Annotated in this window: 28 protein-coding genes and 2 pseudogenes; 24 read left to right on the top strand and 6 right to left on the bottom strand. The window is 61.8% G+C overall.

Features of this window, described 5'->3' with window-relative positions:
* The first annotated feature begins 1 nt into the window (after position 1).
* From rfbD to WDW90_RS20900, 23 genes and pseudogenes are all read left to right on the top strand, one after another.
* Entirely contained in the window at positions 2–892 is an 891-nt protein-coding gene (gene rfbD, locus WDW90_RS21010) for a dTDP-4-dehydrorhamnose reductase (protein WP_336489414.1), read from the top strand.
* Between the two features lies 1 nt (position 893).
* On the top strand, positions 894–1,784 hold the full coding sequence (gene rfbA / locus WDW90_RS21005; RefSeq protein ID WP_336489413.1) for a glucose-1-phosphate thymidylyltransferase RfbA: 891 nt from the start codon (positions 894–896) through the stop codon (positions 1,782–1,784).
* A 4-nt stretch (positions 1,785–1,788) separates the two neighbouring features.
* Entirely contained in the window at positions 1,789–3,144 is a 1,356-nt protein-coding gene (locus WDW90_RS21000) for a UDP-glucose dehydrogenase family protein (RefSeq protein WP_336489412.1), read from the top strand.
* A gap of 153 nt (positions 3,145–3,297) precedes the next feature.
* On the top strand, positions 3,298–7,953 hold the full coding sequence (locus tag WDW90_RS20995) for a glycoside hydrolase family 99-like domain-containing protein (protein ID WP_336489411.1): 4,656 nt from the start codon (positions 3,298–3,300) through the stop codon (positions 7,951–7,953).
* Complete coding sequence (locus WDW90_RS20990) at positions 7,950–8,927, top strand: glycosyltransferase family protein (protein ID WP_336489410.1); 978 nt, start codon at positions 7,950–7,952, stop codon at positions 8,925–8,927. The genes WDW90_RS20995 and WDW90_RS20990 overlap by 4 nt, the downstream gene beginning before the upstream one ends.
* A 647-nt stretch (positions 8,928–9,574) precedes the next feature.
* On the top strand, positions 9,575–10,384 hold the full coding sequence (locus WDW90_RS20985) for a glycoside hydrolase family 71/99 protein (RefSeq protein WP_336489409.1): 810 nt from the start codon (positions 9,575–9,577) through the stop codon (positions 10,382–10,384).
* A 642-nt stretch (positions 10,385–11,026) separates the two neighbouring features.
* Positions 11,027–11,578: a hypothetical protein gene (locus WDW90_RS20980; protein ID WP_336489408.1), complete on the top strand. Its 552-nt coding sequence runs from the start codon at positions 11,027–11,029 to the stop codon at positions 11,576–11,578.
* Between the two features lie 291 nt (positions 11,579–11,869).
* The gene (locus WDW90_RS20975) at positions 11,870–12,520 is read left to right on the top strand and encodes a hypothetical protein (RefSeq protein WP_336489407.1); all 651 of its coding nucleotides are present in this window, start codon (positions 11,870–11,872) and stop codon (positions 12,518–12,520) included.
* A gap of 77 nt (positions 12,521–12,597) precedes the next feature.
* Positions 12,598–13,656, top strand: a complete 1,059-nt coding sequence (locus WDW90_RS20970; RefSeq protein ID WP_336489406.1) for a YqiA/YcfP family alpha/beta fold hydrolase — start codon at positions 12,598–12,600, stop codon at positions 13,654–13,656.
* A 636-nt stretch (positions 13,657–14,292) separates the two neighbouring features.
* Entirely contained in the window at positions 14,293–19,185 is a 4,893-nt protein-coding gene (locus WDW90_RS20965) for a beta strand repeat-containing protein (protein ID WP_336489405.1), read from the top strand.
* Positions 19,186–19,463: 278 nt separating this feature from the next.
* Positions 19,464–20,630 (top strand): hypothetical protein, encoded by a 1,167-nt coding sequence (locus tag WDW90_RS20960; RefSeq protein ID WP_336489404.1) that lies wholly within the window; start codon positions 19,464–19,466, stop codon positions 20,628–20,630.
* Positions 20,627–21,898, top strand: coding sequence for a glycosyltransferase (locus WDW90_RS20955; RefSeq protein ID WP_336489403.1), 1,272 nt, complete (start codon positions 20,627–20,629; stop codon positions 21,896–21,898). Before WDW90_RS20960 ends, WDW90_RS20955 begins: the two co-directional genes overlap by 4 nt.
* Positions 21,899–22,050: 152 nt before the next feature.
* Positions 22,051–24,672 carry a glycosyltransferase gene (locus WDW90_RS20950; RefSeq protein WP_336489402.1) on the top strand — a complete coding sequence of 874 codons (2,622 nt, stop codon included), beginning with the start codon at positions 22,051–22,053 and terminating at the stop codon, positions 24,670–24,672.
* A gap of 8 nt (positions 24,673–24,680) precedes the next feature.
* On the top strand, positions 24,681–25,985 hold the full coding sequence (locus tag WDW90_RS20945) for a glycosyltransferase family 4 protein (protein WP_336489401.1): 1,305 nt from the start codon (positions 24,681–24,683) through the stop codon (positions 25,983–25,985).
* Between the two features lie 58 nt (positions 25,986–26,043).
* Positions 26,044–27,201 (top strand): polysaccharide pyruvyl transferase family protein, encoded by a 1,158-nt coding sequence (locus WDW90_RS20940; RefSeq protein ID WP_336489400.1) that lies wholly within the window; start codon positions 26,044–26,046, stop codon positions 27,199–27,201.
* 47 nt (positions 27,202–27,248) lie between these two features.
* Positions 27,249–28,379, top strand: coding sequence for a hypothetical protein (locus tag WDW90_RS20935; RefSeq protein WP_336489399.1), 1,131 nt, complete (start codon positions 27,249–27,251; stop codon positions 28,377–28,379).
* Between the two features lie 1,131 nt (positions 28,380–29,510).
* Positions 29,511–29,747, top strand: coding sequence for a hypothetical protein (locus WDW90_RS20930; RefSeq protein ID WP_336489398.1), 237 nt, complete (start codon positions 29,511–29,513; stop codon positions 29,745–29,747).
* Positions 29,728–30,933, top strand: a complete 1,206-nt coding sequence (locus WDW90_RS20925) for an HNH endonuclease (RefSeq protein ID WP_336489397.1) — start codon at positions 29,728–29,730, stop codon at positions 30,931–30,933. Before WDW90_RS20930 ends, WDW90_RS20925 begins: the two co-directional genes overlap by 20 nt.
* 79 nt (positions 30,934–31,012) lie before the next feature.
* Positions 31,013–31,417, top strand: a complete 405-nt coding sequence (locus tag WDW90_RS20920; RefSeq protein ID WP_336489396.1) for a hypothetical protein — start codon at positions 31,013–31,015, stop codon at positions 31,415–31,417.
* Between the two features lie 259 nt (positions 31,418–31,676).
* A complete protein-coding gene (locus tag WDW90_RS20915; RefSeq protein WP_336489395.1) occupies positions 31,677–31,967 on the top strand; it encodes a hypothetical protein in 291 nt (96 codons plus the stop codon).
* 199 nt (positions 31,968–32,166) lie between these two features.
* On the top strand, positions 32,167–32,802 hold the full coding sequence (locus WDW90_RS20910; RefSeq protein ID WP_336489394.1) for a hypothetical protein: 636 nt from the start codon (positions 32,167–32,169) through the stop codon (positions 32,800–32,802).
* A 175-nt stretch (positions 32,803–32,977) separates the two neighbouring features.
* Positions 32,978–33,067 (top strand): annotated as a pseudogene (locus WDW90_RS20905) (IS6 family transposase); the annotation flags it as partial.
* 276 nt (positions 33,068–33,343) lie between these two features.
* Positions 33,344–34,645 carry a family 16 glycosylhydrolase gene (locus tag WDW90_RS20900; RefSeq protein ID WP_336489393.1) on the top strand — a complete coding sequence of 434 codons (1,302 nt, stop codon included), beginning with the start codon at positions 33,344–33,346 and terminating at the stop codon, positions 34,643–34,645.
* Between the two features lie 270 nt (positions 34,646–34,915).
* On the opposite strand, the pseudogene WDW90_RS20895 reads toward WDW90_RS20900, so the two are convergent.
* The 4 genes and pseudogenes from WDW90_RS20895 to WDW90_RS20880 all read right to left on the bottom strand — a co-directional run.
* Positions 34,916–35,023: pseudogene (locus WDW90_RS20895) on the bottom strand (UTP--glucose-1-phosphate uridylyltransferase); the annotation flags it as partial.
* 112 nt (positions 35,024–35,135) lie between these two features.
* Positions 35,136–35,402: a hypothetical protein gene (locus WDW90_RS20890; protein ID WP_336489392.1), complete on the bottom strand. Its 267-nt coding sequence runs from the start codon at positions 35,400–35,402 to the stop codon at positions 35,136–35,138.
* Between the two features lie 1,189 nt (positions 35,403–36,591).
* A complete protein-coding gene (locus tag WDW90_RS20885; RefSeq protein WP_336489391.1) occupies positions 36,592–37,056 on the bottom strand; it encodes a hypothetical protein in 465 nt (154 codons plus the stop codon).
* 632 nt (positions 37,057–37,688) lie between these two features.
* Positions 37,689–38,933, bottom strand: a complete 1,245-nt coding sequence (locus WDW90_RS20880) for a glycosyltransferase (protein WP_336489390.1) — start codon at positions 38,931–38,933, stop codon at positions 37,689–37,691.
* 316 nt (positions 38,934–39,249) lie between these two features.
* Between WDW90_RS20880 and WDW90_RS20875 the strand changes: the two genes are divergently transcribed.
* The gene (locus WDW90_RS20875) at positions 39,250–40,887 is read left to right on the top strand and encodes a B12-binding domain-containing radical SAM protein (protein ID WP_336489389.1); all 1,638 of its coding nucleotides are present in this window, start codon (positions 39,250–39,252) and stop codon (positions 40,885–40,887) included.
* A 208-nt stretch (positions 40,888–41,095) separates the two neighbouring features.
* On the opposite strand, the gene WDW90_RS20870 is transcribed toward WDW90_RS20875, so the two are convergent.
* Together WDW90_RS20870 and WDW90_RS20865 are read right to left on the bottom strand one after the other, a co-directional pair.
* Positions 41,096–41,404, bottom strand: coding sequence for a LysR family transcriptional regulator (locus WDW90_RS20870; RefSeq protein WP_336489388.1), 309 nt, complete (start codon positions 41,402–41,404; stop codon positions 41,096–41,098).
* 25 nt (positions 41,405–41,429) lie between these two features.
* Positions 41,430–42,050: a PopZ family protein gene (locus tag WDW90_RS20865; RefSeq protein WP_336489387.1), complete on the bottom strand. Its 621-nt coding sequence runs from the start codon at positions 42,048–42,050 to the stop codon at positions 41,430–41,432.
* Positions 42,051–42,189: the final 139 nt, after the last annotated feature.

The raw sequence follows: 42,189 nt of genomic DNA, 5'->3' as shown, positions 1-42,189 counted from the left end.
CCTGATCCTCGGAGGGGCGGGCCAGGTCGGCACCGAGTTGCAGGCCATCGCCTGGGACGCGGATATCCGGGTGCACGCGCCGACCCGCGCGGAGCTCGATATTACCGACGCAGATGCCGTCGCGGAGATGCTGGCGGGGCGCGACTACCGGGCGGTGATCAACACCGCCGCCTACACGGCGGTCGACAAGGCCGAATCCGACGTGGTCGCGGCGTGGCGGCTCAACGCGCTGGCCCCGGCGATCCTCGCGGCCGCCACAGCGCAGAAGAAGATCCCCCTCGTGCACGTGTCGACGGACTACGTCTTTTCCGGCACGAAGCCGGGCGAGGCCTACGCGCCCGATGAACCCATCGACCCGCAGAGCGTCTATGGGGCCAGCAAGGCCGCCGGCGAGCTGGCGGTGCGAACCGGCAACCCGCGCCACGCCATAGTGCGCACCGCCTGGGTGGTGAGCCCGCACCGGGGCAACTTCGTCAAGACGATGCTGCGGCTGGCGGGTGAGCGCGACGCCCTGACCGTCGTCAACGACCAGCACGGCAGCCCGACCTCGGCCGCCGATCTCGCCACCGCGCTGGCGGTTATCGCCCGGCGCTTGGCCGCGGACGAGGCCGCGCCGACCGGCACGTTCCATTGCGTGAATGCGGGCGCGACGACGTGGTGCGGCTTCGCCGAGGCGATCTTGGCCGGCGCGGCCCGGCGCGGCGGTCGCGGCGTGCCGGTAAAGGGCATCCCGACCGCCGCCTATCCGACACCGGCACGACGGCCGGCCAACTCGCGCCTGTCCACCGACAGCCTCACGGCCGCTTATGGCATCGCGCCGCGGCCGTGGGAGAGCGCGCTCGACGACATTCTCGACCGGCTCGTCGGGCCGGCCGAGCGCGCAGGAGTCTGACATGAAGGGCATCGTTCTGGCCGGCGGCTCCGGCACGCGGCTGCATCCGGCCACGCTGTCGATCAACAAGCAGCTGCTGCCGGTCTACGACAAGCCGATGATCTACTATCCGGTGTCGGTGCTGATGCTCGCCGGCATCCGGGACATCCTGATCATCTCAAGCCCCGAGCACCTCGACAATTACCGCCGCCTGTTCGGCACCGGCGAGCAGTTCGGGGTGCGCTTCGCCTACGCGGTGCAGCCGCGGCCGGAAGGTCTTGCCCAGGCCTTCCTGATCGGGCGCGACTTCGTGGGCGACGATTCCGTTGCACTGATCCTCGGCGACAACCTGTTCTTCGGCGCCGGCATGACGGAGCTGTTGGCCAACGCCAAGGCCCACGAGGAAGGGGCCACCATCTTCGCCTACCATGTCGAGAACCCGCAGGCTTACGGCGTGGTGAGCCTCGATGCCGGAGGGCGGCCGACGCGGATTGTCGAGAAGCCGAGGGAGCCCGATTCGACCTGGGCGGTGACAGGCCTCTATTTCTACGACAACCGCGTGCTCGATATCGCCGCGAGCGTGACCCCCTCCGCCCGGGGCGAGCTCGAGATCACGAGCGTCAACCAGGCCTATCTGGAGCGCGGGCAGCTGCACGTGGAGCGGATGGGCCGCGGCTACGCCTGGCTCGACACCGGCACGCATGACAGTCTCCTGGAGGCCTCCGAGTTCGTCCGGACGATCCAGAACCGGCAGGGACTGCAGGTGGCCTGCCTGGAGGAGATCGCCTACCTGCAAGGCTTCATCACCCGCGACCAGCTCGTGGCGGCGGGCGAGTGCTTCGCCAAGACCGCCTACGGGCAGAACCTGCTGAAATTAGCCGCCGAGTCAAAGTACTCGCAGTTTAAGGATTGAGATCTTGAAAATCGCGATGATTGGCTCCGGCTACGTCGGGCTTGTATCGGGCGCCTGTTTCGCTGACTTCGGTCACCATGTAATTTGTATCGACAAAGATGCAGCAAAGATCGAGGCACTCAAAGCGGGCATTATGCCGATCTATGAGCCCGGCCTCGACGCTTTGGTGAATGAGAACGCGCGCCAGGGCCGCCTGCGCTTTTCCACCGACATCAGGCCTGCAGTCGCAGAGGCAGAAGCCGTTTTCATCGCCGTCGGAACGCCTTCCCGACGCGGCGACGGTTTCGCCGATCTCTCATTCGTTTTCGCCGCCGCGCGCGAGATTGCTGAGGCCCTGGAGGGGTTCACGGTCGTGGTTACCAAATCGACTGTGCCGGTCGGTACGGGCGACGAGGTCAACCGCATTATCCGCGATGTCCGACCAAGCGCAGACGTATCCGTTGCCTCTAACCCTGAGTTTCTACGTGAAGGCGCGGCTATCGAAGACTTTAAGAGGCCAGACCGCATCCTTCTCGGTGCGGAGGACGAGCGTGCCGAAGCCGTACTCCGAGAAATTTATCGTCCGCTCTTCCTAAACCAGGCTCCGATTATCGTCACTGGCCGCAGAACGGCGGAGCTTACCAAATATGCAGCAAACGCCTTCCTGGCTACTAAGATAACTTTTATCAACGAAATCGCAGACCTTTGCGAGCAAGTCGGCGCGGATGTGCAAGAAGTCGCCCGCGGTATAGGGCTGGACAATCGCATCGGCTCAAAATTCCTGCATGCCGGTCCAGGCTATGGAGGCTCCTGCTTCCCGAAAGATACGCTCGCCCTCGTCAAGACTGCGCAGGACGCTGGAAGTCCGGTGCGCATCGTCGAAGCCGTCGTAGCTGCCAACGATCAACGTAAACGCGCCATGGCGCGGAAAGTGATTAACGCATGCGGCGGTTCAGTCCGGGGGAAAATGATTGCAGTTCTTGGGCTGACCTTCAAACCTAATACCGACGACATGCGCGAAGCGCCTTCCCAAGCTATCATCACCGGCCTTCTCGATGCCGGTGCGAAGGTAACCGCCCATGACCCCGAAGGGATGGGACATGCGAAAGAGATTATGCCCGACGTCGTCTACGTTAACGATCCTTACATGTGCGCAGAAGGTGCCGACGCACTCGTCTTGGTCACCGAATGGAACGCCTACAGAGCGCTCGATCTCCAGCAGCTTCTCCCTCTGATGACGACGCCGCGCATCATTGATCTCCGGAACATATACTCTGCTAGCAACGTAGCAGCACACGGTTTTGAGTATGTCGGCGTCGGCAGAGGATCCAGACCGGCAAACAAGTTGCACGAAGAAAAGGAGCGCGGCCGTCTGCCGTAGAACGTGGCTGTCGCTGAACAGAAGCGTCGAAGCTCGCTTGCCAAAACCAAGAAAGACCGCCTGCGGGCTCTCAGGGCATCCACTTGTCCGGCGCACATGAATTTTAATTACCGATAGGCGAAGGCAGAAATCGGTGAATTTCGCGGGGCAGAAATGTCGGATCAAACCAACACGCTCGGAAAACACGCGCAGGGGGTCGACGCGGCGGACGCGGCACGGACAGATCCGAATTCGGGAGTTCCAAGTATGCAGATAGAGGGGCACCTTGACAGCTTAACTCCATGGGGTGCTTCAGGTTGGGCGTGGATTAGCTCCGCACCCGAGATCTCACTTGAAGTAGAGGCGCTATTAGACGGTGAAACTATCGGCAGGACTACTGCAAGTGAATTCCGTTCCGACCTCCTGGAGCTAGGAAAAGGTACGGGATTATATGGGTTCTTCCTCTCCTTCGAGGGGCGACTGCGTAATGGAGCGCTGCCGACCATTCGGATTGTCGGCGCTGACGCAGCCAAATTTCTTACCTCTGCAACTTGGAACACTGTGGACGGCCATGTCGACAGCCTCACTCGCCGCGGCGCCGTGGGCTGGGCTTGGATTCCGAACAGGCCAGAAGCTGCTGCCGAAGTTGAAGCTTTGCTCGGCGACCGCGTTATCGGACGTGCAACGGCTTCTGAGCCGCGCATCGATCTGCTTCAATCGGGACGTGGAACGGGTAACTACGGCTTCACCCTCGTCTTCGATCATGTGCTTACAGCAGAAATATCCCCAGCCATCCGCGTCCGCGGCCCGCAAGGAAGCGTAGAACTGCCTGGATTCTACAAATTTGCGCCGGAGACCGACTGGAACCCGCCCCCCGTTGGGGAACACGGAGATGCCCAACAACGGGAGGAACCGGCGGCATTTGGGCTGAGTGTCGAAGGGCACGTCGACAGCCTCACCCGTTCGGTCGCAAGCGGATGGGCCTGGCAACCTGCACGACCGGACGATACAGTCGAGATTGAGGCTGTCCTGGACGGCAGGGTCGTAGGACGCGCTCGTGCCAATCAAAGCCGGCCCGATCTGGCTGAGCACGGAAAAGGCCATGGAAACTATGGCTTCCTCCTTTCGTTCAATGCTCCGATTTATGGTGACAAGTCACCAAACCTGCGCGTTCTCGGGCCTGAAGGGCCGACGATCCTTCCCGGAGCTACAGAATTCGTCGATAGCCGGCCGACAGAGACGTCCTCGCGGCCATCGGCCGATGCGGGAATGTCTGGAGCGTCGCTGCCAGAGATCGAAGGAGGGGTGGATCTTATAACCCGGTGGGACGCAACCGGTTGGGCGTGGATGCCAGTTGCTCCAAATGCGGTCGTCCAGATCGAAGCAGTTCTCGACGACCGCGTCATCGGCCGTGCGACTGCAAACGAGATGAGGCCAGACCTCCTCGAGTACGGGAAAGGTACTGGGCTGTACGGTTTCAAGGTCTCCTTCACGGAACCCGTCATCGGCGAAACGCCGCCGACACTGCGGGTCCTCGCCGCCATTGGCCACGGCCTGCAAGGCAGCAAAACACTGCCTGCGCCGACCGACGCTGACCTGGTGCCACGCTCCCGTGGATCGCTCGAAAGCCTGTTTAGAGAGCACGCAAAGTACACTGCGCAGAGCGAAGATTTTGAGGAGTTCGACCCGCACATACTGGGAGACCGAATTCAGAGCGACGCCGAGACTCGGCCGTTGCTCATTGCATTTTACCTTCCGCAATTTCACGCAATTCCGGAAAACGATCTGTTTTGGGGGCAGGGATTCACCGAGTGGCGGCAGCTTCCGCGCGGGCTACCCCGCTTTCCTGGGCATTATCAGCCCAGAATTCCGCGAGATTTCGGTTTTTACAACTTGACGGACCACAAAAGCCTGGAAATCCAGGCCAATACTGCTAAGGCGGCCGGAGTCAGTGCCTTTGCTTATTACTATTACTGGTTTGATCGCAAGAGGGTGCTGGAAAAGCCACTTGAAATTCTGCTCTCTTCAAGCATTGATATGCCTTTCATGTTAATTTGGGCGAACGAAAATTGGACAAGAACATGGGATGGAGCTGAGTCGCAAGTTCTCCTTAAGCAAACCTACGATGAGCAAGATGAACTTGCGCTTCTGAGCGATTTGGCGCGTCACTTTTCCGACCGGAGATATGTCCGCGTAGACGGCCGGCCGCTGTTTGTGATCTACAATCCTAGGAACGTACCCGACGCGTCGGCAACGATTCAGCGGTGGCGGCGGACGCTCGCGGAACAATTCTCAGTTTATCCGCTCATTTTTATGGCTCAGACATTCGGCGAACGGGACCCATCGCTCTACGGCCTTGACGGCGCAATCGAGTTTCCGCCGCACAAATTATCCGACAAGCTACCAGGCCGACCTACCCCTGACGCCTATTCACACGAGTTCACCGGTCGAGTCATTGCCTATGACGACTTCGCCAAAGCGTCACTCAACGAGGTAGACACGGACTTTCCCCTTATTAAGACTATCGTGCCGAGTTGGGATAACGACTCCCGCCGCCCGAACCGTGGATTAACGCTTGAGAACTCCTCTCCTGCGAAGTACGAAGCGTGGTTGCGCGCCCTAATCGAGCGCGCAATGGAGAAGCCGGTTTTCGGCACGCCGATTGTGGCCATTAATGCCTGGAATGAATGGGCCGAGGGCGCTTATCTTGAGCCGGATATCCATTTTGGCGGCGCATACCTGAACGCGACGGCGCGCGCCCTGAATGCAGGATCGGGACAGAAGCGACTGCGCCTGCCTGCGCCGACTGATCAAGTCGGGACGCAAAAAGTTTCCGTCATTCTGCCCAACTACAACCACGCGCGCTTTCTGGAGGAAAGAATTCGAACGGTTGTCGATCAGGCGGTTAGACCCAATGAAATTATTTTTCTCGACGACTGCTCCAGCGACAACAGCGTTGAACTTGCAGAAAAACTGCTTCGCGCATCGGGGATATCGTACAAGATTGTCGTAAACGAGGGCAATTCTGGATGTGTTTTCAAGCAATGGGCCAAAGGTCTATCGATCGCGCAGAATGATCTTATCTGGATCGCTGAGACCGACGACAGTGCGCATCCCGAATTCCTGCGTCACGTTGTGCCCGCCTTCGAGCGGGACGACGTGATGGCGTCGTTCGGCCAGATCACATGCATCGGCGAGCATGGGCACCCGAGGGATGATCTGTTCGGTTATTACGACGGCCTAAAAGATTTTTCTACTGGGAACTCGACGCTCGTTCCCGCAGCAAAAGCGTTCTCGTATGACTTTGCTGTAAAGAACGTGATTCCAAATGCTTCCGGTCTTGTGTTTCGAAAGCCTCACCTAACGAAGCAAGAGATGGAACGCCTGTTCGAGTACCGGTTCGCCGGCGACTGGTATTTTTACGCTCTTGTCGTCAGGGGGGGAACGATCGCATTCTCGCGCCTAGCGAAATCGTATTTTCGCGTCAGGGAGTCGAGTGCTTCACGTGACTCTTTTTTCGGAGACCGGCACCTGAACGAGCACCGGATGATCCTCGAAGATATTTCGCGGCTCTACGATGTCAGTGCAGAAGCGAAGCAGCGCCATATCAGGGAACTCTCCAAGCACTTTCCTGGAAACTCGTTGCAGCACTTGGGCGTTCGGCTCCTGCCATCAGATGCTGACTCCGCGCGATTACCGCTACGAATCTGTGTCGCTGCGCACAGCTTTGGTATCGGCGGAGGTGAAGTGCTTCCGCTCGAATTGGCGAACGAACTAAAAGCGCGTGGGCACCACGTTACCTACTTCGTTAAAGAAAAAATCGACCAAGGAGACGGGAAGAGTCTTCGGCATCGTTTGCGGCCTGATATACCTGTGGTTTATGCCGAGGAAGTTCTACCCGAATTTTCAGAGTTTCTGAGCGATTACGGGATACAGGTAATCAACTCTCACAACGTTAGCATCGACTACCACCTTTATCTGAGTCATGTATCCGTCGACATTCCCTATATCGCGTCTCTCCACGGAGGCTATGAGACGGTCGCTGACATCCTTGAGCCAGGGTTTGTAGGCTTTCTCAATAGGACTGTGAGCCTCTGGCTATCCTTGGCCGAGAAAAACAAAAAGGTTCTGGTCGACAAGGGTGTGAACCGCTCGGGGTTCCGGCGCAGCTTCAATGCCGTTCCCTTGCAGGCGGAGGAGTGGAAGGACAGAGCCGCATTCCGGGTGCAGCACGGCATCGCGGCCGACACGTTCGTTATGGTCATCTGTTCGCGCGCCATACAAGAGAAGGGGTGGCGCACTGCGATCGAGGTGACAAAGGAACTCAATGGGCACGCAGGCAAGAAGTTCCACCTTGTGCTAATCGGGGATGGCGCCGCGCTTCCAGACCTGAAGGCGGAATACGGCCACGATCCGGAGCTGACGTTCCTTGGGCATGTCGATAGGCCCAGTCGTTTACTCCGATGTTTTGACCTCGGGATATTCCCCAGTGTTTATGCTGGCGAGACTTTCCCGCTATTCCTGCTTGAATGCTTCAGCGCGGGTATACCAGTAGTGACGACGGATATCGGCGAGATTCCTGACATCATGGGCAGCGAGCCGGACGCACGGCCTGGCACGCTGGTTTCAGTCACGTCTGGGACCGCGTCGATCAGAGAGGGAATGGTAGACCACGTCCGGGAGATCGTTACGGGTGCGGGCGTTTATACAAAAATGTGCCACAATGCTGGGCGAGCGAACGAGCGGTTCAGCATGAAGCGTCTTGGCGACCTCTACGAGGAGGTGTTCCGAAATGCGGTTGCGCAATCGGTTTCGGAGCTCTCCAAATGAAGCCAATGGTTTCCTGGTCTGAACACGAGGCGGATATCTGTGCTTCGATAAGGGCTAACCCGAGCGAGTTGAAAATTCTCCTCAAGACGAAGGACGATGCCTTTTTTCTTCGCGAATGGATCGAGCATCATCGCAAGATTGTGGGAATTGAGAACCTTATTGTCTTTGATAACAATTCGACTGATAGTTCTGTTATAGATGTTTATGCAGCCTATAGCGACCAGCTGCTAGTCGTGTCGTTCGAGGGGTTTCACAACTACGTCCACGATGTGAGCCATTTTCCAGGGTTATACAATGCGCTTGCGGCATCATGTCGGTTTTACACCTTTCTAGATACCGACGAATTTCTCGGATTCTTCGATGGAGAGAATTTTTTAGACGGGGAGGCTGTTCGCGAACATCTGCCCGAGAGCCGAGGAGCATTCATACCGGCTGTTTGGCTGTATAATTATCCGGGGTACCGCGACCGTTTCATCCTGGGGGACGATGCGTCGACGTTTCGCAATGGTGTTGCTTGGGGAAAGCCGATTATCAGCGCTGCTGCGCCTGTGCGGTGGAACATTAATCATAACTGCCAGATAGCTGGATCCCAGGGAGTAGAGGCGGATCCAATGCCTGGTTATTTCCTGTTCCATTATGCTCAACTGTCGCCCAAGCAGAGGATCCGGGCAAATCTGAACAAGCTTGTGGCGCGCGGCTACCTAGCCGCTGGCTCCACGATAGACGATGTCATCGGTCTGGATACAAGCGGCCAGAGTGACAACATAAAACTTTACGTGTCGGAAATCAGTTATCTCGCTACACTGCCGGAACTGGAGGGGGCGCTCGACGCGCCTCTGACACAGGGCACGTTTCGTTTAAGCTCGGAACGGCGGCCAGTGTTCTTCTCGCCGAGAGAGAAGGGCCTATTTCAAAGCGTTTTAGAGAATTTCTCTGAAATTTGTGAGGACGTTTTGGGGGGGCAAGCGCGTTAGCAGGTCTCGATTCTATTGGCTTTGTTCGGCTAGCATGTGCCTTTTCTGCCCCGGCTCGATGCCGCTGCTCGCCAAAGATCGTGCCCGGGACGGGTGGGTACGTGTAGAGTTGTGCCGTAGGCATCCGGTCAAGGGCGCGGTCAAGCCGGATTGAGGGGAAGGTCGGTCTGGGCCAATTCGCCGATGGGCTGAAGGCGGTGTTGCGCAGCTCGGCGGCCCGCACTGTCAGCGATCTCTGAACGGCGGCGGATGCTATTCGCTACCGTCGGAGTCACCATAGCCATGAAAATCTGTCGCGGAGTTTTCTACGTCCGCGGGTCGCCTGGCATCTCGCCGAGCGCACATCAAAAGGGAAGTTCGCGTTGACACTCATGCGCAGAACTCTTCTGAAGGCCCCCTTCTGTGGCGTTGGGCTGAAGCCGATGTTCGCCGAGGCCGGAGTCGGCAGGGGGGCACAAAAGATTGGAGCAATCCGTTGGGATCCATGGTACAATCTATCCAGAACTCGAACGCGGACAGCTGTCGAAGAATCCCTCAGTCAGCATAGCTTTGTTGGCCGGGCGCCTAACTGCGCGACAGTGACGAAAGATGCAACGGTTGATACTAGCCCTTGTGCGACGCAAAGCCGACTCGACTACGAAATCTCGTTGGCGCAATCCGCAGGTATCGATTACTGGGCATACGGGTGGTACGGTTTAGAAAGTCCTGTAAATGCTTGGAAGCTGCACCAATCCAGCAAACATGCAAACCTTGTCAAATGGTGCTTTATTTTTTTTTCTTACCGGTCTTTTTCGTCTGAAATAGGTAAGCACATTGACCAATATGTGCAACTATTTCGGTCGGATAACTACCAAAAAGTCCTAGGCGGACGCCCAATTCTTTACCTGATGGATGATCACACGCCACCCGCTGAGCTTCTGGCGCCGATTACAAATGTCGGGGTGCGTTTGCAAGCGCTGGCGTCACCTCCGCCCTATATCGTTCTAATGACCGGGCTTGCCTCGGGCACAGTTGCCTTGGCCGGAGCTGATGCCGTCGGACGCTACACGAGCCAGGGCACAGGCGGCTCCTACGCCGACCTGGCGAAGACGGTAGAGACTTATTGGAACAAACAGGCGGCAACCGGACAATCGGTCGTTCCGACAGCCATGACCGGGTGGGACCGCAGGCCGAGAGTATCGCGGCCCGTTCCTTGGGAGGCATCGTCGCCGACCAGTGCTGCTCCCTGCAAAACTTGCGATTTCTACACGGCGGGAACGCCAGAACAGATCGCCGAGCACATTTCTCGTATGCTTGCTTGGATCGATACGCACAGGCACAGCGCGCTGGCACAAACTGGCCTCATTTATTCCTGGGACGAACATGATGAAGGCGGTTCGACACTTAACCCTAGCGTCAGCGATGGAAACGCAATCATTGATGCTACATCGAAAGTCCTAAGACGAAATAAATATTGACCGCCGGCATTTTGGCAAAAGTGCATAAACGCATCAACGAAGATTAAGGCTTCTCAACTTTAATGTAATTTTAGTCCAGTGCTGTGGCATATGAGAATCGAGTAGCGCTTATTATCGGTTCTGCCCTGGTGTCGGTCTGAGGTTCTGCTGTAGAGGCTATGAAAGAGTGCTGGATTCGAAGAAATGATTGCCTTTACGGGTGCAGAACAGAGGCCAGCCGAAACAGGCGCTGTGTTGCCACACCGCCCTTGTCCGAGTCGAGGTTTTAATCTACGTAGGCAACAACAGTCAGCACGGCGGCCGCGAGCTTCGCACCTTCAGAAGTCTCCTTCGAAAGTGCGAGCGGGCGATCTCGGCACGAACAATGGGCGTGGTGCGGACATTCGGATGGATGGCGACCATCAGCAGGCCCGCCGGCGGGAGACGCGGCGGCGGATGCCATTAAAGCGCCACGCCTACTCCTCGATTGGCCAAAGCACTCCATCGCAACAACGTTCCACCGCCAGACAGTAGCATTGCTGGACGCTTCTAACGGCACAGGGTGGCCCTTCGGCCCGGCTTGGCATTGAACAACATCCAGCCTATTGTATGGACCTGTACAGGCTGCGCAGAGAGATCAAGGGGGAGATGATGGATATCCGGATGAGTGAGAAGGAATTGTCTTTATTCAAGTCGTTTCTTGCTAATGCAAGATCATATTTCGAATTCGGGGTCGGAGGTAGCACCAAACTGGCAGCGGAGGTTGTAAGGGGGCCGGTTATAGCGGTTGATAGTGATAAGGCTTGGATTGAGGCTGTGTCTGAACAGATGCCTCAGTCAATTTACGCGCGGCAATTGTTGCACGTTGATATTGGCCCTACGAGGGAGTGGGGGCACCCTGTTTCTAACGAATATCGAGAGCGCTTCCCCTCATACCCGCAGGCAATAATTGCGCCCGAGACTAAAGCCTTCGATCTATGTCTTGTCGACGGCCGGTTCAGAGTCGCGTGCTTTCTGCAGGCATTATTGCACCTAAAAGACGATGCAGTGATAGGAATTCATGATTATCGAAGCCGGCCGCAACTCCACGTGGTTGAGCAATTTGCGCGTCCGATTGCTGAAGCGGAGGATCTTACATTTTTTACGCGCCGCTTCGATGCTGACTTATGGGGGATAGCCCGCGCGATATCAGTGTACAGCTACCTCGCTGACTAACATAAACTGCGGCTCCGCCACGCGCGAGGCAGCGCGCGGGGCCGCCGAAGCGCATGTTCACCTCCGGTTGGGTCAAGTCATTTTAGTGTTTGATGTGTCGATACCGGGCCTGCGCAGAGTGGGCGAGCGGGGATGGTAGGAGAGCTGCCGCCGCCTCGTCCGAGCTCCTCCTGAGCCTCGAACAACCCTTGCGGCTTAGTGGCCTCGCGGCAACAGCTTTGTGCGTAACCGCCGGACACGTTCTCAGCATCGATACAGCCATGCTAAGGGTTTCCGCGCAAGGGGGCGAGCATGACAGAGCCGGCGGAGGTGCTGAGCCGATTCGAGAGCTTAGGCGATAATTGTGAGTTCGGGTTCGTGCAGCGGCATTACGGCCTTGAGCAGTCCGGGCTCTTACGGTGGGCTATTGTTCAACCGGACGAGCTTGCCGCCGCACTCCACAAAAAATTCGCTGATCTGTATGAGCTCGCCAATCTCGCGCCCGCGTGGGACACCATGGTCGTCGACCGGCGATATGGCCTGCAGTTTAATTCGAAGATAGTCTCCCACATGGTCGATGGGCGGCGTGAATTCGTGGCCGGTTCAGACGAGCGCGCGGCGATCCACGCCGACGAGGCGCGGAAGCTGGAGATGCTCCGGGACCGTCTCATACAGCATCTCGACTGCGCTGGAAGGATATTTGTCTATAAGCGGAATGCCGGCGTGACTGAGCCGGCTGCTGCAGCACTGTCCACCGCCATTGCCTCTTACAATCCGGCGAACGTCCTGCTGGTTGTCGATGTGGACGGGCGCGAGCCGGGATCGGTGCGGCGGGTCTCAGAAAATTGGCTTCAAGGCTCGATTGACCGCTTCGCGCCCTACGAGAGGGCCGGCGACGTCTCACATGAGTGCTGGCTCGAGATCTGCCGCCGGACGCTCGACCTCATGCAGACCACCAACTGAAAGCCGCATGAGAGCGCCAGTCGGCGCAACCCGACAGCGTTCTGCCCCAAGTACCCTCCAGCGCCGCGGTGTCGATCATGCATGAAGCAGGTCAGCTCATCTTCTCCGCAGAAACTCTGAGGATCGAGTTTTTCGCGGCGGGACACTCTTCCCCGCGGCTGCTGATCTCCTTTACCGAAGCCAATAACCGAGAGCTGGACGGGCCCGGGTTCGGGGGGAAGTTCGCAGTCGAAAAAGGGTTTGATGTAATCGCCGTCAAATCCTGCGTGGATGACTGGTATCAATCCTTTCCGCCTGAGGCGCTCAACCGAATCAGGGAGTTCATCAGCGAACGCAGCGAGCCGTATCGTTGGCGCGCAACCTACGGGAGCAGCATGGGCGGCTACGCTGCGCTCAATTTCGGCTCATGCTTCGAGGCAGATGCCGCCGTGGCTTTCTCGCCGCAGTTCGACATCACCGCCGAGTGGGAGAGACGGTGGTCAGCACAAGCGGACGCGATTGGCCAAATGCATACCCTCAGCGAGCGCTTTGTCCGCCCGGAGTGCCGATATATCATCTTCTATGACCCCGCGGATAATGATCTTCTGCACTTCAATGAATTCAGGAGGGTTATCCCGCAATGCATTCTGTCGGGTGTGCCGGTGCGGTACGCGGGGCACCCGGTCGGCTACTATCTCAGTTCTACCGGGGCTCTGAAGGAGGTCGTCTCGGCCGCCCTGTCTGGTGAAGTTGCCTCCGCTGCCCTGCGCAGGGCGAGGGAGTACAGGAGTGACTACCCTCCCTATTTCTTCAACTTGGCTGGTCATTGTTTGAAGCGGCGTCATTTGCAGTGGGCGCTGTCGGCGATCGAGAGGGCCCTCAGCCTCAAGCCCATCGACCCGGAGTTCCACATGAGAGCTTCCAGGATCTGTGAGGCCCGCGGAGATCTCAATCGCGCTGTCTATCATGCGGCCACTGCCGTCGCGCTCTCGCCGTCGCATCCCCATATGGTCGCGATGCTGTCGCTGCTTCTATTCCGGCGGGGCCTGCTCAAACAGGCTTTGCACTACATCGACCAAGCTGTTGTGCTTCTGCCGGCGTCAAAAGCTTTCGTAGAACAGCGCGAGGCAATCTTGGCCAGACTAGGCACTCCGTAAGAGGCGCTTCGGCGGCGTGCCGTGGCCGTCGCCGGCTGCCCAGAGCCGTCAGGCTGAGTTTGACTCGGCGCGGTCCGGGTGAACCAGTCGACAGCCGAGAGAGGTCCGCTAGGAAGGCCTCCAACCCTGAGCGGGTCGCAGTGGCCGCCACGAGCAGCTTGCCTTTCAGATGGTGTTGCCACATGGGCACACCAAGTGGCCCGCGAGGCAGTAACCCGTTGAAAACTGCTTAACATGCCAGCCTTGGTCGGCGATAAGTGTTGAAAATCTGGTATGTCATCGTCTAAATGGATGATGCACCGGATCCGGGGGTGCGTATCCCTCCTTATTCAGTCATCGTTTCCGGGTCGGCCGCTATTTCGAGCGATTCGATAAGTCAGCGGGCGTGTTGGGGAGAATCGGGGGGCAGTCATTCAAGTTGACCATGGCGTGCGTGGCCGACCGAGGGGCTTTCTTGCGGAAGCTCATACCTCGCGGCGCGCGTGACGCATCTTGGTCGGGCCGGTGGGCCCGCATCCACGTTATTTCATTATGCGCTAACGGTCGGCAGATTGGAGGATGACGCATGCCTGAATCTCTGGCAGCGCGCCCGACCATCGTTGGTCCGACCGAGCCGCACGCCAAGAGGGGGGAATTATGGCTACGGTTTCGGACACGCCCGCCAAGACCATCGTGCTCGGCGGCTACAACGTTGATGCCAAGACGGGCAGCGTCGCCCAGTATGACCCGTCGCAGCTAGCCCCGAATGGGGGCGGCACCAACGTGTACCTGGCGATCGGCGCCTTCACAGGCCTCACGGGTCTGCCCAGCAGCATCACCAGCGTAGCAGATTGGCAGGCCTTCCGGACGGCAATGCTTGCCAAAACGAGCGAGGTGTCCTCGACTCCCCTGAATCTGATTGGCGAGGATTACGCTCAATTCCTTGGCGTCGGCAGCTCGTCGGCCGACAGCATCGGCTTGAACGGCGGTCCCGGGCCGGCGCTGGTGATCGGCAATGGTGGCAACGACACGATCACTGGCGGCGGCAGCGGTGGGGATGTCACCGCTGGTTATTCTGGGAACGCGTCCGACTACCAGGTCGTCAAGACCGGAGCGGACACCTACACGGTGACGGACCTGCGCGCCGGTTCGCCCGACGGCACCGACACGCTGACCCACGTCCAATTACTGCAGTTTTCCGACAAGACGACGACTGTCGATGGAGGGGTGCCCGTCATCACCAAGACCACTGTCAATTGGAAATCCGGCAATTCGGGCTCTTGGACGGACGCGAGCAACTGGATCGGAGGCGCCGTGCCGGGCGCGCAGGATGACGCCCTGGTCTCAGGCCCGAACAAGTCATTCGTCAACATCGGGAACGTGTCGGCGGGTTCGCTGACCGCCGACTTCTCACAAGCCTACGGCGCTATCTCCGTGGGCGGCACCGTTAATCTGTCTGGAGCGCTGACTCTCAAGAGCGCCGTCACGGACCAGAATGCAGCGACGAGCGGGACACTGGATATCTCCGATGGCGCGACCCTCTCCGTCGCCGGTGGGATAAAGCTCGATCCCACCATCCGCATTGACGGCGGATCCGGCACGATCAATGCCGCCATTCAGAACAACGGCTACATCATTCTTGATCCCAACAGCCACCTCGTGATCAACGGCGCCGTGACCGGGACGGGCTACATCGGCGGTCTCGACGCCGGAGCTGCCCTCGACCTCAACGGTGCAAGCAGTGGGCTGATCTACCTCAATGGCGGGACGCTGAACCTGGGCAAAGCGTCCGCGGTGACGAGCGCCGTCAGCGTGGGCTACGGCGTATCGACCCTCAACCTCGAAGGCGGAAGCTTCGGCGGCAGTCTCGACTTCTTCAAGGGCTCGACGCTCGACCTCACGGGTATCCAGACGTCGTCGGTGTCGGTCAGCGGCGGCACGGTGCACCTCGTCGAGACGAACGGTCAGACGCTCGACCTGAACGCCTACTACTTTCCAACCGGGAGTGGTGTGCCGGGCTCCTTCGATCCGACGAAGTACGCGCTCGCGGCCCGCACCGCCCCCGTCGTCGCGAGCGACGGTCACGGGGGGACGCTCCTGCGCTTCGTGGAGGGGGTCGGGACCTGGGCGCCGGGTCAGGTTGGTGACTGGAGCGACGCCACGAAGTGGGCGAGCGGCCTCGCACCGAGCGCAACCGATGATGTCCTCATCACTCCGACGTCCTCGGCGGTCTCCTTCGTCAACGTGACCGGCACGCAGACGGCTGCCAGCGTGACGGAGGACGCCTCGGCCGGCCTAGGTGCCCTCGTCGCGGTCCACGGCACCCTCAATGTGACCAACGGCCTCACGCTGACCAGCCAGCCCGGCGGATTTGGGAGCGCGAGCATCGTCGTCGATCACGGCGCGGCGCTCAACGCGGGCACGATCAAGCTCGATACCTATTCGGTTCTCAACTCCTCTGGCGGCGCGGGTGATAGCACCGTCAAAGCGACGATCACGAACAACGGCGCGGTGATAGCCGGGTCCGACAGCCATCTGACCGTCAATGGCGCGGTCACCGGCTCCGGCTTCATCAGGGTGTCGCCCGGGGCAACGCTCGACCTGAACGGCTCGAGCAACGCGAGGGTCGAGCTGTATGAAGGCGGGACGCTGCGGCTTGGGCAGGCCTCCTCCGTCACCTCAGCGGTTTCGGTCGCGGTCGGGAAGGCGAGTCTCGATACCGAGGGCGCGAGCTTTGCGGGATCACTCAGCATCGGCTCGGGCAACGCGCTGACAGCGGTGGGAGCGTTGACCCTCGACGGCACGACGTCCCACGTGGCCGGCGTCACGCTGACCGAGGGGGCATTCCTGAACGCTGCGTCCGGCCTCACGCTCAACGGCGCGGGGCTTGTGACCAGGGCTGACTGGGCCTCGAGCACACCCGCGACGACTCCGGCCGTCATTCACGGTGACGTTCACAACAACAGCCAGGTTGACGTCGCCAGCGGTCAGCTTCTGATCGACGGCAGCCTCGGAGGAACGGGCACGGCGGTGGTCGAAGCCAATGCTACTCTCGAAGTGAAAGGCGCCCTCAGTCTGGGCAGCGTCTTCCTGCGCGACTTCAACTCCACGCTCATTCTTGACGACGGCGCCAACGTCACGAGCCGGATCGACGTGTTCAACTCGAGCACGCTGGACCTGAAGTCCTCGACGGCTTTCCATGGGCAGCTCGCGGTGCATGGCGTGGGCACCACAGTCGACCTCGCTGGCGTCACGACCGCGACGCTCAACGGCGACGCCCTCCACGTCACCACGAGCACTGGGGCGAGCTTCGACATCGCGGCGGCGTTCTCCCCAACCACTAGCCAGCAGGGGGTTGACCCCAACTTCTCACTCGTGACGGCCGATGACGGTCACGGCGGCATCACCATCCGCTTCCAGTCGACCGTCAATCACGCCCCCATCGCCTCGCCCGTCAGCCTCTCGGTTCCTGCCGGCTCGATGGGTCCTTCCTCGGGCATGATCTCGACGCTGAGTGGCTCCGATCCGGACGGTGACGGCCTGACGCTGGTCTCGATCAAGCCCCATGGCGCGCCAGACTCAGCCGCACAGGCCACGACCGCCCATGGTCAGTATGGCGACTTGAATATCGCGGGGTATGGCGCCGCGATTTTCTACAGCCCCGGTGACCTGAGCCAAGCGCCTGTCGGTCAGCATCCCGTCGACGTCTTCGACTACACGGTCAGCGACGGGCGCGGAGGCTTGGCGACGGGCTCCGTAACCGTCTCGATCGACCGGGTCCCGACGGCCCACGACGATCAAGCCGTGGTCGCCGGGGCTTCCCTCACCCGGGACGCTGCGCACGGCGTGCTGGCCAATGATACGGACCCGGACGGCGACACCTCTGTGGTCAGAACAGTTACAGGATCGGATGGTACGACGCAGATCCCGGGCGGGGTCGTCAACGGGACCTACGGATACCTGACGCTTAACTCGGATGGCTCGTACACCTACACGAAAACGGCACTCGGCCCGATTCCGTCAGGGGTGCACGACACCTTCACGTACACGATCGAGAACGTGGCGGTCGCCAACGCGTCCGGCGGCACCTACAATTCGGGTGACCCGACCGCAACGCTCGACTTCACCTTCTACAGCAACACGCAGACGAGCGCTGGGCAGGTGCCGTCGAGCATCGCGAGCCAGGGCACGCCCAACACCAGCGTGACGCAGACTGGCTCGGACGGCTCGACCACGGTGGCGCGCTACGACGCTGGCGGACAGCTCGCCTCCGTCAAGACCACCTTCCTCGACGGCTCCACCGACACCTTCGCCTTCAGCGGCGGCAAGCTCACCACCGAGACCCAGGTCCACGCGGACCAGACCAAGGATATCTACCAGTCCAACATCACGGGCCAGGCCTATACCAGCGCGCACACGGCCTACGACGCATCAGGTCACACCACTGAGTACGACCAGCGGAACGCGGACGGCTCGCTGCACTACCAGTCGGTGTACGCCAGCGACGGCTCGCGGGTGAGCACCACCTACGGCATCACCGGTCAGAGCTACGCCTCGACCTACGCGGCTTACAACGCCAGCGGCCAGCAGACGGAGTACGGGCAGAAGGCGGCTGACGGCGCGCTGCATCTGCAGACGCTCTATGCGGGCGATGGCTCCAGCGACAGCAAGGTCTTTGCCGCCGACGGCGTGACCGTCACGACCGAGACCCTGGTGCACGCCGACAAGACCAAGGAGGTGCTCCAGTTCGCCCTCGGCAACCCGGCCTTTGCTGTGGCCCACACGAGCTACGACGCTGCCGGCAAGGTCACCGAGTACGACCAGAAGACCGCCGACGGCGCGCTGCACTACCAGGTGCTCTACGGCTCAGATGGCTCGACCGACACCAAGCTGTTTGCAACGGGCGGCGTGCTCACCACCGACACGCTGCTGCACGCCGACCACAGCAAGGAGGTCACCCAGTTCGCCCTCGGCAACCCGGCCTTCGCCAGCGCCCACACGAGCTATGATGCGGCTGGCAAGGTGACCGAGTACGACCAGAAGCTCAGCGACGGCACGCTGCACTACCAGTCGCTCTACGCCTCTGACGGGGCGCGGGTGAGCACCACCTACGGCATCACCGGCCAGAGCTACACCACGCAGGCCTCGGGCTACACGGCCGGAGGCACGCTGGCCAAGGTCGACCTGACCAACCTGGACGGCAGCCACAGCCAGAGCGCCTACCTGTCGGGCCAGACGCTGGTCTCGACCGCGGGCGTGGTCGACCTCTTCAAGAGCGCGGGCGGGGACACGCTCGTGTTCGCGGCAGGCTTTGGCAAGGACGTGATCAGCGGCTTCCATGCGGGCTCCGCGGCGGGGCACGACGTGCTGTGGCTGGATGCCTCCGAGGTGGCGGACTTTGCCAGCCTGCAGAGCCACATGACGGCCTCGGGCAGCGACACGCTGCTCAGCCTGAGTGCGACTGACACGATCCTGCTGAAGGGCATCGCTCTCAGCAGCCTCACGGCCGATGACTTCCTGTTCAGGGATCACGGCCTCCTCCACGCATGAGAAGGACCCTGCTGCCGGAGGTCGAAGGGGCGGCGGTCAAAGCTGTCTGCCGTCCTGAAAGGCCAAGCCACCAGGGATTCGAGGCGATCCGGACGCGCAATTGCTCGCGACCGGCTCGGCTGGCGAGTCAAATGGGCTCACAGGGCCGCAGTGCGTTGAGAGGGGTCGCGCCAGGAGCAAGCCCACGTTAAACGGGAGGCGCTAGCCTCCCGACCCACGATGCCGTCCCGGGATAAGGATCCCGGGCGGCGTAGCAGTGTTTGAGCCACCCCCACGCGATGACCGAGACCGCATCGACTTCGTCAGTCCGAGCCGGCTTCCGGACGCCGTCCGGGAGCCTGCTGAAGACGGCAATCACGGACGGCTTTGGCTCGACCCTGATCGAAATCGTGCACGCACCGAGCGAGATGGTCGATCTCGCGGATTCCGACCGCAGCCCACGCTTCCGACTCGATACAGCAGCTGGAGGCGTCGGCCCGAGTCTCACAGCCTCGTTCCTCATCAGCGGCCTCGGTCCGGCTGGCCCTGGGCAGGGAGCCGCGACTTTCCTTTGGACCAACGAGGCGGTGGGCGGTCGTGGCGACCGCTTCGCGATTGTCCCGGCAATCCAGGAAAAGTCCGAATTCGACGCGGCCGTGGCAGACCTGTTCTGGCGGGCTGCAGAGGTCGATCTGGACCTCGCCGCGGACCTTGTGCGCCTTGACAAGGCGGGTGGGCGGCTGCGGCGCGCAGCGACTCATCGCAGCTCTCGTGTGGCGGACACGAAATTACGAGCAGAGTCCGTCGCCATCCTCGTGTGCGCCTGCGCGAATGATGCGTTTACCCGCGCGACGTGCGCGTCCATCAGTTCGACGTACTACGCGTTCGGCGACGTAGCCACCCTTTGGGATCTCCCTGCCGAGGGCGAGCAAGGGGCGGCGGACAACCTGAACGGCCACGCCAGCCGCCTAGAGCGGTTCACTTCAATCTATGCGGCGGAGGACGCATTTCTGGCTGATCACGAATTCCTTCTACTCCTGCCTGCCGGCGCTGTTGTGTCTCGCCAACTCCATGTCCTCATCGAAGAAGCCCTTCATCATCTGGACAGAGGCAAGCTCGTTCAGATGCGAACAGAGGGGGAGACACGTCGCTTAGACGCACTACCGATTGTTGACACCTCGGTCATGCGGCCTCGCGATTTTCCGCTGACGAGCTTCTACCCGGTACTCGTCAGGACTTGCGATGTACGCGAGATCCTCACCGGACGCCGCTGCTATGGGTCCGCTCTCTCCCTCTTGTTCGATCTCTTGCGGGAGTTGGATGTGTTGGAGATGCCGGTTGGCCCGGACGATGGTGTCGTGCAGACGGCTCCGCCGCCGATCTCCTTTGATTCGCATCAGGTGGCGCGCCTCGTGAGGGATTGTCTTGAAGCGACGGTCACCGAGAGTGCGCGGAAACAGTCATGATGGACCTCCGTGTTGCTGTCCTGGCGCATTCTCATCCGGCACTGACGAAGGGTGGTGGAGAGGTCGTTGCGCACCGCTCCTTCCTGCATTTGCGGGAAGTCTGCGGTCACGCCAGCCTGTTTGCGGCTGCACCGGCGGCGGTGGCGGGCGCAAGCTCAATTTTCGCCCGCGACGAGCGCATTGTCGAGTACGACCGCGACGAGTTCCTGCTCAATGCGCAGCACTACGATACCTTTCTCGGTTCAACGGGCGACTGGCAGCTCCTCGAAGAGGTGGCCGCGGTCTGCGAGGCGCAGAAAATCAATGTCTTTCATTTTCACCATTTTTTCCGGCTCGGTATGAATGCGGCTGCGTATCTGCAGACTCGGTTCCCCGATGCCGTCTTTGTCCTGACGCTGCACGAGTACCTGTCGATCTGCTACCAGCACGGACAAATGGTGAAGCGGAATACTCGCCTTCTCTGTGACCGATCCTCCCCGATCGACTGCCATTTGTGCTTTCCGGAGCACACTAAGGAAGAGTTCCGCCTGCGCAGGAACTTCTTCGCGCAGGCATTCAAGAATTTCCATGCCGTGACATCGCCGAGCCGGTTCCTGGCCGACCGCGTCGAGGCTGCAGGCTTGGCTGAGCCCATTCAGCTCGTGCGAAACGGAACGTCGGGCCTTCCCGTCCCGGCCGCCGGCCAATCGCCGCCGGATCTTCATCTGAAATTTGCGTTTTTCGGACAAAACACACCGTTCAAAGGTCTCGACGTATACCTCAAAGCCGCGATTTCAGTTCTTGAGAGGCTGGGGCCGGTGGCGACCTTTTCTGTCTTCGGCTGTGATGCTCTCTCGGCGTGTCAAATGCCGGATTGCCAAGATCTTGCGCCAGCACTCGCGAAGTGGCCTGGTTGTATTCAGTTTCGTGGCATCTACGATCCCCGTGCGGTCGTTGATCATATGCGAAGCTGCGGCTGGATTGTGGTGCCCTCCATTTGGTGGGAAAACTCACCGATTGTGATCCAGGAAGCTTTCCTTGCCGAACGTCCCGTCCTCTGCTCGGGCATCGGCGGAATGAGCGAGGCCGTGTCGCATGAGGGGAACGGGCTTCACGTCCGGCCCAACGATCCGGCAGACCTCGCCAGCACGTTCGAGCGTTGCCTAGCGGACCGTGAGGTCTGGTCCAGGCTCCAGTCGGGCATCACGCCTCCGCAGACCATCGAACAGATGAACGGAGAGTTCATGAGGATCTATCAGGACGTCCGCCGCCGTCTGACGGTCGACTAGATTGCCTCTCACGAGGCACGAGTTGGAGAGACGCTCAGACGTGTTCGCGCCCTCCTTAAATCCGTCCATATCACCGTTATGAGACTGGGCCGTCGTAAACTCAGGTGAGCGCTGCGTCGTGGCTCACCGGCACGCCTCACCTCGAGCAGAGAATGTCCCTCGGCAGCATTCCAACATTTTTCGGCGATCGTCAGACCGGCTTCGCCGGAGTCATTGATTTCGCCGAGGCCGGGGAGGGTATCCGGGGATGGATCCTTCGGATCGATCAGCCCGATCGTCCCGTCGCATGGAGCCTCATGGCGGGCGACGAGGAAATCGTTGCCGGTTTTGCAGACGCTGTGAGGGAAGACATCTCGCTCGCCCTCGGTCGCGAGGCACACTGCACGCTCTCGATTGAGTGGTCACGCGTGGCCCCCGAAGCTGTGAAGAGGCTGTCACGCCTCGCGGACAACCTGCCCCTGCGCGTCGTGCTGTCCGAAACCGGCCAAGAGGTACCGTGGTCCGTTGAGCGGCCAACGGTCTCATGGCTCCTGCTCGTCCTGCGCAGCGTCGCCCCGGCTGTCGCGAAGCGATCCGAAGCATCTTCGTGGGACCGCCGGAGTGGCTACGATCTCGAGCGGGAGGAGTCCCGCGAAGCCAAGGGGGAAGCAATCGCCGGCGGGCTGTCCTCTCTTGCGTCCTTAGCTGAACCAAAACGGCCATCGGTGCGCGTGCGCCGAACCATGCTGGAGCGAGAACCTTCCGGCGCCGATAAAATCGCTGAGGCCAGCCCGAGCCACGTCGGAGGGGCGTCGCGTGCCTGGATGGGACCAACCCTGGAGGAATGGCCCCTTGCTGTCGCGCCACCAGTAAGCGGCACCACCGAGCGCGCAGCGGAAGCTCAGCTTGCCGCAGATCAGGTCGCGGACACGCAGTCGAATGGAGGACCGGCCGCATCGAGCGAGACACGCGGTCACAGGATCGCTGCGGAGTCCACTCCATCACTTCAGTACGCGCCGCAATCCGTGGTCCGCGAGGCGCCCTCCGGAAGGCCGACCATGGGCCTCGCGGTCGACAGTCTCTTCGCTTTTGACGGAATCATGTGCGCCGAAGGTTGGGTGTTCGGAGCCGAGCATGTCACCCTCTCGGCAGAAGGCGCAGAACTCCCGCCGAGCACGATCATTTATCTGGACCGAGCCGATGTCGCGTCGGCATTCCGCCTTCAGGACGAGATCGCTCGGGGCTTCGTCGCCATTTGGGTCTCGCCACCGCAGGTTACGGCCGTGACAATCGCGGCGGGACCCGCCTCGGCTTTATCGTTCACACTCAGCCCAACGTTCGAGAACCCGCAGGAGCACGCACGGCGCCTGATCGAGACCCACAAGCGGGCGGCCGTGTTCATCCTTAGAAAGGCGCTCGATCGTCCGAAATGGGTCCAGTTGGCCCTGCGGAGCTTGAGCGACGCGCCGGAACACTTCAAAAACGCCCGCGCCTTCATCGAGGAAGCCAAGGCCCTTTCCGGAATCGGCGGGATGATCATTGGCTGGTCAATCTGTGTTCCGCCATGCGCGGTCATCGCGGTCTCCGACGACGGAACAGCACGCCAGTTGAACGACGCGAGCCGCTGGACACGCGATGACATCAATGCCGCCTTCGGTTCGGAGTTCGGCACCTTCACCTTCGATGCCGGATTTATCACCACGTTGCATGCTGCCGTCGATGCAAGCGGGCCTGTCAGCTTGGTGGCGGTAACCGATGCAGCGGCCTACATCATTGCTCGGGCGCCATGGGTTCCCGCACCGGTCGACCCCGTCAGCTTCGCCAAATGGGCCTTCGAGCTTCCGACGCCGTCTTTCACCTTCGGCGACCGCTTGAGCGCGCACGATGGGCCGCTGCTTGAATGCCTCATCAGGCAAAGGAATGCCGGCCTCCGCCAATTGAAAGCCGAGGTGATCTCGTTCGGCGCGCGGAACGCAGATCCGATCTGCTCGATCGTAATCCCCGTCTACGGCCGCCATGACTTTGCCCTCCACCAAATGCTCGAGTTCGCTGAGGACCCGTTCATCGGCTCTAGAGCCGAGATCATCTTTGTTCTCGATGATCCACGCCTCGCGGAAACCTTCGTGCGGCAGGCTGATGACCATTCTCGGCTCATCGGCCTCCCGCTTCAGATCGCCGTCAGTGGAGTAAACCGCGGATTTTCTGGGGCTACAAATCTCGGGGCGCGGCTCACCACCGCGCCTCACATCCTGCTGCTGAATTCGGATGTCATCCCGACCGAGAGCGGCTGGCTTGAGACAATGCTTGCTCCCCTAACCAAGTCCGAGAGTATCGGCGCAGTCGGCGCGCGGCTCCTTTATCCCAACGGAACCATTCAGCACGACGGCATGGACTTCGAATGGGAGCCGAGCCTCGGCGCGTTCCTCAACAAGCACCCCGGGATGGGCTATCCGGCCGCGTCCGACGGTCCGTCGGCCACGACCTGCAAGGCTGTGACGGGCGCGTGCATGCTGCTGAGGCGGACCGACTTCGAGACGGTTGGCATGCTGGATGACGAATTCCTGATCGGCGATTTCGAGGACTCGGATCTGTGCCTCAAGCTGCGCGAGATGGGCCGCGAGATCGTATTGGTGCGCGATGTCTCCTTGGTGCACCTCGAGCGGCAGAGCTTCCAGCTTATCGGGGGCGGCAGCTTCCGTGAGCGCGTCGTTCGCTACAACGCCTGGAGGCACCAGCGTCGCTGGTCCGAGAAAATCACGGATTTGCAGGCATTTCAGGGGAGCGCTGAATTTTGAGAGCGCTCGTGATTGCCAATGCGCATCCCGACCACAGCGTCGGTGGGGCGGAGATTGCGGCCTACAACCTCTTCAGGTTCCTGGCCGAGGATCCGGGCGTCGAGGCAGCGGTCTTCCTGGCCCGGACATCGCTCGCCTCGGTGCCACCCGGTTCAATCGTGGCGCGCAGGACCGGCGAATTTCTGTGGCGGCAAGATATCGGTGACTGGTTCAAGCTGATGACGGCTTATCCCAGAGCCGTTTCAGACCACTTTCGAGCATTTCTTGCTCGGCAGAAGCCGAGTGTCATCTTCGTTCATCACTACTCTCATATCGGCATTGAATTTCTGAGGGAGATTAAGAGGGCGGTTCCTGGATGTAAGATCGTTATGACGCTGCACGAGTATGGCGCAATCTGTAACCGCCAGGGGCAGATGCTCAAGAACATCTCGAACCGGCTCTGCTACCGGGAGAGCCCTGAGGATTGCCACTTGTGCTTCTCAGACAGATCGCCTGAGGATTTTTGGCTCCGCAAGCGGTACATCTTCAAGCATTTTGATGCGGTTGACGAGTTTGTATCGCCTTCCGAGTTTTTGCGCAGAAGGTACGTCGAGTGGGGCGTCCCCTCAACAAGGATTCACGTCATCGAGAATGGGCAGCCATCCCGCGAGGCAGATGTCGCTCGCCAGGGACGTGCGTCCACCAGAGCCATCAGTACGGGCGCACGTAAGAAGCTCGGCCGGCCAATCATCGTGGGGTATTTCGGGCAAATCAACCGCTACAAGGGACTTGATGTGCTTCTCACGGCGATTGATGCGCTGAGCGATGTGACGAAGCGTAATCTTAAAGTCGAAGTGCACGGAGCCAATCTCGAGGAACAGCCGGACGATTTTCGAGGGCGGATCAGCAAGATGCGTGATCGCGCCGCCGAGGAAGGAGCAATCCACTGGGTCGGATCGTACGAACGGACCGAGTTGATGCGCAGGATGACGCGAGTGGACTGCGTTGTCGTGCCGTCGATCTGGTGGGAGAACTCTCCGATGGTGATCCAAGAGGCGTTCGTGTGCGGCAAACCGGTCATCTGCTCCGGAATCGGCGGGATGGCCGAGAAGGTTCGCGATGGCGTCGATGGGCTTCACTTCGAAGCCGGGAACCCTTTCTCGCTCGCGGAAAAGCTGACGCTTATCGCCGCAGATCCGAACGTTTTGGCGAGGCTGTCCGCCAACATCCAAACCCCGGCGAGCTATGAGGAATGCGGCCAAGCCTATATGCGCCTAGCGCAGCAGGCGCTGGATCGACAGATCCGTGAAACCGACCCTGCGTCCCTGCCGTAACGTGGACCTTGCGGCCCCGGTTGGGTTAGGTCGCCGCGATGAATGTGAGACACGGTCTATGAGAGTCGGCCTCGTCAGCAACCTGCCAGGACTCGACAGCGTACGCCAGCAGGGCGTTCAGGACGCTGCGCTCGACCGCGTCTTTTCCGCCATCGGCGGCAATTCCGGAAATATCGCCTACGTCGCTGGTACGCGCCGTGTGTTGATGGATGAAGTCATTGCCATCGACTGGTCGACGGCAAACGAGTTCATCCTGAATAACTGCGATATCGTTGTCATTGCCTGCGCCAACCAGCTAGGCCCGCACGCTGACCTCAACGATTGGGCCAACAAGCTCGAGAGGTTGAGGCTGCCCGTTGTGTTGATTGGCCTCGGTGCGCAGGCCGCTGAGAGAGGCGTTCACGTCGCACTACCAGAAGGGACAGTTCGATTCCTTCGGCTGGTGCGCGAACTGCGCCCGGAAGGAAGTGAGACGAACATCGCCGTGCGAGGCGACTTCTCGCGGTCAGTGCTCGAGACGTACGGGGGAAGCGGCGTTTCGCTGGGATGTCCTTCCCTTTTCCTGAATCTCGACCCGGCACTTGGTGCGAAGGTCAGCGGCACAGCGCGCAGCAAGGCCGGGTCCAGCTTCACGCTTGCCGCCGGGAACCCTTTTCTCTCCACCTCTGTCGGCGCTGAGGTAAGGCTGTGCGAGTTGGCCTACGAGCGCCAGGGCCGATGTGTCGTCCAGCACCCATTCGAGATGGTGGCGCTTGCATCGGGTAAGGAACCCGGTCTCCCGGAACACACGATAGAGTTCATCCGGCAGAGAATGCTTCCGAGGCTAACGAATGAAAAATTCTTGGCATGGGTGAGATCTTTCTGGGATCTTCACCTGGACGTGCATGAGTGGATGATAGCACTGAAGGAATACCACCGTGTGATCGGCGCACGATATCATGGAGTTGCGCTTGGAGTTCAAGCCGGTTTGCCATCATGTGTAGTTGCCATTGATGCGCGCACCCAGGAGCTCGCGGAAACGAGCTGCATTCCAGTCATCAGCGTGTCTGAGGCAGCCGCAATCACGGACGTAACTCTGATCGATGATCTATGGAGTGGCGATTGGGGGCAAAAATTCGATGACAATCGGGCTCGTCTCGCTCGTGGAACAGTGTCGTTTCTCCAAGCGCAAGGATTGACACCTTGTCATGAGCTCCAGGCGCTGGCGCGAAACTAGTGCTTTCCGATGTGAGTACGCTGAAGTTGTGCCGGTGGGTGCGGCGGTTGCGCTTTCGCACCCTGGGATTCGGCACCTGCTTCGCAATATTGCTGTTGCATATAAGCCAGTGGGATGCGTCGGCGGCTGATCTCAAGCTTGATGTCGACAGCGCCGAGCCGACTGTCGTGTTTCGCTGGAGCACCGATCGTTGCTCAGAGGCAGATCTTCCCGACGCACCATTTCGCGCATTTCGGCGCGCGGACGGAGCGATTGTAGGATTTGCGAGCCACTTCGAGGCCAGGCGCTTTGTTGGCCGGACGCTTGATGCCTTGAAGCACGATTGCAGAATCTCGTTCCAGGGCAGTGATGATTCCGATCCGCAGAAGTTCGGCCCACGTTCATGGATCGTGAGTCTATGGACTAGGAACGGGAAGTCGGTCGCGGCACTGGTGCACAATGAGTACCAGGCGCACCGCTTCCCAGGCCGGTGTATTTTCCCTGATTACTCGCGGTGTTGGTACAACTTTTTAAGCGAGGCCAGGTCAGACGACGGGGGGAAGAGCTTCGAGCGAATCGAGCCAGGGCACCCCTTAGTGGCGCTTGCACGGCCGCAGAGCGACGAGCAGGGGCGTCCGAGAGGCTTCTTCGGATCCTCCAATTTGATTGAATTTGCTGGATTCGTGTACGCGCTCACGATGACGACCGGCGACCCGTCCCAGCCGAGAGGTATTTGTCTCCTGCGCGCGTCGAACCCGTTCGATCCCTCTGCGTGGCAGATCTGGACGGACGCCGGTTTTGCCCCTGTCGGCCTGCGGCCAACTTGCAAGCCAATGAGGAATCTGTTTGGCGATATCACCGCGTTGGTTCGCCATAGGGCTACCGGTCAGTTCATCGCAGTCAATATCATGCCGGGAGGCCCCGAGAAGGGTAAGGTAGCCTTTTCGCAGTCGTCCGATCTCATGAACTGGTCTGAGCCCCAAGGTTTCTATAGTGTTCCAAGTCAATATTCCGATCTCTGCGCGAGTGCTCGATATTCCTATCCCTCGCTTATAGATGCCTCGGCGGCAACCCGAACATTCGAAGATGTCGGCGACAGCGCATATCTCTACATGGTAAGATCCAATATTTCGGGATGCTCACAATCGTTTGATCGCGACCTCGTTAGGTTCAGAGTCCACATTCGCGCGGTGCAATGAACACGGGTTGGTTCCTGCCATCGCGAAAAAGCTTGCGGACCACATGACATCCTCAGCGCTCGGTCCCGCCGACCGCGGAGCCGAATGCCAAAACTTTCTAAGATTTGATTTAGCTAGATCGCAAGTCCACGCTGGCTGTAGCTCTGCTGAGAAGTGCGGCCTTCTGTCAGTTCTTCGGCTCAGCATCTCGTCGCACCCGAAATCGAACCCCGACTCCGCCGCCGTTTTCGGGAATGAATTCGATGCCGGCGCGTTCGAATGCCTCCCGGATCGCCTGCATGTTTGCAGGAGTTGACGTAAGCGGACCGTCCTGAGCTTCAGCTCTCCGAACTGTTGCAATTCCTAGCCGGCTCGAATCAGCGAGGACCTCTGCACTCCATTTCAGGAGGGCTCGGGCTGCTCGGACCTGTGCCCCTGTGAGTACGTCGTTATCAGCTAGTGCCATCTTGATCCGTTACGACTCAAGTGATATGAAAGAGATCATTAGATCGTAAAAGGATCATCCCGATGTCGCATCGTCGCTCTCTTTCGTGGTCTGCTGCCTTACGCGATCTTCGTGCAGACCGCATCACCTATGATCCAGAAGAGCGCCGCGCCTACCGACGGCGCGAGATTTTTGCGAAGATCGCCGCCGATCGCGCCCGTGCTTCGGCGCGCACCCGCCCGCTGGTCATCTCGAGCGGCTACAACCGCCGCGCCATCATGTCGGCCGCCATCATCTCAGCAAAGGCTCGCCGCACGGTCACAGGCGAGCCCTGGAACATCTGCCTCTCCGCCGCTCTCAAGGGGACTTGGCAAGCCGCCAAAGAAGCCCGCCGCTTCTTACTCAGTCTTGAGAAGCGCAAGGCGGAACGAGAGAGGGAAGCTCGAGCCTTCCTAGCCGCTCGCTCGATGAGCGGCGAAGGGCAGGGGAGCTCGGCTTACTCAGACTCTGGGTCGCCATCATGCGTCCCGACGAGCCAACGGCCGCGTAACCCGACACTGCGCCGCTCTGACGTTTCGGCACAGGGAGCCCGTCTCCGACCCGCTGAAGCATCCAGCACGAACCCGGCGCCGCGCTGAGACAAAAGCCCGGCAGCAGCGACACCCGCGCTCCGCTCACAATCCCTCTTCCACCTCACGAGGCACTCCATGCCCGACAAACCACCGCGCTCGCGCGCGGCTGATCCCGCACGCCCGACCGTCGCCTCCCTGGGCCTCGCGGTGAAGCTCGTCGCCCAAGCGCACGACGCCGAGCTCAAGGCCCTCCTCGAGCGCTACGAGCAGCTCCTCTGCGACTGGGAAGCCTTGTCCTACCGAGCACTCAAGCTGCTCGTCGACCGCTCGCGTCCCGAACCCAAGCGCCGCCATGCCGTTCGTCACCCCTGAGGACGTCGGCACCACGCCCCGCGGCTCGCTCTCAGCCAAGCGCCGGCTCCAGGCCTGGGAGCGCACCAAGGGCACCTGCGTCATCTGCGAGGAGCCCATCGATGGCGTCCGCGAGCGCTGGATCGTCGAGCACATCCGCGCGCTCGAACTCGGCGGAGCGGATGAGCTCACCAACATGGGCCCGGCGCACGAGGCCTGCGGCCGAGAGAAGACCCGCGACGATCACGCGCGCACCGCCCGGGCCAAGCGGCAGAAGGTCCGCCACATCGGCGCGTCCGTCTCGGTGCGTCCACTGCCGGGCGCCCGTTCGACCGCTCTCAAGCGCAAGGTCAACGGCACCGTCGTTCCGCGGGGAAGCCATCCGCAGCGGAAAGCGGGCCCGCGGGCAGCATCGCGCTCTGCCCGCGCTGCAGGCGCAACTTGCTCGCGGAACCCGGTCGGATCTCGGCAGTTACCATCGGAGTTTGAGAACAGATCCAGAACGGATGCTGCCGGATCAACGCTCATGACCAAACCCGCGGCCGCCCGGCCCGATCGATCTCGCCAAGCATTCAACGGCGCGGGCGAAATCCTGCCGGCGATCCCGCGCCACCTCGATTTCCTGTTCGACGAGCGTCCACTCCTCCCCGACGAGGATCCGGGTCCGTACGACACCCTCCTATCGACCTTCGTTCAGCAGGTGCGGCCCGCGGACGTGATCGAGGCGATCTGGGTCAAGGACATCGTCGACCTGATCTGGGAGACGAAGCGGCTCCGCCGCTGGCGGCGGCAGATCCTCGGTCAGGCGCGGCTCGAGGCGGCCACGAAGCTCGCTCTGCCCGTCATCGAGGCCCAGAACCGCAACACCTTCAGGGCCGACTTCGAGCACCGGCGCGAGGCCGAGGCGCTCGCCCTCGGCTGGCTCGAGCACGACAACGCCGAGGCGGCCCGGATGGAGCAGCTGCTTCGAGCGAGGGGACTCACCGCCGCGGATGTCGATGCGCAAGCCTTTCAGGTGAAGCTTCCCGACCTCGAGCGCATCGAGCGGATGATCGCCTCCGCCGATCACCGCCGCGACGCACTTCTGCGCGAGATCGAGCGGAAGCGGGCAAGCCTCAGCCAGCACGTGCGGGCTGCGGCCGCAGACGTCATCGACGCCGAGTCACCTCCGCGTGAATCGGCCTGTGCCGCGCAACCTCGCACCTGACATGGCATCCGAGCGCACCCTCCGCGCCAATCGGCGGAACGCCCAGGCCAGCACCGGCCCGCGCTCGGATGCCGGCAAGATGCGTTCGCGCCAGAATGCGCGTAAACATGGTCTCGCGGCCAGCGACCCCGATGCTCGCGCCACGGCTGCAGCCGAGCACCTTGCCGAGCTCGTCGCGGGTGAACTGGGCGCGGATCCGGCCATCCGGGAAGCCGCCCGCGCTCTCGCCGAGGCGCACGCCCATCTTCGACGTATCCGCGCGTTCAAGAGCGCCCTGATCCGGAACGGCATCGAACGCGCCGCGATCCGGGCGGACACTGGCGGTTCACCGGCCTCGGTCGCCTCGCCCGAACTCCTCCAGGGCCTCGAAGGCCTCGAACGTTACGAGCGCCGCGCCTTCTCGCGGCGAAAGTCCGCGGCCCGCCGCTTCGAGGCGCTGGCCCGTCACGCGAGGCGCCTGCTGCGAGAGGGGGAACCCGAGTGAGGCGCACGGCGACATCTCGGCGCACCGCACCCGACCAGCTGTTGTCCGGCGAACACCGCATGTCGGAAGCGATCAGGCGTCCTGCACTCCGGAGCGGCAAGTCGTGACACGAACGAACCCGCACGCCGCTGAAACCCCCGGGCATCGGGGTGCAGAGGGATCGTCCGGTGCCGGCTCCGCGCAGCCCGAGCCCACCTCAGCCAATGCGCCTCGGAGAGCCGACCTGCTCCTGGAGGATGCCGCCGAAGCCCTGACGCGCATGGCCATCAAGCTGGCCCTCGCCGGAGACGCGTCCGCCCTGCGTCTCTGCCTCCATCGCCTTGCAGTGCTACGAAGAGACCGACCCATCGCCTTCACGCTTCCCGAGGTCAACGGACCGGAGGATGTCCCGACAGCAACTTACGCGCTGCTGCGAGCAGTCGCCAGCGGTGAAATCACGCCGGCAGAGGCCACGGCGCTCGGCAAGCTGATCGACACGCATATCCAGGCGCTTGAGCTGACCGATGTCGACAAGCGGCTGAGGGCACTCGAGGGAACAGATGTCCTGTGATGGGCCGCCGGGACACGAGCATCAGATGCACGGGGCGAGAAAGGCGAGCCGACCTGTTCACGGGGACCGTGAGATGCGTTCGCGAGGCCGCTGCAGCCGTAGCAGGACTACGCATGACTGCGAACCATCAAGTCTGTTCGACCACGCCTGACCCTCGGGCGGGCTCGCTCGAGTCTGCAAACGGACAGAGGATCTGCTGATGGTCAGCAAGCCAACCTTGGCGCGGCTGGCGCGACTTGAGCGGCAGAGGGCCGCGGGTCCGTCGGGGAACGGCGACCTGCGCGGGCTGAGAAAGCTGCTCTTCGTGCTGGTGGCCTATTACCTTGGCGCGATGCAACCGGATGAAACACTGAGGGCCGCGCTCACACGGGCCTTCGGTTACGACCCGGGACAGGCTGGCGGGCACGAGACGAACTCAGGCTTCGATCTCTTGCGGCGACCGGGTATCACGGAGCGCTTTTCCAGCGCGGTCGGGCGCTTGGTGGCTCTCCGCGGCATGAGCTTCGACGATAAGGGCAACGGAGTAGCCTACACGCTCAGACAATTGTGCCAGGAGATGCCAGAGTGGTGCCGCAAGCATCCCGCTCTCGACGGCGGTAGACCCGAGCATTTGTTCGAGGAGACAGGAGACGAGCTGGCTGCGCGAACGGACGCGACAATAACCTATCCGAGCACCCAGCTTGGTCCCAATCGTGACCCGACCGAAGCCGTCGTCTACCACATCTTCCAGGCTCTTCTCGGCCCCTGGGAGGAACTGCCTGGCGATGACAAGGCACGGTTGAAGCTCAGCCCGTCGTCGAGATCTGCCCGCAAGCAGCGCACCGGCTCACGTTGAGTCGGGCGGGGTGATCGGCACGAGAGTGCCGTAATTGGGCCGGCGATTTCTCGAGGCGAGCCGCCGTAGCGCCCTCGGACCGGTCTCACGGTGGAGAATTGGCTCGCACCGTAACGATCCCCATCCGAAGTCTACGGTCGGCTGTCTTCACGTCGCCGGGCAAGCTCCTGGTTCGGGCTTCGGCTTCTCTGGCGCCTGGACCGTTTGCGAGCAGAACCGCTTGCTCTGCGTCTGCTTCGGACCTCCGGCGGCTAACGGAGTCTAAAAACTGGGCCAATCCGGCACTTCCTGCGACCCACACCGGAGTTTGCGGCCGGCCCATTCATCGCGGCTCGGGTCGATTGGTCACCGCGCTGTCCCACCTGAAATGAGGCCAGACCCGTTGGCAAATTTTCCGGTCAAAGCGCAAAGTACAAATCAGTACTAAAGCTTGTTACCAGCAAATGATAATAAAAAAGTGAATTTTGCCGCATTTTTGCCGCATTCTGATCTACAACAGCTGTTCTTCAATTAATCAATCTTAATTTGGTTGCTGGGGGGAATGGTGGCTATCGACCCGAATAATCTCGCCGCTACGGCGCATCTCACGTTCAGCGATGAGTTCAATAGCCTGGACATGCGTCACGACCATTCTGGCTCGGGAACTTGGAATACCACCAATACCTACTCCCCGGGTGGCTATGCGGCGGAGGAGACGTGGTTCGTCGACGCAGACAGCAACAACACCGGCATGACGCCGTGGTCGGTCAATAACGGCGTCCTGAACCTGACCGCCTATGACCACGATTCCAATGGCAAACCGGTGACCTCGGGTCATCTCGACACGCAGGGTACTTTCTCGCAGCAGTACGGCTACTTCGAGATGCGCGCCGAGATGCCGGACAAGGGCACGGTGGCCGATGGCGGCCAGGGCGATGGTGTCGGCGGTGGCGCGTTCTGGCTGCTCAACCAGGACGGGTCCTGGCCTCCGGAACTCGATATCCTCGAGCAGGCGAACTGGGGCGGCATCTACACGACGCATACGGGCGTTGGTGGTCATTCGGCCGAGAGCAGCTGGTCCAACATCCCGGACATCGGCTCCGCCTATCACACCTACGGGGTGGACTGGGAAGCGGACAAGACGACCTGGTACGTCGATGGAAAGCAGGTCTTCCAGGCTGACACGCCCGCCGACATGCACAGCCCGATGTACATGCTGCTGAACCTCTACGGCAACGACGACGGCGGTTCGGGCGATTCGACGATGCACGTCGACTACGTGCGGGTCTATGCGGCCGGCGCTGGCCCGGGCGTGCCCCCTGCCGAAACCGCTTCTACGCCAGCTCTTGGCGATCAAACCTCGGCGCAAACTGAACCAGCCCCGGTGAAGGTCGACCCCGTTTCCGTGGAGACTGCTCCAGTCGCGGTGCCGCCTGATCCAGCCCCGGTAAAGATCGATCCTCCGAGCGCTGGGAGCGATACGTTGGTGCTAAAGGTGGCTCAGGATGCTTACCAGGGCGATGCGAAGTTCATCGTGAAGGTTGACGGCCAACAGATCGGGGAGGTTCACACTGCTCACGCGTCCCACGCTTCGGGTGCTTGGGACACGGTCAGCGTGGACGGCGACTTCTCCAATGCTCAGACCATTTCAGTGAGCTTCATCAACGACCGCTGGGACGGCACTGACGCAACGGACCGTAATCTCTACGTCGGAGGCATCAGCTTGGGCGGAGAGACGCTGAAGGGCTCAGAGGCTGATGTTGATGCACATCACGGCCAGCCTTTGGGTGATGCGGCCGCGCTCTGGGGCAATGGTTCGGCTGTGTTCCTTGCGAGTGAACTGCATAACGGCACCCTGATCTGACCGCTGACGATCGACCTTTGTGACACTGTCGCCTCAAGGCAAGATGCGTCCTTCGAAGCGACGGTGACACAGCTCAGTGGGGTCCGCTTGCTGACCGATCCGGCTCAGCTCGCATCAAGATTGAGAGGACATTGGTGTCGAGAATGATCACTTGAACGATGCCGGCTGGACCAGCGTGCCCCTGTGCTCGCGAATCTCTGCGTCGAAACCGACACCAGCAAAACGCGCCGCGATGCAGCTCCCGATCAGTGACGGCGCCACGTCCTCGCGGACGATGCCGTCCTGGTGCGTCTCCTCCGGCTTGACCTCCTCGACCGCGATGACGTTGCCGCCGTGCCGCTCGTAGGCCGCCAGCATCTACCCCATGCAGCCGCGGCTGTGAGCGCGTCGACGGAGTTCTGCGCCCCGGCCTAGGAGAGGCGCTTCCCCGATGAGGCTCGCGCTCACATGGGGGCGCACCGCTCAGCACCATTCACGTGAAATGTGCAGCTCAGGCTACCGCCACCTCAGGCAGGTGCGGAAAGTCCGGCCGCGCGGCCAACCGTTCGATGTCAGAGGCGTGATAGGTCTTCCCGCCGCAATCGATCCGGGCAGTCTGGCCGTGCCCACTCTCGAGTCCGGTTGCAAAGAGCACCGCCTCGGCCAACTCGGCAAAGGCCCGGGTCCGGCCGCAGCGGCGAACCTCGTTGCCCATTGCGATCTGGTCCACAGTCCAATGGACGACCGCGTAGCGGTTCCAGTCGATGGTACTCGTCATCTCAAAGCCCCCTCCAGCGGGGCAACCTGTCACCACGGGTGAGATCCTCAGACAGCGCCGTCCGGGCCGAGGTCAACTACGCTGCGCTTCCTGAACAGGGACACAACCGCAAGCTGTGCGTCACCGCGATGGCAGCCTCGATGTCTCGATGGACATGCTGCTGCGTTTCACCCACACGCACACCCTGAGCGCCGCGGACTTCATCGTGTAGGCCGATGGGCGGAGCGCGATTCAGAGGCGTCAGTAGCGGAAAGGATCGCCCAGTAGCGGCGCGAGTTTCACAGGGAGAGCACGGGGCCCCCCCCCGCATCTCACGACGGGAGCTGCGACCATGATCGCAGGCAAGACCACGAGCGATTGGCTCACTGCCTTCGCTCTCCGCCGCATCCTTGGGATTCCTGCTACAAGCGTCTCGGTGCGGTCGCCTCACGTCCCATGCTCACGGGGCGAGCAGCTCTGTTCGCGAGTACTGCGGCAGCTCCCGCAAGAAGGGGACAGGGTCTGAAAGCGCGCTACTGATGGCTTTGGCGGTTTGGCATGTGAAGCTCAAGACAAGTTCGCCTCCTCCGTGTAAGCGGACGACGAGCAACGGCATGCCGGTGCGGTTGTTTACGCCGACTGCAGCCTGCAAGACCGGCAGCTCACAGGAACCAACTTCGGTTCCCTCGTGCGGTGGCTTCTCGCCGGTGCTGCACAACGCGCTTGCGGACAAAAGCGCAGGCCCCAGCGAAGCACATTGCGCTGGAGTGATCCCGAGTGGAACGTCTTTAGTGCCGATCTTGATATGCAGTTGAGGAGCGCAGTCGCCGTCCACCCACACGGCGAAATCTGGAGTCCGGGATGATATTTGATCGGTCATATGCCCCTCATACTCATTGCATGGCTACGCCCGGCTACATGTGCCGCGAGTCTGTGCGCCGCTCAGCACGGCCTTAGCGACGCAATCGTGATCGGCGCGCTGAACCTGCTGTGCACCCGACGCAGATGCCTGGATCCCAGAGCTGTTCTCTCGGTCCTGTAACGCGAAGCTCAGGCAAGCTTGCTGAGGCTGCGCTCGCGCCACGGCTAAGCCCCTCGGCTTGAGCCGAAATGCTCGCACCGGCGGTTGCCGGAGCTGTCTCCAACGCGCAGCCCCCGTCCGGAGCAACTGCCAAGAGGGCCGCTGCCAAGCACATCGGACTCGCAAACCTCAGCATCCGCGGCAGATCGGCTGAGCTGCATCTTGGCCACTCTTCATCAGGCGGTTCATGACGATCTCCGAATCGTTCATCTGAACGACCGTTGGATCCGCTTTCTTGTTTGTGTTCGACCTCGACACACTGGCTGTCGTTGCCGGCTCTGCCGTTTGCGCAACGGCGGAAGGGTTCTGGAGCTTTCCGGCCAACGGCGGCGTTGCAAGCTCGTCTGGGCGCAATGGCTTCCAGCTCGCCCGAGCCAGCTGCGCTCCTCTGAGCGCAGCGGTCGGCTCCACGCCGGGACGTCGCTCATCGAAGCGCGTCGCCGTGATCTGACCTGGGATGACGACGGCGGGGTAAGCCGCGTCCCGGGCCGCAACGGGCAAGTGGGCGTATTGCGCGGGAACGCCGATGAGATGCGAGCAGCCGCTCATGCCCACAAGGATAAGGCCGCTCGCTGCGACGCGTCTCAGGATCATGGCCCACTTCCGTCTTAACCTAAGCCGTTATCATATGCCTAAGTCAGGGCGCAGTGTGTGGTTCCCTCTACTCCGGCTGAATTTGGCGGTCGATCGAATTTGCTCAACGTGCCCGGTGGTTTGCAAGAAATGTACAGACGAGTACAGAATAGATCTGCCAAGCGCAGCTGAGACTCGAACCCGCGGGAACTAGGCCGCACTACACGAGCTGAGCCCTTTACCCCGCTGCCCGTACGCTCCTCGACATTGTCGCGCGAGCGGAGACCGCCTAGCGCGCTCTCGGCAAGGTTGAAGGACCGGTGGTGGAGAGGAGCCGGGCTTAATGCGCGACCGCGCGGCTCGGCAGAACAAGGCCCGTGCAGCATCATGGCACCGGGGCTTGATTACCCCTGCCCGACCTTGCGTATGCACGCGACGCGTGTGACTTCCCGCTGGGAGCGGACTCACTGGTGCTGGAGACCCAGTGGTACGTAGGTCAGGAGTCGTCGTATCATCCAGGACCATCTAGCATCCGCTGCCTCGGGTGAGATCCTGTCCGCGCTCCCAGCCATCCGCGCCGCGCTCTCGCACGAGGATCTCCGCCGCATCTCGGATTGCCTCTGCCGCTCACACCTTGGCCCCTCCACCCAGCCTCACGCCGCCACCACGTCAATCGCATCACAAGCCGCCGGCACACCGTTCTCGCCAACCATCCGCGTCCTCGCCGCCGAACAGGCCTGTAGGATCTCGGGCGTGCCCAACAGGCGGCGGATCTCCGCCGCCGCTCGGGCCGGCGTGAAGTGGCGCCGGCTGAGGGCTGCGCCAAAGCCGAGCCGTACAAGGCGCTGCGCTTCGTCGAAATGGTCGAAGGCAACCGGAACAACGAGCTGTGGGATGCCGGCAGCCAACGCCTGCGCCACCGTACCGACCCCGCCGTGATGGATCAGGGCCGTGCAGCGCGGCAGCAACTGGCTGAACGGCGCATAGGGGACGTGCAGGATCTGCGGTGGCAACTCACTGGGCACTTGCCCGCTCTGCGGGGCAAGGAGGAGGCCGCGTCGGCCCAGGCGCGCACAGGTGCGCACGGCAGTCTCGAAGAAGGCGCGTCCCCGGCGCATAGCCGATCCGTAGGTGAAGGCCAACGGCGGCTCGCCGGCGTCGAGAAACGCCGAGAGCGCCGGGCTGAGTTCGCCGACATCCCCGAAGTGGTCCGCGAGGGGGAACCCGACCTGCACGGCCTGGTCAGGCCAGTCGGGCTGGGGCGGGGCGTACCAATCAGCGAAGGTGAGCAGCACCCGTTGCGGGCTGTTCCACCAATGGCGCAGCCGGCGCACAGGTGGCAGACTGAGGGTACCGCGGAAGCTGTTCAGGGCAGGCAAAGCCGCGGGGCCGATGATGTACTTGTCCGCGCCGCGCCCAATCCAGTGGCGGACTCGAGGAGGCAGGCAGGCGGGCAGCGGCAGGCCGGGCAGAGCCGGCGGAGCGTGGCGGCTTTCGACGAGCATCGGCATGACATGGACAGTCACGAGAGGCAGCCCGAGCTTGTCCTGTGCAACCCGCGCGCCGAGGCTGAGCGTCGACGCGATGACGATGCCCTCGCCGGGCTGCCAATTCGCGGCAAGCCAGCGGTAGGTGGGCTCCGTCAGAGCCGAGAAGAAGCGGAATGCAACCGCGACGCCGCGCCAAGGACGCCAGAGATCCGGCTCGGCCGCGAAGCAATCGAAATCCTTGCGCGTGCCGAGGGCCTGGAAGGCAAGCCCTGCGCGAGCCGCCATGGCAGCGAAGGGAGCGGGAGCTGCGAGCGTGACCACCCGACCGCGGCGCTTCAGCTCAGCCGCGAGGGCGATGAAGGGCAGAACATCGCCGTGACTGCCGATCGCGACAAGAAAAACCTTCATGCGAGCGAGCTATAACACGCTGGATTGAGCTCACCTGTAGCGGCACCAACACAAAAGGCCGGCCGGAGCGTATATCTCGACTTCGGCAGGAACCGTACACTCCCTCCGCTTACATGTCGTTCGCTCGGCTGAGTGGTGCATCTGCGTCCGACGGCTCAATGGGTACTCGGTCCCAACTGTGTTCGCACCGCCGGGGCGACAACGACGTGCATCTTGAAAAAAGCCGCATTGGGCAGAGAGCAAGGTCGCACACTCGGACGCGCGGCGCGAGAGATGGCCGCAGACGCAACCGGCCGCAGGAGGGAGAATGTCAGGATTGAGCCGACCGGCCCCTCGCGTGCTGTTGGTCTTTCCCCGCTTCAACCCGAACTCCTTCTGGAGCTTCAAGGAAGCCTGCGAGCTGTTCGGCGCGCGCTGCCCCGCACCGCCGCTCGGCCTGATCACCCTCGCCGCGCTCCTGCCGAGCAGTTGGAACATCCGGCTCGTCAACCGCAATGCTGAGACCCTCACCGAGGCTGACATCGCCTGGGCCGATCTCGTCCTGACCGGCGGCATGCAGCCCCAGCAGATCGACACGCTCGCGGTGATGGCGATGTGCCGAGCACAGGGCAAACCCGTCTGCGTCGGTGGACCTGACCCGACCTCGAACCCCGACGTCTACGCGGAGGCTGATTTCCGCGTTCTGGGTGAGGCTGAGGGCATCGTCGACAGCTTCGTCGAAGCCTGGGACGCGGGCGTGCGCAGCGGCCGCTTCGAGGCACCGAAATTCCAAGCGGACGTGACGAGGAGCCCGATCCCACGCTTCGATCTGCTCGACTTCAAGCACTACCTCTATGTCGGGGTTCAGTTCTCGCGTGGCTGCCCGTTTACTTGCGAGTTCTGCGACATCATCGAGCTCTATGGCCGGGCGCCGCGCACCAAGACCAACGCGCAGATGCTGGCCGAGCTCGACCGGCTGCTGGCGCTCGGCTACCGCGGGCACGTCGACTTTGTCGACGACAACCTGATCGGCAACAAGAAGGCCATCAAGCGCTTCCTGCCCGAGCTCAAGGCTTGGCAGGAACGCAACGGCTACCCGTTCCGGTTCTCGACCGAGGCCTCGCTCAACCTGGCCGATGACGCCGAGCTCCTCCAGATGATGCGCGAGGCCAACTTCTTCGTCGTCTTCGTCGGGATCGAGAGCTCGGACGAGGCGACGCTGATCGCGACACAGAAGAAGCAGAACACCCGCCGCAGCATCAGTGAGAGCGTCGCCCGCATCTACAAGGCCGGGATGTTCGTGACCGCCGGCTTCATCGTCGGGTTCGACACGGAGCGCGGAAGCACGGCCCGTGGCATGGTGGACTGCATCGATACGACGAGTATTCCGGTGGCCATGGTGGGCCTGCTGCACGCCTTGCCGAACACGCAGCTGATGCGGCGCCTGACCCGCGAAGGGCGGCTGTTCGAGGGCTACAATCTCACGCCAGCCGAGGTCGGCGATCAGTGCACGGGCGGGTTGAACTTCGTCACGCTGCGCCCGCGTCGCGAGATCCTGTCCGACTACCGGCAGGTCCTGTTGCAGATCTATGAGCCCTCGGCCTTCTTCCGGCGGGCACGCATGCTTGGCCGGATGCTGGACCGGCCGACCTTCGGGACCAAGCCGCGCTGGCGGGCGGTGCTGCGGGATCTGCGCCTTTTGGGGCGTACCTGCTGGCGTATGACGGTGAAGCGGCCGGAGCTGGCGCGTCACTTCTGGGCAGCGTCCCTCGACATTGCGCGGCACAATCCGCGCGCGCTCGATCTCGTGATCATGAACATGGTCATCTACCTGCACCTGTACCCGTTCTCGCGCCACGTCATCCGCGAGCTTGATGGCCGGATCGCGGAGATCGACGAGGGTCGCTGGGTGGAACCGACAACGCTGCCGACCGGCGTCCCTGCTGAGAAGGCGTCGCTTGCTGCCGTCGCGTAAGAATCGCCTTCGGCGAAAGGCTTGCCAAGGCCGTGATAATGGGCCGCTGACGGACCGGGACGAGACCCGAACTCGGGATCAGCCGCAACCGCCTAGTCTGGACGGATAGCGAGATGACCCCGGCCTCAGCCGTCGCTGCCGCCGGGAGAGACCTCTTGCGAGACCTCTTGCAAGCGCATCAGACGCTCAGCATGACGTCTCGAACAGCCTAGGGCTTTGCCACTTTCAAGAAACCTCCAGAGGCGATCATGCGCGCATTCGCCTCCATGGCCCGGGCGACTGGCAGCAGCGCTTGCCCGGCCGGCGACAGGCGGTCGAGCGCCTCTCCGGCAGCCCCGGCCTCAAACAGCCGCTCGCCAATCGCCCGTTCAAGGCGCGCGATCCGGCGCCCGATCGTTGACGGATTGAGGCCAAGCTGGCGACCCGCCGCACGAAGGGACCCTGCCTCCGCGGCAACCAGAAAAATAAAGACGTCCTGCCAGTTAAATTTGGCTGGCTGTCGGGGGCTTCCGAGCATCAATTCATCGGCTCCCTTTCAACCCTCAGCGCCCACGGGAGACGCGCTCGATCTCGGCGCGCACGAGGCGCTCGACCATCACCGGCAGGTTGTCGTCGAGCCACGCCTTCAGCATCGGCCGGAGCATGTCCTTGACGAGGTCCTCCAGCGTGCGGGTGTTCTGGCTCAGAACGGTGTGGGCCAGCATGTTGAAGGCCTGGCTGACGCTCGCGTCGGTGCTCGAGGAGGTCAGCCGCTCGACCGGCGCGTCGTCGAACGGGTCGGGCAGCTCGGCGCGGGGTTCCGCGGCGGGGGGCGGCTCGCGGCGGGGCTCCGGCGCGGCGGCGACCGGCGGGTCGAATTCCGGCTCGACCTCGATCGCATCGAAATCGAGGGCCTCGTCGGCGAAGTCGATCGGGTCCGCCTCGATCGGCGCCGGCTTCGGCGCGGGCTCGGGCCTGCGCACGGGCTCGGCGATCTCGGCGAGGTCGAGCACGTCGTCGTTCTCGGGCACCGGCGGGGCGGCGCGGACGGGGGCCGCCTCGCTCGGCTTCACGGCCTGATCGTCGGCGATGATGCGGCGGATGGAGGCGAGGATCTCCTCCATCGACGGCTCGGCCGCCTTGTCCTGGGTCTTGTCCTGGGTCTTGGGGCTCGCTGCACTCATCAGGACGGCGCTCGGGCAATGCGACAAGGGGTAGAAGTCTGCGTTCCGAACACAGTCCAGGGGAAACCGGAGCCGCCCGAATGCGGCTCCGGGCGCGCGCCTCAGCGGCCGTCCGGCGTGCGCACGCCGTACCAGAGAT

Origin of the sequence: Methylobacterium nigriterrae, assembly GCF_037106235.1 — a bacterium.
Classification (GTDB): domain Bacteria; phylum Pseudomonadota; class Alphaproteobacteria; order Rhizobiales; family Beijerinckiaceae; genus Methylobacterium; species Methylobacterium nigriterrae.
This window is presented reverse-complemented; position numbering and strand designations above follow the sequence as displayed.

Bases quoted from the DNA above. Each gene is read 5' to 3' on its own strand.
- rfbA (WP_336489413.1), top strand. From the start codon at position 894: ATGAAGGGCATCGTTCTGGCCGGCGGCTCCGGCACGCGGCTGCATCCG.
- WDW90_RS20995 (WP_336489411.1), top strand. From the start codon at position 3,298: ATGTCGGATCAAACCAACACGCTCGGAAAACACGCGCAGGGGGTCGAC.
- WDW90_RS20990 (WP_336489410.1), top strand. From the start codon at position 7,950: ATGAAGCCAATGGTTTCCTGGTCTGAACACGAGGCGGATATCTGTGCT.
- WDW90_RS20980 (WP_336489408.1), top strand. From the start codon at position 11,027: ATGAGTGAGAAGGAATTGTCTTTATTCAAGTCGTTTCTTGCTAATGCA.
- WDW90_RS20975 (WP_336489407.1), top strand. From the start codon at position 11,870: ATGACAGAGCCGGCGGAGGTGCTGAGCCGATTCGAGAGCTTAGGCGAT.
- WDW90_RS20970 (WP_336489406.1), top strand. From the start codon at position 12,598: ATGCATGAAGCAGGTCAGCTCATCTTCTCCGCAGAAACTCTGAGGATC.
- WDW90_RS20965 (WP_336489405.1), top strand. From the start codon at position 14,293: ATGGCTACGGTTTCGGACACGCCCGCCAAGACCATCGTGCTCGGCGGC.
- WDW90_RS20960 (WP_336489404.1), top strand. From the start codon at position 19,464: ATGACCGAGACCGCATCGACTTCGTCAGTCCGAGCCGGCTTCCGGACG.
- WDW90_RS20955 (WP_336489403.1), top strand. From the start codon at position 20,627: ATGATGGACCTCCGTGTTGCTGTCCTGGCGCATTCTCATCCGGCACTG.
- WDW90_RS20950 (WP_336489402.1), top strand. From the start codon at position 22,051: ATGTCCCTCGGCAGCATTCCAACATTTTTCGGCGATCGTCAGACCGGC.
- WDW90_RS20940 (WP_336489400.1), top strand. From the start codon at position 26,044: ATGAGAGTCGGCCTCGTCAGCAACCTGCCAGGACTCGACAGCGTACGC.
- WDW90_RS20930 (WP_336489398.1), top strand. From the start codon at position 29,511: ATGCCCGACAAACCACCGCGCTCGCGCGCGGCTGATCCCGCACGCCCG.
- WDW90_RS20925 (WP_336489397.1), top strand. From the start codon at position 29,728: ATGCCGTTCGTCACCCCTGAGGACGTCGGCACCACGCCCCGCGGCTCG.
- WDW90_RS20920 (WP_336489396.1), top strand. From the start codon at position 31,013: ATGCGTTCGCGCCAGAATGCGCGTAAACATGGTCTCGCGGCCAGCGAC.
- WDW90_RS20915 (WP_336489395.1), top strand. From the start codon at position 31,677: ATGGCCATCAAGCTGGCCCTCGCCGGAGACGCGTCCGCCCTGCGTCTC.
- WDW90_RS20910 (WP_336489394.1), top strand. From the start codon at position 32,167: ATGGTCAGCAAGCCAACCTTGGCGCGGCTGGCGCGACTTGAGCGGCAG.
- WDW90_RS20900 (WP_336489393.1), top strand. From the start codon at position 33,344: ATGGTGGCTATCGACCCGAATAATCTCGCCGCTACGGCGCATCTCACG.
- WDW90_RS20890 (WP_336489392.1), bottom strand. From the start codon at position 35,402: ATGACGAGTACCATCGACTGGAACCGCTACGCGGTCGTCCATTGGACT.
- WDW90_RS20885 (WP_336489391.1), bottom strand. From the start codon at position 37,056: ATGATCCTGAGACGCGTCGCAGCGAGCGGCCTTATCCTTGTGGGCATG.
- WDW90_RS20880 (WP_336489390.1), bottom strand. From the start codon at position 38,933: ATGAAGGTTTTTCTTGTCGCGATCGGCAGTCACGGCGATGTTCTGCCC.
- WDW90_RS20870 (WP_336489388.1), bottom strand. From the start codon at position 41,404: ATGCTCGGAAGCCCCCGACAGCCAGCCAAATTTAACTGGCAGGACGTC.
- WDW90_RS20865 (WP_336489387.1), bottom strand. From the start codon at position 42,050: ATGAGTGCAGCGAGCCCCAAGACCCAGGACAAGACCCAGGACAAGGCG.